Below are 57,671 nucleotides of genomic sequence, written 5' to 3' on the forward strand. Positions count from 1 at the left end.
GCGAAGATGAACAGCACCGTGTCGGCCTTGCTCCAGATGCGGCGCACGACGGAATCGGGTTTAACGAAATACTCCATAGCGTTAGAACAAGCGGGCAGCGGCAAGAAGTGCCGATAAATATATTTTAAAAGAACTTTGCAATACAAAGCTAAGGCTAATGGGGCTCGCTTGCTACTGTGCCAGGGACTTTAATCTTGCTAGTATTGAAACGCCTGCCCAGTATCAGCCCTCGCAAAGACGAGTGGGCCTAGGTGGACACAGCTACCTCAAGCTGCTTCTTATACCAAGCTTTTTCGTGCTCCTCGCCTACCCTAGGGGTACTGCTGGTGGCGGCTAGCTACTAGCGACTCGCGGCGCTACTGAGGCAGCAGCAAGCCCGCGGGGCGCAAGTTGGCCAGTCGTCAGAACTTGCCTGTCGGGCGGCATATATCGGTAGCCGCGGGGAATCCGTAGCATAAATGGGCCGCGAGGACGTTCTCTTTGCACCGACCAGCCGCACCTAACCCCACCTTTGCTAGGTACGGCACTACCGTTTTCTGGCAATTTCTCACCCGTCCGCCATGTCTGATTTTCTGCTTAGCTACTCCCCCCAGCAAACCCGCTATGAGTACCCGCGCATTGTGGCGGCGGCCCAGGCGCTGTATTTCGAACGGGGTATCGAAGCCGTTTCGCTCAGCGACATCGCCTTTAGCCTGCGAATGCCGGTGGGCGCCATCGAGCGGCACTTTCCGGCCGGCAAGCCCGTGCTGGTGCAGGCCGTGCTGGAAAAGCATTTGCAGCACATTCACCACAACCTAGGGCAGCAGCGCGAAGAGAGCAGCAATGCCGTGGAAGAGCTGCTGGCCATGCGCCGCTTTTTGCAGCAAACCATGCAAGACACGCGCACGCTGTTCTTCCAAGAACTGGAGGTGCATTACCCCACGGTGTGGCAATATATCCAGCGCAACCGCACAGACTTTATGCTCGACCACTTGCAAGCTAACATGCACCGGGGCATGCGCGAAGGCCTCTACCGCACGGACCTAGCAGTAGAAGCACTGGCGCAGCACTGGCTACAGCAAGCCGACCAGCAGCTGATACTCGCGCGCTCTACCGCCGAGCTGGCCGAAACCTACTATGGCCAGCTCAGCCGGTTTTTGGCCAGCCTCACCACCCCGGCCGGCGCCTACGTCATCCGGCGGCTCCAAGAGGCCCCGCCTTACTATTAACGGCTGGCACCCGCTGCGTTCCACAAAAAAGCGCCAGCCGAAGCCGGCTGGCGCTTTTTTAGTACTTGATTTTTCGCCTATCGGGTGCCGTTAGTGCCGGCTGGTCGGGCCGGCCGCGCGTCAGGGTTAGGCTTGTTCTCGCGGCGCTCCAGTGGCGAGGCCGGCGCGGGCGCGTTGGTGGTGCCCGGCGTGGCCTGGGTAGTGGCCGCCTGCTGCATGGGGTTGAGGGGCGGGCGGCCGCCGGCTACGCCCTGCTGAAACAGCTCGAAGCGTGTGGGCGCCGCCTGGCGCGGAAACGAGTTGTTGCTCAAGTCGGTATCGGCCGTTTGCTGGTAGGGGTCCACCACAAACGACACCACGTTCTTGGGCGTGATGATAATTTTGCTTACCTGCTCGTTGTTTTTGCGCCAGATTTCAGCCGGAATGGTCGTCAGCTCCTGTGCGCCGTCGTCGTAGGTCATTTGGATGACTACGGGCATCACCAGGCCGCCCACGTTGTGCAGGTTCAGCTCGTAGAAGTTGAGGTTGCCATTGAGGCGCTGCTGCTGCTGAGGCGTGAGGGTGCTTAGGTACTGGAAGTAGCGCTGCTTGTCGGCCTCGGTCACGGCCAGCGGGTCGTAGTTGTTATAGAAGTCCTTGAGGTCGGGCTTCTCGTCCACGAGCGTCGATTTGAGGTCAGTGGCGTTGCGCTGGGCCGAGATGCTGGGCACCTGGCCCTGGCGCTCGTTCTGCAGCCGGGCGTTTTCGAGGCCGGGGTTTTTGGTATTAGGCTTGTAGGCTTTCACGGCATCGAGCGAAATATCGACGCGGTCGGTGGTGTAGAACCAGCCGCGCCAGAACCAGTCGAGGTCCACGGCTGAAGCGTCTTCCATGGTGCGGAAAAAGTCGGCCGGCTCGGGGTGCTTGTAGGCCCAGCGGGTGGCGTAGGTTTTGAAGGCGTAGTCGAACAGCTCGCGGCCCATCACCGTTTCGCGCAGGATGTTGAGCGCGGTGGCGGGCTTACCGTAGGCGTTGTTGCCGAACTGCAACACCGACTCCGAGTTGGTCATAATCGGGGTTTGCAGGGTTTTGTCGGTGCGCATGTAGTCCACCATGTTGCGCGGCTCGCCGCGGCGGCTGGGGTAGTTGCGCTCCCACTCCTGCTCGGTCAGGTACTGCACAAAGGTGTTGAGGCCCTCGTCCATCCAGGTCCACTGCCGCTCGTCCGAGTTCACAATCATCGGGAAGAAGTTGTGGCCCACTTCGTGGATAATCACCGAAATCATCCCGTATTTCCGGTCGGCCGAGTAGGTGCCGTCCTTCTCGGGCCGGCCGCCGTTAAAGCACAGCATCGGGTACTCCATGCCGCCCACCGGCCCGTGCACCGAGATGGCCACCGGGTAGGCGTAAGGAATCGTGAACTTCGAATACGTCTTGATGGTGTGCGCCACCACTTCCGTAGAGTACTTGCCCCACAGCGGGTTACCCTCCTTAGGGTAGTAGCTCATGCACAAAACGGGCTTGCCGCTCTGCGTGATTTCCATGGCATCCCAAATGAATTTGCGCGACGAGCACCAGGCAAAATCGCGCACGTTTTTGGCGGCGTAGGTCCAGGTTTTGGTGCCGGTGGCGCGGCTGCTTTCGTTTTTGGTGGCTTCCTCTTGGCTCACGATGAGCACTGGCTTCTTGGCACCCTTAGCCTGACCTAGGCGGCGCACTTGGGTAGCCGATAGCACCTGCGCAGCATTCTGCAAGGTGCCGGTGGCGCCCACCACGTGGTCGGCGGGCGCGGTGATGCTCACGCGGTAGTCGCCGAAGGGCAGCGTAAACTCACCGTTGCCCAAAAACTGCTTGTTCTGCCAGCCCGTGGCGTCCGAATACACAGCCATGCGGGGGTAAAACTGCGCGATTTCGTAGAGGTAGTTCTTGTCTTCCGGAAAGTACTCGTAGCCGCTGCGCTCGCTGATTTTCAGCTGGTCGTTGATGTTGTAGCTCCACTTCACGCCAAACGAAATCGCCTGCTTGGGCCCTAGGGGGCGGGGCAGGTCGATGCGCATCATGGTGTGATTGATGGTGTATTTCAGCGGCTTGCCGCTGGCATCGGTCACGGCCGCGATTTTGTAGCCGCCGTCGAACTCGGCCACCGCCAACTGGTTATCGACATCCTGAAACCCTAGGCGGCCGCTCGTAATCTGGCCCACGTTGGTGGCGGCCGTGATGGAGTTTTTGGCCAGAATGTTCTGGTCGAGCTGCACCCACAAATAGGTCAGCACATCGGGCGAGAGGTTAGTGTAAGTAATCGTCTCCGAGCCGGTTATGGCCTGCTTCTGGTCGTCGAGCGTGACTTTGATATTGTAGTCGGCGCGCTGCTGCCAGTACTGCGGGCCGGGCGCGCCGCTGGCGGTGCGGTACGAGTTGGGCGTGGGCAGCTCGGGGCCAAGCTGCGCAAATTTATCGGTGCCCGAATTGGTAGATTGGGCCCGCAATGCGCTGGGCGCCAACCCCAACGCCAGGCAGCCAGCCAGGAGTAGAGAACGCATGTAGAAGTGGGGGATTAATAGAAAAGTAATACTTAAGGTCGGCGAATTTACAACGGGGTTGCGGGGAAAAGCATGGGTAATGGGCGTAATGGGCGTAATGGGCGTAATGGGTAATAGGCAATGGGCGTAATAATTAGGTGTACACCATCATTACGCCCATTATCTATCACCCATTACGCCCATTACCCATTCAAGAGCTGCACCAGCAGCACCAGCGCAATGCCCAGCGCCGCGCCGCTGCTCGTGAGCACCCAGTCGCGCCGGGCGGCCCCAAAACCGCGCAGCACCACCAGCCCGAGCAGCAAAATGATGCTCACCACCAGCAATTGCCCCAGCTCGACGCCTAAGTTAAAGGACAGCAACTCGACCACCGGCCGGCTGTTGGCGCCCAGCAGCGAGCGCAAGTAAGTGGAAAACCCCAGGCCGTGGATGAGGCCAAAGGCGAGCGCGAGCGCATTGGGGGCGGCCCAGAGCACCGACGTGGGCCGGACCGGGCGGCGGGTATCGGCGCGGCCGGCCTGCTTCATATCGAGCAGCGCCGTGAATATGATGGTGACCGGAATCAGGGCTTCGACCAGGGGCGAGTTTACCCCAACTATGCCCAGCGTGGCCAGCGCTAGCGTGAGCGAGTGCCCCAGCGTGAAGCTCGTGACGAGCGCCACCACCCGCCGCCAATCGGCTAGGGCATAGGGTGCGCACAGCGCCAGCAGAAAGGTGAGGTGGTCGGTGGCCTGCCAGCTCCAGATGTGCCAAAACCCAAGCTGCAAGTAGGTGGTGAATACAGACATCGCGGGCAAATGTCGGGCAAAGCGCCGCATTGGGCCGGCGAGGCCGTTTCCAAAAAAGGACTGGCCACAAAGCAGCCAGCCCTTTCAAAGTGAGACAACCCCAAACGGGAATTAACTCACCACCATTTTTCAACTATTGATTCGGTACTCAGCCCCTCCCCCGCTCCTCCCGGGCCGAGGCCCGGCAGCCTGCTGGCCAAGGGTATCTTGCCGCAACTGGGTGACCTAGGGCCACGCCACCGGGCGGGCGAGAACGGCCGCGCACCCTACCCGGCCCGCGGCCCGGCACCACCCGAGAGCGGGTGGCCGGGCCGCGGCGCAACAGGCAGCTAATGGGAAGCAACAGGGCGGGCAGGTGCACAGCAAAGGGAGGAATACCCCCAATATTACCTCGCGCCACCAGCCGAACTACTTAGGCCACGCCCCTTTATTTGTGCAATCGTTGCCGGCAACGTTACCGAGCGGGGCCGGCCTCGCGGCCCCAGCGGCAGCCCTACCCCCGAGCTTGGCGCCGCGTGAGGTGCAGCACCAGATAGCCCGCAAAAAAAGGCGCCAGCAGAAAGCACGGGTACAGGTACCGCACGTGCTGGGCGGGCGCGGTCAAAACGATGCCCCCCACAATACTGAGCAGCGGCACCAGCACCAGCAAGTACGTCCGGTCGCGGAGCAGCCAGCCGCTTAGCCCCACGCAAAGCAGGCTTAGGTAGGTATACAGCGCCGGCCGGTAGATGAGGGCCCGCAGCAGGCCAACCGAATGGGAGAAGTAGTAGGCCCGCAGCAAAAACGTTTGGATGGGCGGCAGCACACTCTTCGTGGCGAGGCCCTGGTCGTTGGCATCGAGCAGCGGGTGGATGGAGTAGGTATAGCTACCCGCCTGGTGGTCGGGCCGCCACGCCAGCTCCGACACGTGGCTTTGGTGCGCGAGCAGCGCGGGCAGGTTGCGCGGCACCAGGCTAGCCCAGGTGGCCATGTAGGCGCGCCGCCCGGCCTCCGAACCTAGGTAGGTGTAGTTGAAGCTTTTGCTGAAAACCAGCGAATCACTTTGAAACGGATTGTAGTACGCTTTCCACAGGGGCAGCGGCAGCACGTGCTCCAGCACCGCTTTTTCCGGCGCGGTGGGCTGCGTGCCATCGTGCAGCACCGCGCTCATTTGGTGCGCCATCAGGATGTCCAGCGCGTAGGGGCGGCCGTTCACGTGGATGGCGCTGTACAAGGGGCCCTTCACCAGCAAAACCAGCGCCCCGCACCCTAGGGCAATGAGGGCCAGCTGCTTGCGATACCGGGCATAAACCACCGCCAAGCTCCCCAGCGTGACCACCGACGTGAGCAGGCCGTTGTGGCGAATGAGCCAGACCAGCGCCAGCACCACGGCCAGGCCCACGGCGTGCCGGGCCGTGGCCAGCCACGCCCCCCGCGAGGCCACTATCTCCTCCGTGAAGAGCGCCAGCAAGAGCACCGCTATGGCAAAGGGCACGTCCTTGAAGAGCGTATTGACATAGAAACCATTAAGCGGAAATAAGCTAAAGAAGAGGGTCAGGCTTACCAGCGCCCACTTGGGCAGGCCGCGTTTTTCGAGCTGCCCCATGCCGTAGGCAAACACGCTGGCCAGAACCAGCATCTGGAACAGGCAGATGATGGCGGGCGAAAACCAGAGCCGCGTCAGCAGCCAGTAAGCGAAAGAGTCGAACGCCGGGTGCCAGTCGTCGAACTTAAAGGTTGTCACTTCCCGCCACTGGTCGAGCGAGTCGCGGGACATCATGCCAGGGTAAAAAGCCAAAAAGTAAACGCCCCAGACCAGCAAGCAAGGCCCGGCGTAGCGCATCGCGTGCCAGAGGTGCTGCCCTAGGGTTGTTTTACTAGTGCTTAAGGAAGTAGATAAAATCATCAGCGTAGAGCATGTGGTCAAGCAAAGCAACCTCCAAATTAATGAAAGTATATAGCAATTACCATTCTTTCGCGCTAGCTCATCTTACACGGCTTCGACCGGCACTGGCTCGCCTTTACCGTGCTGATACTGCGTAAAATTGCCCCGCCCACCTGCTGAACAGCTTCGCCAGCTGCTCACGCAAGCTGCTGGTGTTTTTCACACCAATGCCGCGTTCGGTACCCGGGACACTACGAGCGCGCCCAAAGTCACTTCCCCCTACCTAGTGAGCCCATTTGCGCCAGGCCCTAGCTCTCTCGCTTGCGCAGCGCGTGAAAATGGCCGGGTAGTTCCTGCTGAGCACGCGGGCAGTTAGGGGTGCGGCCCCGGCTGACTAGCCCGCCGCGCGGGGTGATAGTTGGTAAGGTTGAAGGTCTTTTTTTCGTCGGCAACGTTGCCGGCAACGTTGCCGGCCTTTTTTACGCCGCCGAGCTTGGTTATCGCTCCATATAAATTCATCTTTACAACACTCTTAGCCCGAAAGCACCCGCTGGCTGCGCCCAAGCCAGCGGGTACCTAGGCAGCAGTTTCCTCCTCGCCCTGGGCGCGCGGCCCAAGGTCGTGCCCTTTGCTAGCAGCTTGCGCCCGCGGCGGCCCAAGTTGAATGACTAGCAATGCGTTAGCTCTTCAGCAGCCTGCCTGGCAGGAACACTCGCGGCGGCTCACCCAGCACTTCTTTTTCCCACCCTACTACCCGTTTATATGAAGTCCAAACTTCTATTCCCTACCCTGCTGCTGTGCGCGGCGGCGCCCGCCTGGGCCCAAACCACCCGGCCACTAACCGGGCAAATACTGGATGACGCCGGCGCCGGGCTGCCCGGCGTGACGGTGGTGGTGCAAAACACGACCCTAGGTGCCACCACCGACCCCGACGGCCGCTTCGCGCTGAATATCCCGGCCGGCGGCAACGTGGTGCTCACCATTAGCTACATCGGTTTTGCGACGCAGACTATCAATGTCGGCACGCAAACCAACCTGAAGGTCAGCCTCAAGTCGGACGAAAAAGCGCTGGACGACGTGGTCGTTATCGGCTACGGGCAGGTGAAGAAGAGCGACGTGACGGGCTCCATCGTGTCGGTGAAGGAGGAGGACCTCAAGAAGGTGCCCGTGGCCAACGTCATGGAATCGCTTCAGGGCAAGCTGCCGGGCGTGGACATTGTGAGTGCCGGCGGCTCGGCCGGGGCGCCGGTGAACATTACGGTGCGCGGCAACCGCTCGATTAATGCCAGCAACGGGCCGCTGTTTATCGTGGATGGGGTGCAGTACAACTCCATCCAGGACATCAACCCCAACGACATCGCCGGCATGGAGGTGCTCAAGGATGCCGCCTCCACAGCCATCTACGGCGCGCGCGGGGCCAATGGCGTTATCATCGTGACGACTAAGAAGGGCGCCGCGGGCAAGACCCGCGTCAACATCAACTCGTACTACGGCAGCACCGATAAGGTCTTCTACCCCAAGGTAAACAACGCGGCCGAGTACGTGGCGCAGAAGCGCGAGGCCAACCGCACCACCGGCCTCTGGAGCAGCCCGACCGACGACGCCAAGATTTTTACCAACCTGGAGCTGCAAGCCATTGCCGACGGCACCAGCACCAATTGGGCCGACCTGCTACTGCGCCACGGCGTGCAGCAAGAGCACCAGCTGAGCATCTCGGGCGGCTCGGAGAAAACCAAGTTTTACCTCTCGGGCGACTACTACAACGAGCAGGGCTTGTTTCGCAAAGACGACCTGCACCGCTACTCGTTTCGGGCCAACATCGACCAGGCGCTGAACGACAAGGTGCGCATCGGGCTGCAAAACCAACTCACGTACTACAACCAGAACGTGCGGCGCGACCCCACCAACCAAGCCAACAAAATCACGCCGCTGACCTCGCCCTACGCCGCTGACGGCACGCTGGTGCTGTACCCCAACAACCAGGCGGCCCTCAACCCGCTGGCTGATGAGCAGGAGGGCAACTACGCTAACAACAGCCGCACCACCCGTACCTTCTCCACGGCCTACGTCAGCTACCAGATTCTACCGAGCCTGAACTTCCGCTCCAACCTGGGCCTCACGCTTTCCAACGGCCGCACCGGCATCTACCAGGGGCAGTATTCGCTGGACCGCAACGGCCAGGTGGCGCAGTCGTCGTACGGCACGCAGTTCGACACCAACTGGAGCTGGGAGAACATCCTGAACTACAACAAGACCTTTGGCGACCACTCGATATCGGCCACGGGCGTGACGTCGCTGCTCACCTTCAACACCGAAAACTCTAATGCCCAGGGCCGTAACCAGCTGCTGGCCTACCAGCAGTACTTCGCCCTGGCCAATGCCAACCAACAGGTCGGCATCAACAGCGCCTACGTCGATAGCAAGCTGATTTCGTTTACGGGCCGCGTGCAGTACGGCTACAAGGGCCGCTACCTGCTCACGTTGACTGGCCGCGAGGACCGCTCGTCGAAGCTAGCGAAGGGCAACAAGGGCTCGTTCTTCCCGTCGGCCGCCGTGGCCTGGCGCATCATCGACGAGCGCTTTATGAAGGACCTCACGGCCGTGACCGACCTGAAGCTGCGCGTGAGCTACGGCCGCGCCGGCAACTACGACGTGCCGGCGTACTCGTCGCAGAGCCTGCTTTCGCGCATTCCGTTCGCGTTCGGCGAAACGGGCGCGGCGGGCTACACCTTCGCCAACCGCATCGGCAACCCCGACCTAGGGTGGGAAATTTCGCTGACTAAGAACGTGGGCCTCGATTTTGGCTTCTTCAACAACCGCCTCACGGGCTCGGTCGATGTATACGACACCCACACCAGCGACTTGCTGCTCAACCGCTTCCTGCCCCTGACGTCAGGTGTGTCGTTCATCACCCAGAACATTGGCGAAACCCGCAACCGCGGCGTTGAGGTCGGCGTGAACGCCCGCGTGGTGGACTCCGAAAACCTGCGCTGGAACGTGGGCCTGACCTGGTTCAAGAACAAGGAAGAAATTCTGGCCCTAGGTACCAGCAACAACGACATTACCAACGGCCTGTTTATCGGCTCGCCGGTGCGCGTGTTCTACGACTACGAGAAGGTCGGCATCTGGCAAACCAGTGAGGTGGACGCTGCCAAAACGTTCGGCCAGAAGCCCGGCCAAATCAAGGTGAAGGACCTGGACGGCGACGGCCGCATCACGGCCGCCAACGACCGGCGCGTGCTGGGCTCGGCAGTGCCCAGCTGGAGCGGCAGCCTCAGCAGCGACGTCAGCTACAAAGGCTTCGACTTTTCGGTGCAGGTGTTTGCCCGCATCGGGCAGATGCTGAACTACGAGTACGCCCAGATTTTTGACCCCCAGGGCATCGAAAACAGCTCGCGCCAAAACTACTGGACGCCCGAAAACCCCTCCAACGACTACCCTAGGCCCGATGCCAGCCAGTCGAAGAGCACGCTGCAAAACGGCCTCTTCGGCACCACCCTCGGCTACCGCGATGGCTCGTATGCCAAGCTGCGCGCCGTGACGCTGGGCTACAACCTGCCGGCCGCCTGGCTGGGCAAGGCTTTTAGCTCGGCGCGCTTCTACGTGCAGGGCAAAAACCTACTCACCCTCAGCCACATCGACAACTACGACCCCGAACGCGCCGGTGCCATTACCACGCCCATTCCGCGCGTAGTCACGGCCGGTGTCAACATTGGCTTCTAAGCCTAGGTCGTTCTTTTTCAGTCGTTTCGCACTATACTATCCATGAAATTCCCACGCATTACCCTAGGGCTGGCCGCCTGCGCGCTAGCCATCTTGACCTCCTGCGAAAAGCAGCTGGAGGAATACAATCCCTCGGGCCTCACCGCCGACGCCGTGTACAGTACGCCGGCGGGTTTCGAGAGCCTCGTCACGGCCGCCTACTCCTACACCCGCTGGTGGTACGGCAAGGAAGACGGCTTCAGCATGTCGGAAATGGGCACCGACCTGTGGCTGCGCGGGGCCGGCGACGTCAACCCCGACCTCACCGACTACACCACCTTGCAATCGAGCTCGCGAGCCGTGGAAAGCGTGTGGGGCAAGCTCTACACGGCCATCAACGTCTGCAACGCCGGCATCAGCCGCGTGGGCACGTCGGGCCTGACCGCCCCGCAACAAACAGTGCGCGAAGGCGAGCTGCGCTTTCTGCGAGCCTTCTACTATTGGCACATCGTGGAATCGTGGGGCGGCGTGCACTTCACCACCACCGAAACCAACGGCGTGCAAACCACCGCCAACCGCACGCCCGTCGAGACCTTTTACAAGCAGATTTTTGAGGACTTGACCATCGCCGTGGCCAACCTGCCCGTGACCACCGCCGACTACGGCCGCGTGACCAAGCCCGCCGCCGAAGCGTTTTTGGCCAAGATGTACCTCACGCGGGGCGACAACCAGCAGGCCGCTGCGCTGGCGCAGAAGGTCATTTCCGGCTACAGCTACGCCTTGCAGCCCAGCTACGCCAGCCTGTGGTCGATGACCAACCTAGAGAATAAAGAGATTCTGTGGGCCGTGAATTACTCGAAAGAATTGACCCTCAACGACCGCGTAGACGCCACGCTCTACCCCGACGGCCACTCGCGGGGCGGCAACAACGGCCACCTGCTCTGGTTGATGAAATACGACGACCAGCCCGGCATGGTGCGCGACATCGCCAACGGCCGCCCCTTCAACCGCTTCATGCCCTCGCGCTACCTGCTCAGCCTGTTCGACGAAACCAAGGACTCGCGCTACGCGGCTACCTTCAAAACGGTGTGGTTTGCTAACACGGCCGTAACTACGCCTAACCGCATAGCCGTGGGCGACACGGCCATTGTGGCCACCAAGCGGGCCGTTTCGGCCACGGTGCGGGCCAGCAAAAAGTACCGCATCTTCGACACCAACGACATGTACAACGCCAACGGCACCGGTAAAAACCGCTTGCAGTACGTGTGCCTGCGCAAGTTTGACGACCCCACCCGCCCCACGCTTCAGGAGGAGCAAAGTGCCCGCGACGCCTACGTTATCCGCCTAGCCGACGTGTACCTGATAGCCGCCGAAGCCCAGTTCAAGCTCGGCAACCTGCCCCAGGCCGTTGCGCTCATCAACACCGTGCGCGAGCGGGCCGCCCTCCCCAGCAAAGTCGCCGACATGCGCATCACGGCCAATGATTTGAGTCTGAGTTTCATCCTCGACGAGCGCGCCCGCGAACTGGCCGGCGAGCAAACGCGCTGGTTTGACCTCAAGCGCACCAACCAACTCGTAGACCGGGTGAAGGCCAACAACCCCGAGGCGGGCGCCAGCATCCAGGCTTACCACACGCTGCGCCCCATCCCGCAGCGCCAGCTCGATGCCATCCTGAACGGCAACGAGTTCACCCAGAACCAGGGGTATCGGTAAGCTTAGTTCGCAGTCGGCTTTTTATACTTCTTAGTTTTATTCAAAAGTGCACTGGCAGCTAGCCGGTGCGCTTTTGGTTTTAAAAGAGGCCGTAGCGGTGAAAAGTAATCGGTGCGTATCGTTTTAACAATCCGTAGTGCAGCCAGCTGGCAGTATATTGCCGGCAACTAAGTGCTTTATTAACTGCTTATTGCGCAACACTACTCTTTGCCATGTTTTTATCATTACGCAACCTAGGAATCTTTCTATTCTTACTCACGCGTCTTTCCGTTAGTCAGGCGCAAACCTTCTCAACTTCGGCACCATATACTTCCTCTACCCTCACCCGCGCCGATACGGCCCGTGCCGTGCACGAGCTGTTTCGCAGCCGGCGGGGTGGCGGCACCGGCTGGCTGGCCTTCGGCACGGCCGGTATTCTGGCGTCTACCCTACCGGCCCAGCAAACTACCAGCGCGGGCATCTGGACGCCCGGCGTGGTGGCGGGCTCGGCTTTTCTGCTGCTGGGTGTGAAGAAGCGGATTCAGTTCCGGCCCGGCCGCGAGCGGCAGCTGCTGCGCGACCTGGCCGCCACTGGCCACGTGCCGGCCAGCGTGACGCGGCGCCTGCACGGCAATTTTGCGCCGGTGCACGGCACGGCCACTGCCCCCAACCCGCTGGCCGCCTACGGCGACGCATCCGATATGCCCCTGGCCGCCCAACCCGCCCCCACCCCGGCCCAGCAGCTGGCCGAGGCCCGGCAGGATACGCTTGACATTGTGCGGGGCTTTTTTCTGGCCAAAAACTTTGCTGGGCAGCTACCCTTGACGTTGGCCTTGCCCGGCCTGCGCCTGATGGCGGGCGGCACGAACACCGATTATACGCCTTCGCCCTACCTCCAGCCCCAGACCAGCAAACCCGGCGGGGGGCAGGTGGCCGCCGGCCTGGCGCTGATGGCGGGCGGCGTGGCGTACATGTTCATCCACAACGCGCCGTACACCAACGCCAAGTACGAGGCGCTGCGCACTGACTACCTAGCGGGCAAGCCATTACCCACCGCCATTCGCACTAAACTTAAGCCTAAGCATTTGGCCGCCGGGCGCGCCTACCGCGAGCGCCAGGAGCGGAAAGCTGCCCGTCGGGCCAAGCGCTAAGCCGTTTTTGCGAAACGAGGAAAGCCCCGCTGGCACGTTGCCAGCGGGGCTTTCCCATTCAAAACCAATAACCTACACAATCGGCAATTCCACGTTCTCAAACCGCACTTCGCCGTTCTCCAGCACGGCTTCTACCACGGTGTCCTTCGATACTTTGCCGGAGAGAATCTCCTTGCTCAGCTCGTTCAGGATGACGCGCTGAATGACGCGCTTGAGCGGGCGGGCGCCGAACTGCGGGTCGAAGCCCTGCTCGCCGAGGTAGTCGAGCACCTCGTCGGTGGCTTCGAGGGCGATGCCCGCCTCGTGCAGGCGCTGCTGAATCTGCTTGAACTGGATATCGACAATCTTGCGGATTTCCTTGCGCTTGAGGGGCTGGAACATCACGATTTCGTCGATGCGGTTCAGGAACTCGGGGCGCATGTGCTGCTTGAGGCGCTCCACCACTTCCTCGCGGGTGCGGTCCACTACTTCCTCGTGGTTGTAGTCGTTCAGCTCCTTGAAGTTCTTCTGGATGATGTCGGCCCCCGTGTTCGAGGTCATGATGATGATGGTGTTCTTGAAGTTCGCCACCCGGCCTTTGTTGTCGGTAAGGCGTCCATCGTCAAGCACTTGCAGCAGAATGTTGAACACGTCGGGGTGCGCCTTTTCGATTTCATCGAGCAGAATCACCGAGTACGGCTTGCGGCGCACGGCCTCCGTGAGCTGGCCGCCCTCGTCGTAGCCCACGTAGCCGGGAGGCGCGCCGATGAGGCGCGAGGTGGCGTGGCGCTCCTGGTACTCGCTCATGTCGATGCGCACCATCGCGTTCTCGTCGTTGAACAGGTACTCGGCCAGGGCCTTGGCTAGCTCCGTTTTACCTACCCCGGTGGTACCTAGGAAGATAAACGAGCCGATGGGCCGCTTGGGGTCTTGCAGGCCGGCGCGCGAGCGGCGCACGGCATCCGAAATGGCGGCGATGGCCTCGCTCTGGCCGGCCACGCGCTTGCCCAGCTCGGCTTCGAGGTTGAGCAGCTTGTCGCGGTCCGATTGCAGCATTTTGCTCATCGGGATACCGGTCCACTTGGCCACTACCTCGGCGATGTCCTCGCTGGTCACCACTTCTTGCAGCATCCCGCCGCCGTCTTTGGTGGCGTTGGCCTCGTCCTGCAAGGTCTTGAGCTTCTGCTCGGCTTCCTGGATTTTGCCGTAGCGCAGCTCCGCCACGCGGCCGTAGTCGCCCTGGCGCTCGGCCTGCTCGGCTTCGGTCTTGAAGCGCTCGATGTTCTCCTTCTCGGTCTGGATGCCGGTGAGGACGGATTTTTCGCCTTCCCACTTGGCTTTCAACTCGTCGCGCTGGGTGCCCAGCTCGGCCAGCTCCTTGCTCAGCACGGCCTCGCGGTCGTGGTTGTCTTCGCGCCGGATGGCCTCGCGCTCAATCTCCAGCTGCATCATGCGGCGCTGAATTTCGTCGAGCTCCACGGGCATGGAGTTCAGCTCGATGCGCAGCTTGGCAGCGGCCTCGTCCATGAGGTCGATGGCCTTGTCGGGCAAAAAGCGGTCGGTGATGTAGCGGCTGCTCAGCTCCACGGCCGCAATCACGGCGTCGTCGGTGATGCGCACGCCGTGGTGCAACTCGTACTTTTCCTTGATGCCGCGCAGGATGCTGATAGCGTCGGGCACGGTCGGCTCATCCACCAGTACGGCCTGAAAGCGACGCTCCAATGCCTTGTCTTTCTCGATGTATTTCTGGTATTCCTTGAGCGTGGTGGCCCCGATGGCGTGCAGCTCGCCGCGCGCCAGGGCGGGCTTGAGCAGGTTGGCGGCGTCCATGGCACCCTCGCCGCCCGCGCCGGCCCCAATCAGGGTATGAATCTCGTCGATGAACAGAATAATCTGCCCCTCTGAGTCGGTCACTTCCTTGATAACGGCCTTGAGGCGCTCCTCAAATTCGCCCTTGTACTTGGCCCCCGCGATGAGCAGGCCCAGGTCGAGGCTCATCAGGGTGCGGTCGCGCAGGTTTTCGGGCACGTCGCCGGCCACGATGCGCTGGGCCAGGCCCTCGGCAATGGCGGTTTTGCCCACGCCGGGCTCGCCGAGCAGCACGGGGTTGTTCTTGGTGCGGCGACTCAAAATCTGGAGCACGCGGCGAATTTCCTCGTCGCGCCCAATTACGGGGTCCATCTTGCCCTGGCGCACGCGCTCGTTCAGGTTGATGGCGTAGCGGTTCAGGCTTTGGTACTGCTCCTCGGCGGTTTGGCTGGTGACCTTGCGGCCCCCGCGCAGCTCCTGGATGGCGGCTTTCAGGTCCTTCTCCGTAAAGCCGTTGTCTTTGAGCAGGCTAGCCACGCTGTCTTTGCCGCCCAGGATGCCCAGCAGCAGGTGCTCGACGGACACAAACTCGTCGCCCATGTCCTTCATCTGGGTGTTGGCGCGCTGCACGGCGTTGGCCGCCTCGTTGGCCAGGTAGGGCGAGCCGCCGCTCACCTTGGGGTAGGCCGCCACGAGGGCATCGAGCCGCTGGCCGAGGTTAGCCAGGTTGGCGCCCACCTTCTTACCCAGGAAAGCCAGCGTGTTCTCGTCGTTCTGTAATAAAGCCTTCAGCAGGTGGCCCGTTTCGATGGCCTGCTGCTGGTTGGCGCCGGCCATCTCGGTGGCCTTCTGCACGGCCTCCTGCGCCTTTATAGTGAAGTTTTTAAAGTCCATTGGTTTGCTAAGTTCTCGGTAGGTGCTTCGGGTTAGGAAGATTGTACGAGGGTACTAACAAACGTGGGGCTAGGGTGAGAAAGCGGACTTTTTGGCGGCATTTTAAGCAAAATACCTAAGAAATGATGAAAAAAAGTCAGTGAAATTAACCAAGAGCTTCTTTTATTGCCGAATAAAAAGGTGACATAGGTGTATCCACAGACTCAGGATTTGCCAATGCACTTCTCACCTGTACTGCTATGTAAGACTTATAAACCTCGATTTGAGGAACAAGGCTATAGATACTGCTTGTATCTATTTGAATTGTTCTAATCTGAGTCAAATCAAATGGTATCCTATCGCTTTTCCTGATTATTTGAACTGTAGGCATTCTACATGCGTGCCTAATAGCTATTTCATAGAACACATTAGGATTATGAAATGATAAGTCAGCAATAACAAGCTTAGACTTTATTATGTGCTCTATAATCTGTGACGTAATCATACCGGGCTTACCAATTTGGTCGGCCCTCACCACAGTTAAATTAAATTCCTGCAAAGCAGGAACTACAATAGATTCCAAGAATAAATCAGAATGCTGACGATGTTCAGAACCATCTTCACCTATAGGAGTAATATAAAAACAAGTAGTATCCCAAGTAGTAGCAGATTTTAGGTCAACGATTACAGGATTCGCAACATTTGAAGTGGGTACTAAATCCGAAGATTTTTCAATTACTCTTACTGAATGACCATTTTTGGATAACTCCTCTAGAATAGATTCTATAGGAACTAACCTTTCCGTTCCTGAAAGCAATTTTAAAACTCCTATATATTTTGCATTTACAATGAACGTATCAACACATTCGCTAACTTCATTTAGCAAGTACCCTCCATCAACCAAAAAATCCTTTATAACATTGGGAGAAGGAAGCTTGCTATTCTTATACTGTTCGTAAATAGAATTAAATGGCTTTATACTTTGTATCGCTAACTTAAATTCTGCTGTTATCTTCTCAGAATCAGAAACCTCTGAACTTGTCACCAATTTTCCCTCTTCTGTCAGTTCAATAAATTCCGCCTGATATCCTCCAGTGGTAAGATTATATCTGGCAGAATTTGTAATTAACTGCCTACTTAATCCACTGTCAGGCGATTTTCCTAAGTAATCAAACAATGTAAGCCTTCTGACCCTTTGGCCAGCGGCAAATTTTTGTATTGCGTTAGCTATTTCCAAAGAATTCTCGAACGTTGTGGCAGGAAAACTTCTTTGAACCTTAATTCTCTTCTCTTTCTCTTGCGGCTCTTTTTTAGCAGTTTTGCCACCTTTGTTTGTAGGCTTTACTTCGCTCTTTTTTGGCGCACTAGCTTTGTTTGATGTAGAGGCAGTTTTCTTCGGTGCAGCCTTAAGCTTCTTCAGCTTTACTTCAGAGCCGTTCGCCTGAGGTTGGCCATCCAGAATCGAATTATCTATTTCTGCCATAACAATTAAAAAAGAGAGTGTAGGACGCTATCAAGTATACTGGATTATATCCTCTGAGCAAGAGTGAGTTTGCAACTTATATCCTCTCTAGCAGTGGAAGTTGCACCTTCGTTAACGTTCGGCCGCAAGCTACGGCAAAACTACTAGTTCCCAAACTGGCGCGAGATTATAGCTCATGTTTTTTATAGTGGATGTTATACTTCCACTGACGCGCAACGGTAAGCTATGACTGGTCTATCCAATTCTCCAGCGTCAAGGTAGCAATAGGCGCAAAGTGACGGGTGTTGCGCGTCACGAGCGTGAGGCCGTGGGCTAGGGCGGTACAACCAATCAGCAGGTCGAACTCATCGATGGGGCGGCCCAGAGCGCGCAAACGCACTTTTTCCGGGCCATAGACTTCAAAGCAGGTGCCTACCAACAAAATGCGGCCAGCGAAAAGCTGTTGCAGGATGGCAAGCGAATGGCGATTGGCCGCTTGTTTGGACGGGGCGCTTTTGGCAATTCCGTAAAGCAACTCGGCGATGGTTAGCTCGCTGATAAAGCAATTCTCCACCCCAATTTGCAGTATTTTCTGGCGCAAGTCGAATTCGTCTTTCGACCAATGGATGCAGATGTTGGTATCAAGCAGGTATTGACTCATAGCTCCACGTCGCGGTCGCGGAAATAACGAGCTTCCCGAATTTGGCGAGCTAGCTCAGTGCCGTCTTCATCGGACTGCCAAGAGCCGGCGAACTCATCTAGCAACCGCGCCTGCTCTGCGTTGGAAGTCTTGGCTGAGGGAGTTGTTGTGGCTTTCACGCCTAGGCGCTGCGCCAGATGAAGCAATAAGTCCAGGTCGGCATCATTGGCCGATTCTAAAACCAACGTAGTAAGCATAGTTGAACGAGGCTAAAGACCGTGGTAGGAAGTATTCCCAGCGCAAACTTGGCATCTTGGATGGGGATGTCGAGCATGTGCTTTATACTTCCAAAACTACGGGCCTTTGGCTTAGTTCCTTTAAAAGAGGAAGGGCACCTACTCGCCCGCCACCACCTATATGAAACCAAACACCCTAGCCGCCTTTTACGACGCGCTTGCCCCGGGTCCTGAATCCGCAGTGGGCGTGCTGCCGCCGCCGGACATGGGGCAAGGCGTGGGGCATTTTAACGTGTTCTCCTTGGCAGACCTGCGCGGGGCGCCCCCGATGACGTTTAGCCGGCGGGCCTACCACAAAATCACGCTCTGCCGCGGGCTTAGCCAGGTGGAGTGTGCCGACCAGGCCCCGCACGTGGGCGCCAATACCTTGTTTCTGGTGACGCCGCGCGTGCCCTACCGGTGGCTGCCGCTCACCGAAGATTTTGGGGGTTATAGCTGCCTCTTCGACGATGCCTTTCTGCTGCCCGCCCGCACCGGGGTGGTGCTGGCGGAGCTGCCGATTTTTCAGCCCGGCGCCTACCCGGTGTGGGAAGTGGCCGAGGCCGACTGCACGGCGGTCGAAGCTATTTTCCAGAAGATGCTGCACGAGCTCGGGTCGGGCTACGCCTACAAGCACGACCTGCTGCGCACTTACCTCTGGGAGCTGATTCACCTGGTGCAAAAGCTGCAGCCGGCCCCCGCCCCGCTGGCTACGCACAGCGCCGCCGAGCGGGTCGCCACCCAATTCACGGAGCTACTGGAGCGGCAGTTTCCGCGCCTCAGCCCGCAACCGCCGCTGCGCCTGCGCACCGCCACCGACTACGCCGACCAATTGGCGGTGCACGTCAACCACCTCAACCGCGTGCTGAAGGAGACGACGGGCCAGACCACCACCGCCGTCATCAGCAGCCGCTTGGCGCAAGAAGCCAAGCTCCTGCTGAAGCAAACCGCCTGGAGCGTTTCGGAAATTGCCGATAGCCTGGGCTTTGCCGATGTCGCCCACTTCTGCACCTTTTTCAAGCGCCACGCCGGGCAGACACCGGGGGATTTTCGGCGGCTAGCGTTGTTTGGGGTTTAGCGGGGCTCACGTGGCGCCTCACCCCCGGCCCCTCTCCGAAAAGGAGAGGGGAGCCGACCGCAAATTGACGTTAGCGGACATTAGAAGTCGTCAAGCTCCCCCTCTCCTTTTCGGAGAGGGGCCGGGGGGTGAGGCGCCACGTAAGGCCAGCCTATACAGCGACCCCGGATTTGCTTTCTTCAAGATGTTTGAAATCTAAAACAGATGGGTTGACTGGCGAAGTTTACCCCTCGCCTACCGCCCGGACCTTTGGGGTATACTTACTCGCCTCCTTAATTCAAGGAGGCCAACCCCACAGGCAACATGGTAAATAAGAAAATTGCGCTGGTCACCGGCGGTAACAAAGGCATCGGCTTCGAAATTGTGCGGGGGCTGCTGCAAGCGGGCTGCCGGGTGTACCTAGGGGCCCGCGAGGCCGCCAAAGGCCAGCAAGCCGTAGCGGAACTGGCCGCCGAAGGCGACGTCCTATTCCTCGAAGTAGACCTAGGCAACCAAGCAACGCTCGACGCGGCAGCGGCGCACCTGCAACGCGAGGAAGGCCGCCTGGACATTCTGGTGAACAATGCGGGCATCAATGTGCCTGGCGACGGTTCGCCTAGCCAGGCCGAGGTGCGCAGCGTGGAGCAAGCGCTCCAAACCAATTTTCTGGGCACGCTGGCCGTCACCCAAACGTTTTTGCCGCTGGTGAAGCAGGCCGCAGCGGGGCGCATTGTCAACGTGTCTAGTCCACTGGGCTCGCTCACCATCGTTGGGCAGAATGACTGGGCCCTGCTAGGGTACTCGGCCTCGAAGGCCGCACTGAATATGCTCACCGTGCAGCTCGCCTACGAACTGCGGGATACGGCCATCAAGGTAAATTCGGCCGCGCCCGGCTACACGGCCACTGACCTCAACGGCTTTGCGGGCACGGACACCCCCGCGCAGGGCGCGGCGGAGGCCATTCGGCTGGCGCTGCTACCGGCCGATGGGCCTAGCGGCACGATGTCCTCTGCCACCGGTGTCTTGCCCTGGTAAGGGCTGGCCGCTAAGTGGCGGCTAGTGCTATCCCAAGCATTAAATAAGCCCCAGCGAACGAACTCCGATAATTGACGGGGCTCGTTGGCTGGGGCTTATCTAATGCTTGGGCTAGCGGCTGGTAGCTAACCTAGGGCTGGGGCAGCGGACCTTACAGCTTGACGCCTTGGGCCTCCAATTGCTTTTCCGACGCGGCTTGGTTGGCCGCGAATTGGGCGTGCTGCTCGGGGGTGCGCTGGGTACCCAAGCTAGCCAGGTGCTGCCGCACCTCGTCGGCAGGCAAATCGGTGCAGTACAGCGGGGTGCCGGGCTGCTGCCGCCACGATTCGTGCAGGCTGCCGCCATCGATGGCGTCGTAGCCTAGCTCTTCGACCAAGGCCATCACTTTCTGCTTGGCGGCGGCCTCGTCGCCGGCCACGGTCAGCGCGATGCGGCCGGGCGTGCCGGCGGGCTTGCCAGGGCTAGCGAGCTGCGCGGCGAAGATGTTGTTGAACACTTTCAGCACCGGGCGGCCTAGGTGCTGCTGCACCCACTCGCTCTCGGTGAGGTCGCCGGTTTCCAGCTCAGGTATTTGACCATCGCGCAGCAAGGGGTAGTAGTTGCTGGTGTCGATAACGGGCACGCTGGCCGGCACGCCCGCAAACAAATCCTTGGGCAGGTCGGGGATGCTTTTCAGCGGAATGGTGACCACAATGATTTCGGCGTGGTGAACCGCTTCCTGGGTCGTAACGGCGGTAGCGCCGGTTTTCTGGGCCAGGTCCGTCAGCGTCTCAGGGCCGCGCGAGTTCGCGATGGCTACCGAGTGGCCGAGGCTGGTGAGCCGCTCGGCCTGGGCGCTGCCGATGTGGCCGGCCCCAATGATTCCAATATTCATAATGCGGGTAAATGAGCAGGTGTTGATGAGCCGTTTTTCTCTAAAAGCGGCTCGTGCTAAGACTGCCTGCCCGGCCAGATTGTTTTGCCTGTGCCCCCTAAGTTGGCGATAGCTCACAGCCAGCACCCTTCCTGGCGGCAGAGGGCACCCCTCCCTTAAGGCGGAGCGGTAAGCACGCGCCAAATTCGTGTTTAGCGCCGGGAGGCACCACTTCCCAAAAGCAGGGTGCCCTAGCTACGGCTGCACTCAACCCGCTCCAGTGCAGCTAGGGCGAGTGAGTGACAGTGATATAACCAACGGCTTTACCGATACACTAAAACGCCAGCAGGAGCACCCGACTTGGATGCTCCTGCTGGTATGAAATGCCCTAGCAATCAGCTAGGCTTGGCTTATGCTACCTCTCGGCAACCCATAACCGATGGCCTATACCTGGCTGGGTTTGCGCGGCAGCTTGCTGGGGCGGCGGGCAAGGCCGGGCGGTTATTTTTTGCCGCTTGGCTTTTCCGAGTCGGCGCTGTACTTCACCTTTCCCATTTTCCGGATTCGCTTGCGGTCTTCGCGGCTCATGCCGGGCACTTTTTCATCGCGGCGTGAGGCGCGGGGGCTGCCGCCGTCGCGGGTGGCGGGCGTGCTGAGGGGCTGGCTGCCCGGCACCGTAGCGGGCGTCACGGGCACCCCGGTGGGGTTGACTACCGCCCCGGCTGGGGCTACCGCGCCGGACGGCAATACAGTTTGGGCCTGGGCGGCGGTGGCACCTAGGGCGCAGAGCGTGGCAAATGCAAGTAAAAGCTTCATAAAAACGAGAAAGCAGGGTGAAAGTACTTGCTACGCATCACGCTGAATTTCGGATGCTATCGCCTCCCCCAGCCGAGACTAAAATCTGGTGTTCAGCCAGGCCTCAGGGGCCGCACTGTGCCGGTACTGAGGTAGCAGGCGGGGTGGCAACACCTAGGTTAGGCTTAGGCTAAAGCCGAGCGCCCGGCGCGGCGCAACAGCCACCCCGACGCGACCCAGATACCGGCAAAAATGGTGTTCAGGGCCAGCACGTACAGCATCCCGAGGTCAACCTCAGGCTTCCAGATAAGCGCCGCCACCAGGGGCACCGCAAACTGCGTGAGCGCGGCGGCAAACATGGCGCGCGCCATACCTAGCGGCCGGAAACGCGCCACCAGCGCCCCCACGCCGGCTACGGCGAGCACCGCGCCATAGAGCAGGTTGGCGGGGTTATCCTCGCTGCCGATGAACCCCACGGCCAAATTGCCCCAAACAAGCAGCAGGCCGGCGGCCACCGCCACGCCCACCCCTAGGCGGTACGAGCCATTGGTGCTCAGCTTGGATACCAGCACGTACGTGAGGCCCGCGCCAAACAGCAGCGCCCCCATAATTACAAAATCCGACAAAGTCCAAACTACTTCTTTCGTGAACTGCATCGCTACCAAGGGAATGAGGAGCAAGCAGGCCGTAGCCAGCGCTAGGCGAACAAGGCTTTTAGTTAGGGTCATGGCCGTAGGTTTTTAAAGGTGAAGCGTGAAAGAAGGAAGTACAAAAGCGAGGGCTCTACTGAGGGCGGCCCCATTGCCAGGCGCCTTTCGCCACCGAGCCAGGCTGGGGCCAAAGCAGCGGCGGCAGACCCAGTCAGGAGTAGCGTGAGCGACAACGATACAAAGCAAGCAAAAGAACTTTGCATTTCAAAGCACGTGCAGAAAAAAATATCTTGGCCTCGTTATTCCTAGGTGTCAAGCTTCTCGCTGGGCACACTACGCTCCTGCTTTATACAGCCGTAGGGTTGCTGCCAGCAGGGTTTCACAGCTCCCACTCCCCGGCCAGCAGGCGGGGCAGCAGCGCGTGCACGATGCGGTAGGTGGCGCCCCACAGGTAGTGCGGCCCCACCCGCCCGAAGTCTACCAGTTCGGGCGCGGGCCAGCCGGGTAGCTGCCAGCTTTCTTGGCCGGCGTTGGCGGGGTCGGCCAGGTGGCTCAGGGGCACTTGCAGCACCTCGGCAATCTCGGTGGGCTGGTAGTGCCACGTGGGCGGCGGGCTAATGCGGGCCAGAAACGGGGCAATGTGAAAGCCACTGCTGCGCGTGTACACCGGCGGCAGAGCGGCCAATACATCAATAGCCGCCCTGGGCAAGCCGATTTCCTCTTCTGTTTCGCGCAGGGCCGTGGCCAGCAGCGAGGCGTCGGCGGACTCGCGCTTGCCCCCCGGAAACGCCAGCTGCCCGCCGTGCACGCCGTAGCTGCTGCGGTGCACCAGCACCAGGTTAGCTTCGCCGGCCGCGTCGCGAAACACGGGCACCAGCACCGCCGACTCGCGCAGGGTAGGAGGAATAGTCATGCGTAACGGGGAGGGCCGCCGGCTAGCTGGTACTACGCCAGGCAAGCTGGGGAGATGTTTGCGGGGCAGAAACTACCCGCAAAATACCCTGGCAGTCGCCTAGGGTATTCGAAAAGCACCGGTTCGCTTAGTGCCGCGCCGCCAGCACCTCGCGCACTTTCGTCCACTGGAGGTCGGGGTAGCGGTCGTTGTCGAGCGCGCCAAATTTGGGTAGGCCAGTGAACATATTGTGCAGGTACTGCATGCCTTGCCAGGGCGGAAACACTTCGTTGGGGGCGGGCACCAGGCGGCGGGTTATCCGAATCATTAGCTTGAGCACCCAGAGGCCGCCCGCGCGCAGGCACCCGAAGCGCTGGCCGGTAGCGGCCGTAGCGGCGGCCTGCAAGCCGCGGACGGTGGCTACCTCGCCGGCCACGCGCAGGTAGCGCGGCGTGGTGGGGTCGAGGGCGGCGGCGGCGGTAAAGGCGGCCGTATCAGCGATGGTGGTAAAGTCGAGCGGCTGGTCGGCCGAGCCCCAGTACAGGATGCGCCGGAGCTTGAAGAGCACCATCGGCGCCTGCCCGGTCAGCAGGTCCATAAACATGCCGTTGAGCACCGACGTGGCCTGGATGGGTGCCTGGTCGAGGCGGCGGTTGAACTCGCGCCGCAGGTCGAGGTTGCGGTTGCTGCCCGCGGGCAGCTTGGTGTAGTCGATAGAAAAATCGGAGGGGATGAAGCGCGGCACGCCAGCCGACACGGCCGCGTCGAGCAGCTGGGTTTGGGCGTACACTATCACCTCGCGCAGGCCCGAAAGCGCCGATACTACGCAGGCCGCGCCAGCGCAGGCCCGCACGAGCGCCGCCGCGTCTTTCAAATCGACTTCTACTATTTCCACGCCCCGCGCCCGCAGGGCCGCAACTTCCGGCTTGGTGTTGCCGGGGCGCACGAGGGCGCGCACCCGCGCCCCGCGCGCGCGCAGCGCCAGCGCAATCCGGTGGCCTAGGTCGCCGGTGGCGCCGGCCAGCACGATGAGGGCAGGCACAGCCGCTGGGGGGCTGGTAAAAGTATCGGGATTGTTGACCAAAATGGAAGTGAGCAGCTGATAAGTAAATAAATATCCGCGCCAGCGCACCCTAGGGCACGCCCGCCTACTACTAATACGGGCGGTGTGCGAACCAGTTGGCGAGGCGCGGACGCGGACTGTTGCGCCGGGCTAAATCTGCCTAAAGTTGTCGCAGGGCGACGTAGCGAAGCACTGGTTGAAGTCTGGCGTCGCTCAGCGCCGTTGCGTCACAACGACAACTCGCGACATTCTGCGTCTTATTACGCGCGGCCGGTAGTAACTGTCGGCGGCATGCTGAGCACAGCGAAGCATCTTGGTCGCTTCTTCTATACTGTACAAAGGGGCGGCCAAAATGCTTCGCTGCGCTCAGCATAACAGTCGATTTTTATTTTCAAAACTTCATCGAAAAAGCCCTCACCATTGCTGGAAAGGGCTTTTCTTATTCTCAACCGGCTAACGCCAGGTGAGCAGCGACTACATCTTGGTTTTGGTTTTCATCGAGCCGTCGCTGCTCTTCATTTTGCCGTCTTTGTGCTTCATCTTTCTGTCTTTGCGGTCGGTGCCCGACATGTTGTCCTGGCGCTTGCTGTCAACCCGCTGCTGGTCGGTGGAGGGGTCGCCAGCGCTGGGCATGTTAGACGGGTTGCCAGTTTGGGCGCCGGGCGCGGTGCCAGGGGCTACGGTTTGGGCAGTGGCGGCGCTGGTGGCAAGAGCAAAGGCGAGGGCCAGAATGGATGTGGCTTTCATAAAAATCAGGAACAAGGGGGTGAGGAGAGAAGGGCAGCCGACGGCTACCGTACCAGACTATACGCGGTACCGCACCAAGCGTTTACGTCCGCTTAACCTAGGGTTTGGCTCCGCAGCGCCGGCCCGCGTTTTTAGCTGTGCCGGAGCACTATTGCCCTGCGGGAAGCACATAAAGTTGTACTTCTTTCTGGCGCAACCCTGCCCTACTCAGCGGCCAGCCAGGCGGGGGCCCAGTACTGGCCGGGGCCGAAAAAGAGCCGCAGCACCGCGTCGGTGAGCTTGTCCCCGTTGGCGCTATTAGTCAGCAAAACGAGGCTTTCCTTTTTGTCCGGCAAAATCATAAAGAAGCCTTTGAAGTCGCCGTTGTCGCCCCAGTGCCAGAGGGCGGGGCCCTGGCTGGTAGCGGCCAGGCCCAGCCCGCAGGCCCAGGCAATGGCCGGGTCGGCGGCGTTGGCGGGCCGGCCGCAGCGGTCGGCGGCATTAGCGGGCGTGGTGAGCAGGCGGGCGGTGGCGGGCGCCAGGCCCCGGCCGGCCAGCAGGGCTTGCAGAAACCGGCCGTAGTCGGGGGCCGTGGTCAGCAGCGAGTAGGCGCCGTAGGGCGCCGCGTAGTTGGCGATGGCGGTGGGCTGGCTCTTGTCGTCGTGGCCGGTGGCGGCGCGGGCGGCAAACCGGCTCTGCCACACAAAACTGCTGTTTTGCATACCTAGGGGCCGAAAAACCTCTTCCTGGGCCAGCACCTCAAACGACTTGCCGGTGAGGTGCTCCAGCGTTTTTTGCAGCCACACGTAGCCCTCGCCCGAGTAGTTCCAGCAGCTATCGGGCGCGTACTTGAGGCGCAGCGCCGACGTGGGCCAGGTGGGCGCCAGCGGGTACTCGGCCCAGTTGGGCAGGCCCGTAGTGTGGGTGAGCACCCGGCGGGCCGTGATGCGGGCATTGCGGGCATCGGGCTGGAGCCTAGGGTAGGGCGCGTAGGCCAGCAGCGACTTGTCGAGGTCGAGCACGCCGCGGTCGTGCAGGCGCAGGGCCACGTAGGCCAGCACCACCTTGCCCAGCGAGGCCGCCTGCAAGATGCTGGTGGCCGCCATGGCCTCGTTGGTGCCGGCCCGGCGCAGCCCTAAGGCGTAGGTTTGGGTGGTGCGGCCCTTGGTGTAGCTGAGCTGCAGGCCCGGCACATTTTCTCGCTTGAGCAGGGCGGTTAGTTCGGCTTGTTGCGCCCAGGCGGCGGGGCCAGTCAGCAGCAAGAGCAACGCAAGCAGTAGTTTCATACGGGGCGGGAGGCGTAGATATCAATGGCTTCGAGGGAAACCCCGTCGCCGTGGGTGGCTAGGTAAGCTTGGGCGCGGTGCAGGTAGCGCAGCTGCGCATCGTAGCGCACAAACGGGCTGAAGGGCGCCGTGGGCTCCCCCACCCTGGCCACCACGCTAAACGCAAGCTGCTCCATTGGCGCGGGTTGGAGCGCGGGCGTGGCCTGGGGCCACCTAGGGCCGAAGTTGCGCACGGCCAGGTACATGAGCTTGGCGCGGCCGCGGCGGGTACCGCCCGCCAAGCAAGCCAGGTAAAACATGTAGTGCGTGTCGCGCCAGGGCCGGGTGCGGGTGTCGCAGGCCACGTCGTGCACGATGGAGGCGTACACGTAGTCGCCGGTGAAGGGCGAGCCCACCAGCGACCACAACACCCTGGGGATGCTGGCCCCATCGACGAAGCTGCCGCTCGGCGCCGCCCACACGGTGCCGTTGGCGGCCTCGGTGAAGGTAAAATCGTCGATAACCCGCACGTTGCGGTTGGGCACGCCGGGCGTGTCGATAAACTCAATCTTGGGCGTGTCGGAAAATACGCCAGCGGTGGGGTCTTCGGTGATAGGCATTGGATGGGAGGCCTGCGCGCGCTTAACGGCCGAGCTAGGCCGCGTTGGGCGCCCAAAATAGCAGCTAAAAGCCAGTCGCTGGCCCGGCGGGTGCGTACCTAAGGGCTGGGTGTTTCGTGCTGCGTGCCATGCAAAAGCTTTTTTTCCTCCTAGGGTGCAGCCTGTGGGCCGCGCCAGCCGGGGCCTGCCCGTGGTGCCGGCCGCGGGTGCAGGCGGGCATCTACACGCCCGCCTACCCTACCAACGTGCTGCTGGTGCTCTTGCCGGTGGCCGTGCTGCTGGCCCTCGGGGTGGCACTGTTTTACTGGGATAAACTACGGCCCTACTTCAATGCGAGCGATGGCAATTCATAACCATTTGGCGCAGCGGCGCACGCCGCTGGTGGCGGCCGGCATCTTGCTCGGGGCGGGCCTGGGGGGCTTTGTCGATGGCATTGTACTGCACCAGATACTCCAGTGGCACAACATGCTCTCGGGCCAGCTGCCGCCCGATACGCTGGTGCGGGCCAAGGTCAATATGTACTGGGACGGCCTGTTTCACGCGGCGGTGTGGGTGCTCACGGCCGTGGGGCTGGCCATGCTCTGGAGTGCCACCGGCCGGGCCGATGTGCCGCACTCGGGCCGCACGCTCCTAGGTGGTCTGCTGCTGGTCTGGGGCCTGTTCAACGTGGTGGAAGGCATCATCGACCACGAAATTCTGGGCCTGCACCACGTGTACGAGTACACCCCCAACCACCTGCCCGCCGACCTCGGTTTTCTAGCATTCGGGCTGGCGCTGCTGCTCGGCGGCGGGGCATTAGTGCGGGCGGGAAGGGGAATTATAAATTAAAAAAGATGAATTAAAAACGAGGGGCGCTCACTTTTTAATTTATCATTTTTAATTTATAATTCCCTTATCGACTCAGGTTATCCGTACACGGCGCGAGGCGTTTCATTTCTTCGCCTCCTTTTTCCGATGTCAACTTTCACCGTCGAACGCCTTTCCTTTCAGCACCTCGCCGAGCTACCCAATGCCTGGCAAAACGCCGACTACCTGGCCCTGCTCAACGCCCTCTCCTACGACAACCCCGAGGCCATCGCCCCGGCCGAGCTCAAGGAGATGACCCAGCTGGCCCTCACCGACCTCGAGCCCGCCGAAGCCGCCGAAATTGTGCTCGGCTACCTCGCCGGCGAGGCGCTGACCAAGGGCCAGACCGAGCAGCTGGCCCACCAGATGCCGACCGAAAAGCTGTGGGAAGAAAACCCCAACTTTGCCCTGCACCAGAAGTTTTTCAACGCTACGCAACTGCTCTACACTGCCTACAACGGCAAATTTCCGCACCCGCAGGCCGTCGAGTTTAAAGTAAAAATCACGGCCGCTGACCCCGCCGACCTGGCGCTGCTCGACCACGAGCCCGCCGCCGCGCTGCTACGCCTGCTCGGCCCCGGCCTGTCGGACCGCGCCCTGCTGCACCGCTTGTTTAGCGACCAGCTAGCGGGCGGCGAGTTTGCCGAGGCCAATGATATTCTGTGGCAGTTCACGCCCAGCGAGAAGACGGACACCAACGTGGTCTACGACATTATCAGTTCCGACTACTGGCTCGAAGAGTTCAAGTTTGCCGACACCTACGAGGCCACGCTGCCCACCGAGTAGCGGCGCCCGTTGTAGAGTAGGCTGTATTTGTGGCCCGCTCAACAATACTTTCTAACCAATAAAACGGCGTTTGTCATTGCGAGCGCAGCGAAGAAATCGCATTTAGGAAGAACCTAAACGGCTCGTCCTAATGTAATTACTTCGTTGCGCTCGCAATGACAAACGCCGTTTTATTGGTTAGAATAATTCGAACAGTCCCTAGGTGGCACCTAGCGGCTCAGCGGCTGCGCGGCCACGCCCTGCGTGGTCAGCTTCACGGGCTGAATGGCGCCTTTGGCGTCGAAGTGCATTTCTTCGAGGCACACCACGCGGTGGTTGCCGTCCTTATCGCCCAGTGGGTGGCGGTGGTAGGCGATGTACCACTTGTCGGTGCCCGGCACGTTGATGACCGCGTGGTGGCCGGCGCCGGTGCCCACTTTGGGGTCCTGGGCCAGGATTTTGCCCACCCGCTGAAACGGGCCGAAGGGCGAGTCGCCCACGGCGTAGGCCACCGAGTAGTCGGGACCGGTCCAGCCGCCCTCGCTCCACATGAAGTAGTACTTGCCCTGGCGGCGGAACATGATGGGCCCTTCGACGTAGCCCGCGGGCGTAATTTCCTTGAACACCGTGCCATCGGCCATGGGTAGGAAACCCGTGAAATCGGGCTTGAGCCGAGCGATGTTGCAGTGCTGCCAGCCGCCGTACACGAGGTAGTACTGGCCGTCTTTGTCCTGAAAAACAAACTGGTCAATGGGCTGGGCGCCGTTCTCGATGGTGCCCACCAGCGGCTTACCTAGGTAGTCTTTGAAGGGGCCGGCGGGGTTATCGGCCACGGCCACCCCGATGCCGCCCGGCGGCTCGTTAGCTTTTTCGGGGTGGTAGTCATTAGCCCCGAAGAAGAGGTAGTACTTGCCGCCTTTGGCCACGATGGCGGGCGCCCACACGGCGCGGTGCGCCCACTTCACGCTGGCGGTGTCGAGCACGCGCGGGTGCTTGGTCCAGTGCACCAGGTCGGGCGAGGAAAAGGCGTCGAGGAACACCTGCTGCTCGTAGGGCGCCGAGTAGGTGGGATAGAGCCAGTACTGCTTGTTGAAAATGGCTGCGTCGGGGTCGGCGTACCACCCCGGAAACAGGGGGTTACCGCTGGTATGCGGCTTGGTGGGCTGGGCGTGGCCGGCCAGGCTGGTGGCCAGCAGCCCGGCCGCTAAGAGCATTGCTTTCATGGCGCCAAGGTACTGGTGCGGCCCGCATTGCAAAACGCGGCGCACTAAGCCAGAGATGTTTCCGCCACAACCCACCTAGGTGGCCCGGCGTACCACCAGCGTCCCTCAACCCCTGGCCCATGTCTACCCTCGCCCCCGCCGAACTCTCGCGCCAGCTGCGCCTCGGCCGCAGCCCCGACCTCACGCGCCGCCGCTGGATTATCGGCCTCTCGCTCGTGACGGTGGCGGCCGGCCAAATCGTGACGCTCTACCAAACCGGCGTCATCTCGCACCTGCCCGACCCGCCCCTGGCCATCTTCGATTCCGACAAAGTTGATGCCTCCGACTACGGCTATCAGCGCCTGCAAATGCCCGACGCCCCCGCCATGATAGTGACCGGCGGCATCACGGCCATCCTGGCCTCGACCGGCGGCCAGGAGCGCGCCACTACCCTGCCGTGGCTGCCCGTAGCCCTGCTCGGCAAAACGCTCATCGACTTGGTTACCAACGTGCAACTGGGCCGCGAAGAGTGGCAGGAAAACAAGAAACTCTGCTTCTACTGCCAGGCCAGCACGGTGGCCGCTACGGCCGCCGCCGTACTAGCCGTGCCCGAGGCGATAAAGGCGTTTAAGACGCTATTTGGCAAGAAAGCAGCCTAGGCGTACGCGCGCTGCAAACCACGCATACTCGCCGCGAAGTAGGGTGCGGGGTTTGCCCCCGCCCGGCGTTGCTGAGCACGCGGCTGAACAGCGCCGGGCGGGGCAAGCCCCGCCCGGCTACCCGAATTTTTGTAGAATACTACTTCGCAGCCAGTTTAACAAGGCGAGTAGAACTCCACTTCCTGCAACCGCCCTTTCTTAAATAGCAAGTGCAGATAATTGTCCGTGGGCTTGCCTTGGTGGTAAAAAGGCAGGCTCATAACTTCTCCCGGCTGGCCGGTAGCCGGCACATCGGCTTGCTTGGCCGACGCTGGAAAGACGCGGCGGACGTCTTCCAACGTGGTGTTTTGGTTGAGCGGAAGCGGCCCTAGCTTGCCCTGAAACTTGCCCGTTGTGACCTCGAAGCTGCCTAATACTGCCTCCCTACCATTCACTTCGTACATCGTGTTGCCGTAGTACCACATGTCGCCGCGGGCACCGTCCAGCTTGTTCAGGCTTGCCAACATGGCGCCGCACTCCACGGCGCCTTTGGCGATGCTGTCGGGGCGGCCCAGCTGCTGCGCTAGCTGCTTAGTGGTTGTTTCTTTCACCACCTTGCCATTGACAGTGAGCATGTCCCATTCGATAGACTCCGGCTTACCGGGGGCGGGCGCGGCGCTAGCCTGCTGCGGGGCACCCGCGGGCGCGGCGGTGGGGGTAGTGGGGCTGCTTTGGCAGGCGGCCAGCCAGCTCAACGTAGCAGCTAATGGCAAAAGATGTTTCATAAGGGGAATGAAGTAAGCGGGGCACTAGGGCAAGGTTTACCTGCCAGTGACGCGTTGCAATGGTCTGACGAGAGACTCATTAGCTCAAGCCTACGTTGCATGCTGGCTCCTCCGCTGCTAGCCAGCGTCCCCCCGCAACCTGCGCGTTTCGCCGCAAGCACGCTTTACTCCGCCAGCTCACCTAGGGCTCGCAACGCCGGGTCGGGCGCGGGCACCGAGCCATCGGGGCGGGCCCAGGGGCGCGAGGGCGCCAGCGGCAGCACTAGCAGTTGCGCCACCGTTTGGGCGGCGGGGTCGGGGTAGGCGGGCACGCCGATGGTAATGGTTTGCTGGGGCACATCGAGGCGCCGGGTGCGGTGCAGCCAGTCCCAGGCCATGAGCACGACGCCGAAGTTGCTGTGCGTTTCGTGCTCCACCATCGAGTGGTGCACACCGTGCAGGCGCGGCGTCATCAGCCAAGGGGCCAGCCGGCGCTCCAGGGCAATGGGTAGGCGCCAGTTGGCGTGCTGAAAGGCGGTAAAGGCTTCAAACACGGCCTCGTAGCCCAAGGCCGTGGCGGGACGCACGCCCAGCAGCGCGGGCAGCCCCGCCCGGTACGGAATGCTGGCCAGCATCTCGCCAAAGTGAAAGCGCCAGCCCGTCGTCAGGTCCATGTCGAGGTCGCTGTGGTGCACGCGGTGCAGCCGCCACAGCGCGGGCGAGTGCAGGAGCCGGTGCCAGGTATAGGCCAAGTAATCAAGCAGTAACACCTCCAGCACCAGGCGCGGTGCTTGGGGCAAGCGGGCCGCCAACTGGGCCACGCGCCTAGGGGCTGCCAGGCGCGTCAGGCCCACCATAGCGGGCAGCAACGTTAGGCGCATGGCGGGCAGCGAGGGCGCGGCCAGCAGCACGTTGCGCCGCCAGCGCTCGGCGCGCGGGCGGGTGCGGCGGCGCAGCGGGCGGGTGGTTTCGAGCAGCAGCAGGCCCACGGCCAAAGCGGCCAGGGCCGGGCCCGCCCAGCGGTCGAAACGCTTGAGCAGGGGATGGTTGACGGGGAAAAGATTCATGGAAACACAATACAGTTAGCCTGACTTATAGCAAATGAAAAGTCAGTAGACGGCTGTAGCGCGAAGCGGTGCTTCGCGTTGCGTTTGCCCCACAATTTGTAAGGCAAAGCTTCGCACTACGGCCCATCTACTGACTTTTTAATTCCAACTAATCAGTACCTCTTAGGACGCTGGCAGGTTGCCCAACGTAAGTACTTTCTAGCCCGCAATGCGGCGCCGCTTTAGCCCAGCCTTTGGTCAGCATCATCATTCCTACCTACAATGAGGCGGCGAGCATCGGCGGCCTACTGCGCTATCTGCCCACAGCCGCGGCCGGCGCCCCCGCGCCCGAAATACTGGTAGTAGACGGCGGCAGCACCGATGCCACCGCGGCCCTGGCCCGGCAGGCGGGCGCCACCGTGTACCGCAGTCCGCGCAAGGGCCGGGGCGCGCAGCTAAACTACGGCGCCGCGCGGGCGCGGGGCGAGGTGCTGTATTTTCTGCACGCCGACTCGTACCCGCCGCCGGGCTTCCTGGCCGACCTAGGGCGGGCCATCGGGCAGGGCTACGGCAGCGGCTGCTACCAGCTGGCCTTCGACCACGGGCACTGGCTGCTACGCTTCAGCGCCTGGTGCACGCGCTTTCCGTTCACGTTTCTGCGCTTCGGCGACCAAAGCCTGTTTGTGCGCCGCGAGCTGTTTGCCCACCTAGGCGGCTACCGCGAAGACTTGCAGATAATGGAAGACCAGGAGCTGGTGCGGCGCCTGCGGGCGCGGGCACCGTTTGTGCTGCTGCCGCGGACCGTCACAACCTCGGCCCGCAAGTACCTGGCCAATGGCGTGGTGCGGCTGCAAGGCATTTTTACGCTCATTGTGCTGCTGTATTGGGCCGGCGTGTCGCAGGCTGATTTGGTGCGGCTGTACCGGCGGCTTATCCGGCAGGGTAAGCTGTAGATTCAGTTATTCCTTACCTGATTGACAACTGGTAATTACTAGTTGACCAGCTGCTCATCTTCGCTCACGAGCCTATTCCGGGCGCGAGCGCAACTCGCATCTGCATTAGCAAACGTTTGGTTGCGCCAGATGCTCACTGCGCGAGCGCTCGGACTCGCAGAGCCCAGGTTACACCGTGGTCAGTTCAGCCCGACCTTACCCTTCATCGACTCAAACAGCTTGGGCGAATCGAAGCCTACGCCATGCTTGAACACGATTTCCATCTGGCGCAGCCGGCTGATATCCCTTTCGGGGTCGCCGTTTATCAGTATTAGGTCGGCTTGCTTGCCGGGCTCGATGGTGCCGATGTCGCGGTCGCGCCCGAGGTACTTGGCGCCGTTGAGGGTACAGATTTTGATGGCTTGCACCGGCGTGAAGCCGCCTTCTAGCAACTCGATTTCGCGGCGGTTGGCGTAGCCCGCGATGGTGCGGCCCGCGCCGGTGGGGTCGGTGCCGGCCACGAGCAGGCCGCCCGCGTCGTAGAACTGCTTTTCCCAGGATTGCTCCTTTTTGAAGAGCGCCACGCTGGCCGAGTCCTTGCCCTGATTGCTCTGCCAGGTGGCTGTTTCGCGCTCTTGCAGCTGCGGCATCAGCGCCTCAAGGCCGCCCCCTAGGACCACTTCGCGGCCGGTGTAGGGCTCGAACACGGGCAGCGTGGAGGTGAGCGCCACGTTCTTGCTAATCAAGAGCTTGATGAGGTCGGCCATGGCGGGGCTACCTAGGGGCAGGCGCTGCAAGGCCTGGCGGGCGGCGGGGTAGTCGCAGGCATCGGCGGCCTTGCCGGCCACGAAATCGGAGCTGGCCATAAAGCCGTGCTCCAGGTTGTCGATGCCGGCTTCGGCGGCCTCGCGGTAGGTGATGGCGCAGAGGTGGCCGGTGACTTTGAGGTGGCGGGCGTGCGCTTCCTGCACCACGGCGGCGAGGTCGGCGCGGGTGGCGTGCATGTACATCTTGAACGAGGTGCAGCCCCGGTCGGCCCAAAACTTGGTCGAGGCCGCCGCATCGGCGGGGCCTTTGATGGTGTTCAGGGCCGGAATATCCATGCCGGGCTCCTCCATGTAAGGCGCGGTCACGTCCATATCGGGCCCGATGAACTTGCCCTCGCCGATGAGGCGCTGAATGGCCAAATCGGTCTGCGGCTCGATGCTGCCGGCCGTGCGGATGGTAGTGGCCCCACCCGCCAAGTAGAGCCTAGGAAACGAGTACGGCATCTGGGCGATGTTGAACAACCCGCCCGCCGGCATGGTGTAGTAGAGGTGCTCGTGCAGCATCACCAGCCCCGGAATCAGCGTTTTGCCGGCGCAATTAATAACCTCGGCGCCGGCCGGCACCTTCACTTTTTTACTAGGTCCCACCTGCTCGATGCGGCCGTCGCGCAGCAGCACGGTTTGGTGCAGCAGCGCCGGGCGGCCGGTACCATCGATGACTTTGGCATCGGTGAGGGCCACTACCGGCGCGCTCACCTTAATATATTCCTTGACCTGCGGCGTGAAGGGCGGCGCAATGGCCTGGCCGGCCGCGGGAGCCATCGCCAGGAAACCCAGCAGCGCGGGCAAACAACGGCGGAGGATAAGTTTGCTTGGCATAGCGGGCAGGTCAACGTGGGGAAGGGGCGCCCCAGGGGCAGGTCGCGGCCAAATATATCTTGCTAAAAGCCAGCAGCCATCGCCCATAGCGGTTTTGCGTAGACACCGTATGCGCGTTTCCTACTCCGAGTTGCAGCAAGAATTTAAGCGCGTGCTCCTGACGCTGGCTTTCCCCGAAGCCAAAGCCGAGCAGTGCGCTACGCTCTTTGCCGATAATAGCCGCGATGGCGTGTACACGCACGGCCTCAACCGCTTCCCCACCTTCGTGGGCCACGTGCAAACTGGCCTGGTGCACCCCGCCGCCGAGCCCACGCTAGTCGAAACCAACGGCCTCGTCGAGCGCTGGGATGGCCACCTAGGGCCCGGCCCCACCAACGCCACCGCCTGCATGGCCCGCGCCATCGAGCTAGCCCAGCAGCACGGCATCGGTTGCGTGGCGCTGCGCAACACCAACCATTGGATGCGTGGCGGCAGCTACGGCTGGCAAGCCGCTGAAGCGGGCTGCATCGGCCTGTGCTTCACCAACACCACGGCCATCGTGACGCCCTGGGGCGGCACTGACCCGCGCCTCGGCAACAACCCGCTGGTGCTGGCGGTGCCGCGCCCGGCCGGGCACCTGGTGCTCGACATGGCCATTTCGCAGTTTTCGTTTGGCAAGATGAGCACCTACGCCACCCGGCACGAGCCCCTGCCCCACCCCGGCGGCTACGACCAGGCCGGCCACCTCACCACCGATCCCGCCGCCGTGCTGGACACCAAGCGCGGCCTACCCATCGGCTTCTGGAAAGGCTCGGGGCTGGCCCTGATGCTCGATATAGTGCTCACCGCCCTGAGCGGCGGGCGCTCCACAGCCGATATTACCGAAGGCGGCCAGGAGTCGGGCGTGTCGCAATGTTTCATTTGCATCAGGCAGCCGGCTATGCACGAGGCGGTTATCGAAGAAATTCTAAGCTTCACTAAGAGCAGCCCGCTCGGCCCCGACAGCACCGGCATTTTCTATCCCGGCGAGCAGTCGCTGGCCACCCGCCGCGCCAACCTAGCCGAGGGTATCCCCGTCGAGGAGGCCATTTGGCAGCAAGTATTAGCCATGTGATAAGCTCCCAACTAACATAAAATCAGATGGCAATTGCTTCTCACGTTGGCTGCTCGGGCTACCACTACCGGCACTGGCGCGGCGTGTTCTACCCCGAAAAGCTGCCCATGCGGCGCTGGTTTGAGTACTACAGCCAGCACTTCCACACCCTGGAACTGAACGTCACGTTCTACCGCTTTCCGCAGCTTTCCGCGCTCGAAAACTGGTACGCCCAGGCGCCCGCCGATTTTCAGTTTGCGGTAAAAGCGCCCCAGCTCATCACGCACTACAAGCAGTTCCACGGCGTAGGTCAGCTGCTCGGCGACTTCTACGACACCACCGGCCGGGGCCTGCTCGAAAAGCTGGGCCCCGTGCTCTTTCAGCTTCCGCCTAGGTTGGCCTACGAGCCCGACCGCCTCACGCGCATCCTCGATTGCCTCGACTTGAGTTTTGTAAACGTGCTGGAGTTTCGCCACCCCAGCTGGTGGCGCGAGGAAGTGTACGCCGCCCTGCGCCAGCGCGGTGTGGCCTTTTGCGGCCAGAGCCACCCGCTGCTGCCCGATGCCGTAGTGGCCACCGCGCCCACGCTCTACTACCGCTTCCACGGCGTGCCCGACCTCTACGCCTCGCCCTACGCCAGTGAGGACCTAGGGCGCTACGCGGCCGAAGTAGCCGCCGCGCCCGGCGTCGAGCAGGCGTATTTGTATTTCAACAACGACATCGGCGGCTCGGCTATCGGCAACGCGCAAGAAATGCGCGCCCTGCTGTAGCTTAGACGCATGCTCGACCTCATTATTGACGCCCGCCCGGCCGCCCTCGCGCCCGGCTTTGCCGTAAAGCGCATCCTCCCCTACCGCCTGCGGCGGATGCTGGGCCCGTTCATTTTTATGGACCACGCCGGGCCGGTGGAGGTGGCGCCGGAACAGCTAGCAAACCTCGACGTGCTGCCGCACCCGCACATCGGGCTAAGCACGGTGAGCTACCTGTTTGGCGGCCAGGTCACGCACCGCGACAGCCTAGGCGTTGAGCAAATCATCCGGCCGGGCGAGGTGAATTGGATGACCGCCGGCCGCGGCATCGCCCACTCCGAGCGCTTCGAAGACCCGGCCGCGCTGGCCAGCGGCGCCCTCGAAATGATACAAACCTGGGTGGCACTGCCCGAGGCCGATGAGGAACAGGCGCCCGCTTTCCGCAATTACCAGCCCACCGAGCTGCCCATCTTCACCGATACCGGCGTGTGGATGCGGCTGATTGCCGGTGACGCTTTCGGCCTTAAAAACGAGGTCGAGACGCACTCGCCGCTCTTTTACATGCACGTGGTGCTGCAAGCGGGCGCCCGTTTTGGGCTGCCCCGCGGCTACCCCGAGCGCGGTGCCTACGTGGCCAAAGGCGGCGTAGAAGTGGGCGGCCGCGTGTACACGCCCGGCCAGCTGCTGGTCTTCACGCCGGGCCTCGACCCGGTACTGGTGGCGCGCGAGCCTAGCACGCTCATGCTGCTGGGCGGCGAGCCCCTAGGTGAGCGTTTCATCTGGTGGAACTTCGTATCGTCGCGCCGCGAGCGCATCGAGCAGGCCAAAGCCGACTGGCAAGCCGGTCGCATCCTCCTCCCGCCCAACGACAACCACGAGTTTGTGCCCCTGCCCAACGACCGCACCCGCCCCGCGGGCTCAGGCTCGCCGCCGCCGCAGGCGCTTTCTTAACGCCACGCCGGCGCCTGTTGTTAATCATCCCTATTTCACCACAAAAGGTCCTTTGCACATGTGCAAAGGACCTTTTACTTATCAGAGGCTATGTTACCTAGCGGCTCGTCTTACTTCCGCCACCAGCGGCTGGCGTTGCGCTCACGCGCCACACTTTGTTGCCGGCGTCGTCAGTTACGAGCAGGGCGCCGTCGGGCATGGTAACCACACCCACGGGGCGGCCGTGCGCTTTATCCGAGTCGCCGCCGACCAGGAAGCCGGTTAGGAAAGGCTCGGGCTTACCGGCGGGTTTGCCATCCTGGAAGGGCACAAACGCCACCTGATAGCCTGAGTATTGCGCGCGGTTCCAGGAACCATGCTCGCCCACGAAAGCGCCGTTCTGGTACTTGGCGGGGAAGGCTTTTTTATCGTAAAAAGTGAGACCTAGGGCGGCCACATGCGGGCCCATAGGCACGTCAGGCACCAAAGCTTTTTGCACCAGGTCAGGGCGCTCGCCTTTGCGGCGGGGGTCTTCGTTCTGGCCGTAGTACGAGTAGGGCCAGCCGTAGAAACCGCCTTCCTTTACGCTCGTGATGTAGTCAGGCACCAGCTCGTCGCCTAGCTCGTCGCGCTCATTCACGGCGGCCCAGAGCGTGCTGGTACCGGGATAGTAGGCCAGGCCAATGGGGTTGCGCAGGCCGCTGGCGAAGATTTTCTCGCCCGAGCCGTCGGGATTGATTTCGAGGATGTTGGCGCGGCGCTTCTCGTTTTCCGCCCCGTTCTCCATCACGTTGGAGCCCGAGCCCACGGTTACGAATATTTTCTTACCGTCTTTGCTGGCCAGCAGATTGCGGGTCCAGTGGTTGTTGTAGCCGCCCTCGGGCAGGTTCAGGATTTTCTGGCCGGTGGCCGTCATCTTGGTTTGGCCCGGCTGGTAGGGGTACTTCAGCACGCCATTGGTGTTGGCCACGTAAAACGCGTTGCCCAGCACCAGCATGCCAAACGGCTGGTCGAGGCCGGTCAGGAACACGGAGCGCAGGTCGGGCTTGCCGTCGCCGTTGGTATCGCGGAAGAGCGTGACGCGGTTGGCGCTGGTGCGCTGCAATGAGCGCGACTTGTCGAGATTCAGCGTGGCGGTCACCTGCTTTTTAGCGCCCTTGGGCAGCGTCGCGGCTTCCGACACAAACACGTCGCCGTTGGGCGCCACGTAGGCCCAGCGCGGGCTTTGCAGCCCACCCGCAAACTCGGTAACCGTGAAGCCCGCCGGCGCGGTGGGCGTTTGGCCCGCTGGCCAGTCAATGACATCCACGCGCTTGGTAGCCGATTTGCTGGCGTAGGGCGCCGGCAGGTGCACCGACTCAGCTTTGGGCGTCGTGATGGTCTGAGCTGGGTTATCGGCCTGGGCTTGCTGCTTTTCTTCTTTGCTGGGGCCGCTGCTGCACGCGGCAAGCAGGCCGAGGGCCGGCAGCAAATGAGCATATTTAGGAGTCATAGTAAGCGCGACGTTAATGGGGAACAGCTGAAAAACTGCCGATAAGAGTTGCGCTGTTTACTGGCCTGCGCCGTATTGGTTACGTAGCCGACGCATTATTACTCATTCTTTTACCACCTTGGCCGTACCCACGGCGGCGCCACCTTCGCTTTGCACTTTGAGAAGGTAGATGCCCGGCGGCAGGCTGCCCAGGCGCAGGCTGATGGTGGTGGTGCCGCTGGCCTGCGCCACTATTTGCCCCGTGGCGCTGTAGAGCACCCCTAGGCAGCGCCCGGCCGGCAAGCCGCTCACCGTGGCTAGGTCGCGGGTGGGGGTGGGCGCCACCAGCAGCGGGCCGGCGCCGCAGCCCGCCAGCGTCACAACCGGGCTGTAGGCCGCCGTGCCGTCGGTGTCGAGCATGCGCAGCCGGAAGTAGTGCAGCTCGGCCAGCCGGCCCACCCGAAACGAGTAGCTGGCGCCCGCCGCCCGGTTGCGGCTGGGCACCGTGCCCAGGGGCGCAAATGCCTGCCCATCGGCCGAGCCCTGCACCTCGTAGGCGTAGCTGTTGCGCTCGGTGGCCGTTTGCCACCCTAGGGTGGCCGTGCAGTCGTCGGGGGCCACGCGCCCGCTAAAGCTGGTGAGCGTGACGGGCAGCGGCGCCGCGCAGATGAGCGGCTGGAAAAACGCGGCGGCCTCCCCAATGATTTGGCTGAGCGTGGGCTCCGTAACCGGGCTGCTGTGGTTGCCACCTGGCACGGGATGCAGTTGGTTTACAATGCCCTCCGTAGTGGCCTGCGGCTGCAGCTGGCCGCTGCCGTAGATGGTAAACTGCGTACCCTGAATGGTGCCACGGTCGTAGGGCACCGTAGTATCGGCGGTGCCCTGGGCGCTGTAGAGCGGCGGGTTACCCGCGTTCACAATGCTCAGGCTATTTACCCCGCCAGCAATGTTGAGCACGCCCGCGATACCCGAGGCGTTGTAGGCCGGCAGTAAGTTATCGGGAGATTGCAGGTCTGTGTTACCTTCCAGCCCTCCGTTGGCGTTGTAGGCTGTAGTCGTTATAGGATTATCATTAACGCTTTCCGTATAAGCAACTTGCAGCGCCGTAATCGCGCCCGCCGAGTAGCCGCCCAAGAAAATATGCGTCGGGTCAATATGGTAGGTATTGGTCGTGGCAGCGTCGTGCTTGAAATAGCGCACGGCGGCTTTCATGTCGGCCGCGGCCCGAATTATCTCATCCACTAGGTTGGCCTGGTTAGCAGCTACGGCGGCCAGGTTGGGAAAAGATGTATTCAGCAGGCGATAGTCGATGGCGGCCGCCACGTAGCCCTTGCGGGCAAAGCTCTGGCAAATGCTTACTACTTCGGCATCGGTGCGGGCACCACTCAAAAAGGCACCGCCGAAAGCAAAGAGTAGCAGCGGCCGCTGCTGGGCTACATCGCCCTGTGGCTCATATACATCGAGGCGCAACGCCATTGCAGGGCCTTCACTACCAGCAGCGTAATTGCGAACGGTATTATAACCAAAAACCACGTCGGGCGTAGTTTTCACGTCGGTAAAAAGGTCGTTTGCGTAGCGGCCATTGCCACAAGCAAGCGCCGCACTTTGGCCGTGAGCCGACCACGCCCAGCCAAGCAAACAAACCCAGAGACAGACAATTTTTTGCATAGGCCAGTAACGAAAAGCAGGCAGCGGCGGCTACCACCACAGGAAGGCAGGAAGCTAGCAACGCCTAGGTAGGCTAATTATTTCAACCGGGGCCCCAGGCAAGCGCAGCAATGAGTTGCTATAACGAAAAAAGCGACCCGCGCTACTAGCACGGGCCGCTCTAAACGCTGCTTTGTCAAACGCTAAGCTAGTAGCCAGGGTTTTGCGTGAGCTTGCCGCCGCTGAGCGTAATCTGATTCAGTGGCAGCGGCATCAATTCGTTCTTATTAGCCACGAAGCCCTTGCTGGCCAGCACGGTAGCGGCGCGGCCCTGGCGCACCAGGTCAAAGAACCGGTCGCCGTATTCCAGGGCCAGCTCTACGCGGCGCTCTTTCCAGATGGCTTGGCGCAGGTCGGCCTGCGAGAGGCTGCTCGGCAATGCACCTAGGCCGGCGCGAGTGCGCACGCGGTTCACCGCGGCCAGGGCTTTGGCCGTCTGGCCCAGCTCGTTGGCGGCTTCGGCGTTGAGCAGCAGTACCTCGCCAAAGCGCAGCACCCGGATATTCTGGTCGCGGCCGTAGCCGCAGGTTTTGGGCGCCGAGTTGGGCACGTAGGCCTTCATATTGTAGCGCGGGTTCGACGAGTTTGCCGCAATTACGTCGCCGTCGGGCGTGGTGGTGCCGCGCTCCAGAATGGTACCTAGGCGGCGCTGGTCGCCGGGCTCGAAAGCGTTGGCGAGGTCGGCCGTGGGGTTAAAAAAGCCCCAGCCAAACTGCGGGCGCACCATCTGGCACTCGGCCCACTGCGAGTTGGAGGCGTCGCAGTTGCCAGCCAGCGTGGTGCACTGCACCTCAAAAATCGACTCGCTGTTGTTCTCGCCCCGGATGCGGAACATGTCGTAGAAATTAGCGGCCAGCGAGTACCCTAGGGCCAGCACCTGGTCGGAAGCGGCCAGCGAAGCCGCGTAGTTTTTCTGGTAGAGCTGGGCCTTGGCCAGCAGCGATAACGCCGCCCCTTTCGTGGCGCGGCCCACGTCGGAGGCGCCGTAGGCGGTGGGCAGCACCGCGGCGGCGGCCGTAGCATCGCTCACGATAGCGGTGTACACCTCGTCGCGGGTGGCGCGGCTGGGGTTCAGCTCATCGGCGGTTTCGGCTACTTTCAGCAGCAGCGGCACGCCGCCGTAGGCCCGCACCAGGTTGAAGTAGGCCAGCGCCCGCAGAAACTGCGCCTCGCCCACGTAGCGGCCGCGCAGGGTGGCGTCCATATTCACGCCCGGCACGTTCTGAATGACCTGGTTGCAGAGGTTAATCTGCTGGTACTGACCATCCCAGTACCCTCCCACCGGCCCCGAGGTGGGTGTGAGGCGGAAGAAGGTGAACTCATTGAGGAACTCGGCATCGCCAGTGACGCTGCCTTTTTCAGCATCGTCCGAAGTCAGCGTGGTGATGGCTAGCCAGTTGAAGGCCGTCAGGTTCCACTCGCGCAGCTTGCCGTAAGGCGCGTTCACGGCGGCCGTGGCGTCGGCCTGAGTTTGGAAAAACTGCTGGCTGGTGGGCTGGCCCTGGGGCGCCACATCCAGAAACTTGCCGCACGACGAGGTGAGGCCCACGGCCAGCGCTGCGGCTACCGTGCCCGTGCGCCAAAAACGGCGGGGTATAAACAGATTTTTTTTCATGGGTGGGAGTGCGCTAATAGCTTAGAAACCAATATTTACCCCTAGGTTGTACGTGGCGATGAGCGGGTACACGTTCAGGTCGATGCCCGCGGAAGTGGGCGTGCCACCTACTTCGGGCGAGAAACCCTTGTACTTGGTCAGCGTGAGCGGGTTCTGGGCGTTGGCATAGATACGTAAAGTCTGCAATTTCAGATTATTAGCTACTTCTTTGGGGATATTGAAGCCAATCTGCACATTGCGCAGGCGGATGTAGTCGCCTTTCTCGACGTAGTACGAGCTCACATCGAGGTTACGGCCCGTGAGGTTGGCCGAAGGCGTGGTAGTAGACGTGCCCGCGCCGCGCCAGCGGTTGTCGTAAAAATCCTTGGTGTAGTTCTCGTTGCCGTAGCGCACTTCGCGCAGGCCATTCAGCAGCTCCACGCCACCTACCCCCTGAATATCAACCTGCAAGTCGATAAATTTGTAGCGGAAGGACGTGTTCAAGCCGTAGGTAAAGCGCGGGTTGGGGTTGCCTAGGCGCACATAGTCCTGCTGGTCGATGTTGCCGTCGCCGTTTTGGTCCACGTAGCGCAGGTCGCCAGCCGCGGCGCCGGGCTGGGCCGAGCCCGTGATTTCCTGGGCGGTCTGGAACACGCCAGCCACCTGGTAGCCGTAAAACGCGCCGATGGGGTCGCCGATGCGGGTTTGGGTGGCCTGGTAGCCGGCCACCGGCAGGTTGCCGGCAAAGAGCGGGGCGCCGCTGGCGGTGCTCAGGGTTTTGTTCTGGTTGTAAGCGCCCGTCAGGCCAATGTTATACGAGAAGTCGCCGGCGGCTTGCGAATCCCAGCGCAGAGCTATTTCTACGCCCTGGTTTTGAAAGCTGGCGTTGTTGGCGTAGAAGCCGCTGGCGTTGGCAAAGCCCGACGAGCTGATAACGGGCACCGGGAACACGGCATCGACGGTGCGGCGGTTGTAGTAGTCGAGCTCGGCCGAGAGGCGGTTGTTGAAGAAGCGCATTTCCAGACCGGCGTCGGCCTCACGCACGTTTTCCCAGCGCAACGAAGGCGGCACCTGGGTATCGATGCTAGCGCCGGTGTTGGGGATATTAGAAGGCGTACCGAAGAAGGCGGTGTAGCCAGGTAGGTAAGACGCCCGCAGCACCGACAGGTTATTGTTAACCTGGTTGTTACCTAGGATACCGTAGCTAGCCCGCAGCTTCAAAAAATTGAAGACTGTACCGTCTTTCAGGAAGTCCTCGTCGGAGATTACCCAACCCAGACCCACCGAAGGGAAGTTGCCGTAGCGGTCGGAATACTTGCTGCTCCCGTCGCGGCGGAAGCTGGCCGTGAGCAAGTAGCGCTGCTTGTAGGCGTAGTTAACGCGCGCAAACAGCGAGAACAAGGTGTTTAGGTCGGCGGGGTTAGTGGCCAGATTCGCCGTGCCTACGGTCCCTAGGTTAAAGTAGTAGCTATCAGCGCCCGTAGCCTGCACGCCGTTGATGGAGCCGATTTGCTGCTCGCTGCGGTAGCGGAAGGCCGTCGTACCGATTAGGGCCGTGAGGTGGTGGTCGGTGCCGAATGAGCGGTCGTAGGTCAGCGTGTTTTCCCACTGCGGCTGGCTGAAGTACGTTTCGCCCTTGGTGAGTACGTTGCCGCGGTATACCTGCACCGTCGTTAGCGAGTCGGCCTTTTGGTAGTTGTAAAACCGGCCGGTGGTGTAGTTGACCCCTAGGCTGGTGCGGGCCGTGAAGTACTTGGCAAAATTGACGGACACAAACGCGTTGCTGACCAGCGTCTGGCCCTGTGAGCGCTGCACGAAGTAGTCGAGCTGGCCCCTAGGGTTGGAAAAAGTGCCCAGGCCCGCGCCGATGAGGTTAGGGTCGCCGTAGCGCCCGCTGGCCAGAAAGGGCTGAAGCACCGGCGGCGCCACGTAGGCGTTATAAAAAATGTTGCCGCCGTTGCTGTAGTTCGGATAAATGCTCGACGCCAGGCCCGGCGTGTCGTGCGCATTCGCGCTGGTGAAGGCCACCGAGTAACCCGCCTTGATGTGGTCAGTGATGTTGAAATCAGTTTGCAGACGCGCCGTAATCCGCTCGTAATCATTGCCCTGCACCAGACCATTTTGCTTAAAGTACGAGCCGCTGAGCGTGTACGATACCTTGTCGCTGCCGCCGCTCAGGCTCAGCTGGTGGTTTTGGGTGGCGGCCACCCGCGTCACCTCCTTGAACCAGTCGGTCGAGGGTAGGTTGGTGGGTAGGGCTGCGCTGCCGGTCAGGCCATTCTTCTCGTTGTAGAGCGTGGCGTACTCGGCGGCGTTGGCCATTTTCACGGTGTTGGTGGCCGTTTGCACACCGCCGTAGCCGTTGTAGTTGACGTGGGTGCCGCCCGCGCTGCCGCGCTTGGTAGTCACGAGCACCACGCCGTTGGCCGCCTGCACGCCGTAGATGCTGGCGCTGGCCGCATCCTTGAGCACCTCAATCGAGGCGATGTCGTTCTGGTTCAGGAAGCTGAGGTCGGCGCCCTGCGGCAGCATCGTGCCATCGACTACGTACAGCGGATTCACGCCCACCAGCGAGCCCACGCCGCGAATGCGAATCTGGGGCGAGGCGCCCGGCTGGCCCGAGTTGGTAATCTGCACACCCGAGACGCGGCCTTGCAGCGAGCTCACCGGGTTTTGCGAAGCCTGGTTTACCAGCTCCTCCCCTTTCACCGAGGCAATGGCGCCGGTCACTTCGCGCTTGCTTTGGGTGCCGTAGCCGACTACCACCACGTCGTTGAGGCTCTGCGACTGCGGCGCCGCGAATTTTACATCAATGCTCGTGCGGCCGTTCAGGGTGATTTCCTGGGCCGGATAGCCCACAAACGAGAACACCAGCGTCGAGCCGGCCGGCGCGTTGAGGGAGTATTGGCCGTCGATGTTGGTGGCCGTGCCTACGGCCGTGCCCTTTATCACCACGTTGGCGCCGGGCAGGGCCTCGCCTTTTTCGTCGAGCACGCGGCCCGTGATGGGCGTGCCCGTTTGGGCGGGCGCCTGCTGCCAACGCAGCGCCGCTGCCTGGCCCGGAGTGGCCGCACCGGGCCACAGCCCCAGCGCCAGACCTAGGGCCGCCAGCGTGGCCGGCGCCTTGTACTGTCCCCGCGAGAGTAGAATTTTCATAAGTGAGAAAGGGTGGGTTGAAGAGGAAAGCGTGAAATCTGCGTGGGCCGGGCCACTTACCAACAGTCCGGCTCAGCGCAAAGGCCGGCCCGCAAAAGCGGGCAAAAAAGCAAAAGCATAATGCACACAACTAGCTACTGCACAAGACTTTTATTATGCAAACGTTTGCAAAAATCAGGACCAGCTATTGTGCTGTTTTGCCGTGCTAAATTAATACCACTTGAAGAGAACTGCCTCTATATTATACTTTACTGACTGCTAGATGATTGTACGCTATCGCAATCGATTCCGATATAAGTGCCTCACATTAAATAATATCCAGACTGAATTGTAGTATAGCAAGCCGATGATAAAATAAATAAAATTACCTTCGCTGCACCATCTCTTCTTTCCCACCTTATGAAGCTCGCCCTCTCACTCCTCAGTAGCTGCATCCTTTCGGCCTCGCTGCTGGCCGCGCAGCCCACCAGGCGCCCGGCCCCGCCCGCCAAGCCCGCGCTCGCCAAATTTGACCCGCGCCAACGCCCGCGCAACCTCTCCGACGAGCAGCTGCTCGACCAGGTCCAGCGCCAGACCTTCCGCTACTTCTGGGACTTTGGGCACCCCGTATCGGGCATGGCCCGCGAGCGCAGCAACGTGGCCTACGACTACGGCAACGAGGTGGTGACAACCGGCGGCACGGGCTTCGGCATCATGGCTATCATCGTGGCGGCCGAGCGCGGGTGGATAACCCGGGCGCAGGCGGCAGCGCGCATCAGCAAGATTGTCAACTTCTTGTGGAAGGCCGACATGTATCACGGCGCCTTCCCGCACTGGCTGAATGGCGAAACGGGCCACACCATCCGCTTCGGCATCAAGGACGACGGGGCCGACATTGTGGAAACGTCTTTCCTCTACGAAGGCTTGCTCTGCGCCCGCCAGTACTTTACCAAGGACACGCCCGACGAGCAGAATGTGCGCAACCGGACGCTCTGGCTGTGGGAGGGCGTGGAGTGGAACTGGTTTACGCAGGGCCAAAACGTGCTCTATTGGCACTGGAGCCCCAACAACGGCTGGAGCATGAACCACCAGATTCACGGCTGGAACGAGTGCCTCATCACCTACGTGCTGGCCGCCGGCTCGCCCAGATACGGCATCGAAAAGGCGGTGTACGACCAGGGCTGGGCCACCGGCCCGGAGTACAAAAACGGCAAGACCTACTACAACACGGTGCTGCCCCTAGGTCCGAACCTAGGCGGGCCGCTGTTCTTCACGCACTACTCGTTTATGGGCCTCGACCCGCACGGGCTCAAGGACCAGTACGCCGACTACTGGCAACAAAACCAGGCGCATACGCGCATCAACCACAACTACTGCGTGGCCAATCCCAAGCAGCAAAAAGGCTACGGTCCCAATTGCTGGGGCCTCACCGCCAGCGACAGTTGGCAGGGCTACGCTGCCCACTCGCCCAGCGAGGACCTGGGCGTGATTTCGCCCACCGCCGCGCTCGCCGCCTACCCCTACGCGCCCGCCGAGTCGCTGCTGGCCATGAAGCACTTCTACAACGACTTAGGCGACAAGATCTGGGGCGAGTACGGCTTCGTGGATGGCTTCAGCGAGCAGCACGACTGGTACGCCAAGTCGTACCTGGCCATCGACCAGGGGCCCATCGTGGCGATGATAGAAAACCAGCGCTCAGGCTTGCTCTGGAAGCTGTTTATGAGCAGCCCCGAGGCCCAGCGCGGGCTGAAAAAGCTGGGTTTTACTAGCCCGCATTTGAAGTAGTCCATGCGCTCGCTTTTTTTGCTGCTTTTGCCCACGCTGGCCCTCGCGCAGCCTCGCCCCCGCCCTACTTACTGCAACCCGCTGAACCTCGACTACGGCTACACGCCCTTCGAGCGGTTTTCGACGGCTGGGCGGCACCGCGCCACCGCCGACCCGGTCATTACCCTATTTAAGGGCACGTATTACCTGTTTTCGACCAACCAGAAAGGCTACTGGTGGAGCCCCGACCTGGCGAGCTGGCACTTTATTAAGCGCTCATTTCTGAAGCCCGAAAACACGGTGCTCGACGACCTGTGCGCGCCGGCCGTGCGGGCGGTGGGCGATACGCTGCTCGTTATTGGCTCCAGCGCCCAGGCCAATTTTGCGCTCTGGCGCAGCACCGACCCCCGGGCCAATAAGTGGGAGAAGGCCGTGGACCCGTTTCCGGTGGCGGCCTGGGACCCCGACTTATTTCTCGACGACGATGGCAAGCTCTACCTCTACTACGGCAGCTCGAATACATACCCGCTCTACGGCGTGCAGCTCAGCCGCAAGACGTTTCAGCTCCTAGGTCAGCCCACGCCGCTGTTTAAGCTCAACGACGCCCAGTTTGGCTGGCAGCGCTTTGGCGAATACATGGACAATACCTTCCTCAACCCCTTTATGGAAGGCGCCTGGATGACCAAGCACGCCGGCAAGTATTACTTGCAATACGGCGCGCCGGGCACCGAATTTAGCGGCTACGCCGACGGCGTGGAGGTGGCCGACCGGCCGCTCGGGCCCTACGTGCCGCAGCCGCACAACCCGTTTGCCTGGAAGCCGGGCGGCTTTGCACGGGGCGCGGGCCACGGCAATACCTTTCAGGATAAGTGGGGCAGCTGGTGGCACGTTTCTACGCTGGTAGTCAACGTAAAAAACAACTTCGAGCGCCGCCTAGGGCTGTGGCCAGCGGGCTTCGACGCGGCGGGCACGCTCTACTGCAACACCGCCTGGGGCGACTATCCGCACTACCTGCCCACTGGCCCGGCCGACCACGCGCAAAGCCAGTTTACGGGCTGGATGCTGCTGAACTACAATAAGCCGGTGCAGGCGTCGAGCACGCTCGGCGGCTACGCACCCAACTTGGCCGTGGACGAGAGCATCAAAACCTACTGGAGCGCCGCCACCGGAAGTCCTGGCGAGTACTTCCAAACCGACCTAGGGGCCGTGTGCACCGTGCGGGCCTTGCAGCTCAACTATGCCGACCAAGACGTGAACCCTACCTTTTTGGGTAAGCAGCCGGGGCTCTACCACCAGTACCGGCTCTACCACTCGCTCGATGGCAAAACCTGGCAGCTCTTGGTTGATAAAAGCCAGAACCGCACCGATGTGCCGCACGATTATATCGAGTTGAAAACGCCGCTGCGTACGCGCTACCTCAAGCTCGAAAACCGGCACATGCCCACCGGCAAGTTTGCCCTCAGCGGCCTGCGGGTATTTGGGCTGGGCAGCGGCGCCAAGCCCCCACTTACCAAAGAATTTGTGGTGCTGCGCACCGCCACCGACAAGCGCAGCGCCTGGCTGAAGTGGGCGCCCACCGACGCGGCCACGGGCTACAATATTTACCTCGGCCTAGCGCCCGACAAGCTCTACAGCTGCGCCATGGTGCTCGGGGCCAACGACTACTATTTCAAAGGCATGGACAAAGACCGCACGTATTATTTCACCATCGAAGCCTTCAATGAAAACGGCGTTTCTGGCCGCACGCCGGTGCTGAAAGTTGACTAAACGCATTTTTGGTGCTTGTTAATAATCCGTCATGCTTTGACAAGCGGACACTAGATAAGCAAGACGGGTGCAAGCGCCTCTATTGAAGTGCAGACATGCTTTCTATCTACTGCACTTTCAGCGCACCTTGCCACAATCTTTGAGACAAAACGCTCTACTTCCACCTCCTATCCACCCCATGAAACACCGTAAATCGCTTTATCAAAAGGCTTTGCTAGCCGCCCTAGGCCTCGCCAGCTTGCAAGCCACCGCCCAAAACACGCCCCTGCCCCCACCCGATGCCAAGATGCAGCAGTTCATCAGCGCGCTGCTGCAAAAGATGACGCCGGAGGAGAAAATCGGCCAGCTCAACCTCGTGTCGGTGGGCTTTACTGTGACGGGACCGGTGGTGAGCGAGGGCGTGGACGCCAAGATTGCGAAGGGCCTGGTGGGCGGCGTGCTCAACACCTTTACGCCCGTGGCGGCGCGCAAGCTCCAGGAAATGGCCGTGACGCAAACGCGCCTGCACATTCCGCTGCTCATGGGCTTCGACGTCATCCACGGGCACCGCACCATCCTGCCGATTCCGCTGGGGCTGGCGGCCACCTGGGACCTGCCGGCCATCGAGCGCGGCGCCCACATGGCGGGCCAGGAGGCAGCCGCCGACGGCCTCAACTGGGTGTACTCGCCGATGGTGGACATCACCCGCGACCCGCGCTGGGGCCGCGTGGCCGAGGGCGCGGGCGAAGACCCCTACCTAGGTGCCCAAATAGCGCGGGCCATGGTGCACGGCTACCAGGGCCCCACCAACGATATGACCCGGCCCGACAACGTGATGGCCTGCCTCAAGCACTTTGCGCTGTACGGCGCCGCCGAGGCCGGCCGCGACTACAACACCACCGACATGAGCCGCCAGCGCATGTACAACGAATACCTGCCGCCCTACAAAGCCGCCGTCGAGGCGGGCGTGGGCTCGGTCATGTCGTCGTTTAATGACATCAACGGCATTCCGGCCACCGCTAATAAGTGGCTGATGACCGACCTGTTGCGTCGGCAGTGGGGCTTTTTGGGCTTCGTGGCTACCGACTACACTGCCATTAATGAGCTGTCGGCCCACGGCCTGGGCGACGACAAAAAAGTGTCGGAGCTGGCCCTGAACGCGGGCATTGACATGGACATGGTGGGCGAGATTTTCCTGAATAACCTCGCCAAGAACATCAAGGAAGGCACCGTGAAACAGGCCGACGTGGACCTGGCCTGCCGCCGCGTGCTAGAGGCCAAGTACCGCCTAGGTCTCTTCCAGGACCCCTACCGGGGCGTGAGCGAGGAGCGCGCCAAGCAGGTGCTGATGCAGCCTGCCTTTGTGCAGGCTGCCCGCGACATTGCCCGCCGCAGCCTGGTGCTGCTCAAGAACGATAACCAGACGTTGCCCCTGAAAAACACGGCCAACATCGCCGTAATCGGCCCTCTGGCCGACCGCCCGGTGGACATGATTGGCAACTGGAGCGGGGCCGGCGACGGCAAGCAGGCCATTTCTATCTTGCAGGGAATCAAGAACGTGGGCGGCTCGACCATCCGGGTGGCCTACGCCCACGGCGCCAACGTGACGGAGGACGCCCAGATGATTGCGCGCCTCAACGCGCACGGCGGCCAGCTCGACATCGACCCGCGCCCGGCCGATACGCAGATTGCCGAAGCCGTGCAGCTAGCCCAGAAATCCGAGGTAATAGTGGCCGTAGTGGGCGAAAGCCAGGGCATGACCGGCGAGGCCGCCAGCCGCGCCGACATCGGCCTGCCCGGCCGCCAGCTCGACCTGCTCAAGGCGCTGAAAGCCACTGGCAAACCGCTAGTGGTAGTGCTCGTGAACGGCCGGCCCCTCACGCTGCCCTGGGAAAATGACAATGCCTCGGCCATCCTCGAAACGTGGTTTGGCGGCACCCAGGCCGGCAATGCGGTGGCCGATGTGCTGTTTGGCGTGTACAACCCATCGGGCAAAATCACGATGACCTTCCCTAGGTCGGTGGGCCAGATACCGATTTACTACAACCACAAAAGCACCGGCCGCCCCTACGCCGGCGTGGCGCTCGACAAGTATAAGTCGCGCTACCTCGACGCGCCCAACGACCCGCTCTACCCCTTCGGCTTTGGCCTGAGCTACACCACGTTCACCTACTCAAAGCCCACAGTGAGCAAGGCCAGCATCGCCCCCAATCAGGGCCTAGACGTGACCGTAACCGTGAAAAACACTGGCCAGCGCGACGGCGAAGAAGTGGTGCAGCTCTACCTGCGCGACGTGGTGGGCAGCAGCAGCCGCCCGGTGCAGGAGCTCAAGGGATTCCAGAAAGTATTGCTGAAAGCGGGCGAAAGCCGCCCCCTCACCTTCCACCTCACCGCCAACGACCTCAAGTTTTACAACGACGACCTGAAGCTGGTAGCCGAGCCCGGCGAGTTTCAGGTGATGACCGGCGGCAACTCGCGCGATGTGCAGCAAGCCAGCTTCACGCTGACCAAGTAAGCCCTAGGTCTGCCCGCTACAAAAGGGGGGTTGCAACTGGCGTTGCAGCCCCCTTTCTTGTGGCGCTTGTCGCGGTTCCATCTAGCACGTTTAGCAAAACAAATACCGCTTCCGCAATCGCTGCTTCAACGCATTTCTTAGCGCAATACCATGTCATTGAGCGAGATGACGTACTCCTTCGGGACCGCGTCGTAGCGAATGGTGTAGCTGGTGGGGTAGTACTTGCCGCTGGTTTCGTATACCTGCGGCTGCTTGATGGACGCCGTAAAGCTGACATTATTCGTGAGCATGGCCTGCGTAAACATGGGCTCTAGGAAGGTGACGTGCCCATCGTAAGTGCCATAAATAAAGGTGCTGCCGAAACTACCGCCGGGCTGATACTCGGGGCTGGTGGGGTCGGTCCAGTGGCGGCCCATCATGGGCACGGTGCGGCCGGGCACCACGTTGGGCGGCGTGTTGTAGCCGGTGGGCAACTTGGTGGTGGCCGGAAAAATATCGCCCTTGGGGTCGTCGAGCGTAATGGCGTGGTGCACGCTCATGGGCTGCATGTAAAAGTGCGCGTCGAAATGCGGCACCGTATACACCCCGGCGGGCTCGTGGCCTAGGGGGTTCCAGTCGAAAGAAATATGGTCGAACGGCGTTTTAGCGGCCGAAGGCGGCAGCGCCACATCGTACATGGTACCAGTAACGGGCGTGGCAGGCAGTCCAGTGAGGGCCGCCTCGGTAAGGCGAATGCCGATTTCGGTAGGATTACCACTGGCATCGAGCGCGATGTAGCCCGTGGCTTTGCCCCCGCCCATAGTCACGGCCGCGCCATAATCGATGGAGGCCTGCGGCGTGCTATTGTCTTTGCCGCAGGCGGCGAGCAAGCCCAGGCTTGCCACCAGTAGAGTGGGCGGGCGGCGGGTACGCCTTGCTTGGATAAGTTGAGCTTTCATAAGGCAGGATTAAGTATTGTAAATTAAATATACTACATATTTCTAAAATACAAACCATCCTCTTTTTTCTACCAATCGCCTGCTCCGCAGTGCGGTGCCCTACTAGTGCCTACAACCTGCCCGCAATAATTAAAAAAGGGCCAGACCTAGCAGGTCTGGCCCTTTTCCAGGACTAGCTATGCGGCAGCTTATCTGCGCTTGGCCGAGGTGGCTTTGCGAGTGCGCACCTTTTTCTTGGCAGGCTTGCGGGCGGGCTTCGGCGCCGGTTCGCTGGGTGCGGGGCCGTACTTAGCTTCGGCAGCGTTGGTTTCGCCGGTCAGGAAGGGGTCGAAATCCACGCGGCGGTTCTGGGCGCGGCCCTCTTCGGTGTTGTTGTCGGCGATGGGCTTGGCTTCGCCGTAGCCGCGGGCCTCGATGCGGTCGGCCGGGATGCCTTTGTCGAGCAGGTACTGGCGGGCCGAAGCGGCGCGGTCGTAGCTCAAGCGGATGTTATACTCATCGCTGCCCTTGCTGTCGGCGTGGCCGGCAATGGAGAGCGAGTAGTCGGGGTACTCGTTGAGCACCTGCACCATCTGGTCAAGCTTCGGGGTCGAAGACGGCTGCGGCGTCGCCTTGTCGAAGTCGAAGTTGATGTACTTGGTAGGCTCGTTGAGGATTTTCTTCTCGGGGCAGCCCGTGGCGTCCACCTTCGTGCCGGCCGGGGTATCGGGGCACTTGTCTTTATCATCCGATACGCCGTCGCCGTCGGTATCGAGCGGGCAGCCCGAGGCATCCACTTTCACACCGGCGGGCGTGTTGGGGCACTTATCATCGTTGTCGGCCACGCCATCGCCATCAGCGTCGGGGCAACCTTGCAGGTTGGCCAGGCCCTTCACGTCGGGGCACTTGTCGAGGTAGTCGGCCACGCCGTCGCCATCGGTGTCCACGGGGCAGCCCACTAGGTCCACTTTTACGCCGGCCGGGGTGTCGGGGCACTTGTCTTTGCGGTCGGGCACGCCGTCGCCGTCGGTATCCTTGGCCTTACCTAGGGCCAGGGTCAGGCCCACCGAATGCACCAGAAAGCGGTCGTACAACTTGTTGTTAGGGCCGCCTAGGTTGTCGAAGCTCTCGGTAAAAGGGTAATGCTGGGCCGTTTGCACATCGAGCGCCAAGGCTGGCGAGAGCCGGAACCGGATGCCGGCCGCCCCAAATACCTCTAGGCTACGCACCTTGTTGAAGTACGAGCCATTGATGGGCGTATACGGGTCGCTGCCATAAGCATAGTTGCCCGATACGTTGGATACGAAGAAGCCGCCGCCGCCCATCAGGTAGGGCTGCAAGAAGAAGTCTTCCTTGAGGATTTTACCGTTATTGAGCTTGAGCTTCAGGCCCAGGTCGAACATTCCCGTTTTGGCCGTGAGGCTGTTGTAGGGCGCTTGGTCCTGGATGTAGTGGTAGTAGTTCTGGTAGTTGCCCAGCAGGGCCACGTCAAACGTGGGCGACAGATACCGCGTGATGTGGGCGCCCACGCCTACCTGCACGGGGGTGTGCAGCTTGCCAAAATCGCCGCCCAGGTTGCCCTGGTACTGCATCATGCTGAGGTTTACGCCCACGGCCGTTTTCTTGTCGGGCGTCTGGGCGTGGGCCGCGGGGGCCAGTAAACTACCGGCCACGGCCGTAGCACCTAGCAGACAAGCTCGGGAAGGAGAAAAGATTTTTCGCATAGAAAACGCGTAAAAAGGTGGAAAAGACGGTAAGCAGCCACTGGCCGAATGACGCTATGTAGCGCAAAACATTACGTAGGGTTGTCTTTTTTGACCACGCGCAGCGAGTTATTACATCGCCCGTCAGGATAAGCGGCGCGTTCAGGCATCGCATTCATTTGATTACCTACCGACTTTCAACGCCAACTTTGAGCAAAGAAAGGACTGAAAAAACCGGCGCTACTCCAGTTTTTTCAGTCCTTTCCTTCTTTAGATGCGGTCCCTAGGCCCATCCTATCCAATAAATACCACCTAGGGCCAACTTAATTAGCGCGGCCCGAGAGGCCGGGCGCGGCCGGCGCTTTCACGTACTTATCGAGCCAGGTATTCATCTCCCAGAGCATGTGCAGCAGGTTTTCGCGGGCGGCGTAGCTGTGCGATTCGGCGGGCAATACCACGTAGCGCACGGTAGCGCCCTGGCCCTTGAGGGCGGCGTAAAAGCGCTCGCTCTGGATGGGAAAGGTGCCCGAGTTGTTGTCGGCCTCGCCGTGAATGAGCAGAATGGGCGTCTTGATTTTATCGGCAAAATTGAAGGGCGACATGGCATCGTACACGCCCTTGGCCTGCCAGTACGTGCGCTCCTCGCCCTGGAAGCCGTAGGGCGTGAGCGTGCGGTTGTAGGCACCGCTGCGCGCGATGCCGGCCTTAAACAAGTTAGAGTGCGCCAGCAGGTTAGCCGTCATAAAGGCGCCGTAGCTGTGGCCCATCACGGCCACGCGGTTGGGGTCTACCACCCCTAGGCGCTGGCCTTCGTCGATAGCGGCTTTGGCGCTGCTCACCAGCTGCTCGGTGTAGGTGTCGTTGGGCTCGGCGGTGCCTTCGCCCACGATAGGCACCGTGGCGCCTTGCAGCACGGCGTAGCCCTGCGTGACCCAGTACACGGGCGTGGCCCAGCTGAGGCGGGTGAAGGTGTAGGGCGAGCCGCTCACCTGCCCGGCGTTGGCTTTGTCCTTGAATTCAACCGGATACGCCTCCATGAGGGTAGGCAGCGGGCCGTCGGTTTTCTTGTAGTTCGGGGGTAGGTAGAGGTTGGCGGTGAGGGCCACGCCATCGGCGCGCTTGTAGTGCAGCACCTGCTTGCGGAAGCTGCCGCCGAAAGCCGCGTAGGGGTTAGCGAAGTGCGTCAGGGCGAGCGGCTTGTCTTTCTTCAGCAGCGCGTGCAGGTAGTAGTTAGGCACCTGGTCGATGGCCTCGCGGCGGGTCAGCAGCTCGGGCTGGCCTTTTTTGGCGTCGAATAGCGCCACCGGCACCTCGTAGTACGGGGCTTCGGAGCGCCAGAGCTCGGTGATTTTCTCAGTTTTCAGATTCAGCTCACTCACAAACGGCCGGTCGCCCTCGGGCGAAGCGCCTTGGCCAAATAGGTAAATGGCTTGCCCGCCCTGCCCTAGGGCCAGCACTTGCTTGCCCTGCGCGTTGCGGCGGGTGTAGGGCGTGCCGGGGTTGTGGTAGGTGTCCTGCGACGAGCCATCAAAGAGCACTTTTGGCGCCTGACCGGGTGCGGCGGGGTCGAGCTGCCAGGTGGTTTCGTGGCGGTCGGCCCAGCGGTAGCCATCTACCAGGGCCAGGTGGTCGGTACCCCAGGTCATGCCGGCGTAGCGCAGCGGCAGGGCCGCCAGCTCCTGCGCTGGGCCGCCGAAGGGCGCGGGCAGCAGGTACACTTTGTCGCGCACAGTAGCCTTCACTTTGGGGTCGCCGCCGTCTTGGGCCTCGGCGTAGTAGAGCGTGGCCGGGGCATCGGTGCGCCAGCCGTGGTCGCGCGGGCCGGTGGGCACCGCGTCGAAATTGGTGGGCACGTTGTCGGCCAGCGGCAGGTCGGCCACGGCTTTGGTTACGGCGCCCGTGCCCAGGTCGAGCACGTCGATGCGCTGCGGGAAGCTGCTTACGGGCAGCGTGTAAGAAAACGGCCGGTGCACAGTACGCACCAACACGTAGCGCCCGTCGGGCGAGGGCGACGCCGAGCGCAGCACGCCCGGCTGCCCAAGGGGCTGCGCCGAGCCGTCGGCCAGCTTCACCTTCATTAACTGCGCAGTGGCGTAGTACTCAAATAGGCGCTCGTCGGCGGGATTCTTCAGCAAATCCTGGTAGGTGCGGGCACCCGATTTTTTGCCACTGCCCGTTTCCTGCACGGCGGGGCCGGTGGGCGTGGCATCGGCGGCCGGGGCCGCGCCGCGCCCGGCGGGCACGGTGCGCGCCAGCAGCGTTTGGCTATCCGAAAGCCACTCGAAGGAGCTGCCAAACACATCGTTGAGCGGCGTGGCCAGCAGGCGGCGCGCCGAACTGGTGGCTACGTCGGCCACCCACAGCTCAACGTGGCCGGTACTGCCATCAGCGGCCGGCACGGTGAGGGCAAAAGCTACGTGCTGGTTATCGGGCGACCAGCTGGGGCTGCTGATGCGGGCCTGGGCGGGCAGGCCCTGCACCGACTTTTCGGCCCCGCCGGGCAGCTGCTTAAACTGCATGCCCACGGCGTAGCTCACGCGGCTGGGGCCGTTGGTGCGCGGGTTGAGGCGCAGGCCGGCCAGCCGCAGCTCGGGCTGCGAGAGCTCGGCGATGGTGGGGAAGTCCTGCACGGCCAGGATAGCCATCGTGCGGCCATCGCCCGAGAGGCTGATGCGCGGCGTGGGCGGCGCCAGCAAGAGGTCGCGGATGGCGGCCGGCGGCTGCTGGTATTGGGTTTCTTGGGCCATGGCGAGGGCGGGGGCAACTAGCAGCGCCAGCGCGGGTAAGAGGTGCTTCATGCACAAAAAGACAGCCGGGGACGTGGCCGGCCACTCGCGCCGAAGGTACTTATTCTATATTGAATATAAAAAAGAGCGGCCTAACAACTGAGTGTCAGGCCGCTCCTAGTGTTTAGCTTATTCAGCAGGCGGTAGGTTACAACCTACATCCGGCCCATATTGAGCCCCAGAATCAGCACGATGCCGATGACCATCAGCAGCAAATACGTCTCGACCGAGCCGGTTTGCACGAAGCGCAGGAGCTGGCCGCCGGCCAGCGTGGCGCGGCCCACGCCGTTGGCGATAGGGTCGATAATGCCGTTTTCCACGAACTTATAGAGGCCGCTGGACAGCGCCATTGTGGGCTTCACAAACAGCGAGTTGTAGAGCTCATCCACGTAGTATTTGTGGTAGACCAGGCTGTCGAGGCCCGAGCGCTGGCTTTCTTCCTCGGCGGGGCGCTGGGCGCGGGCCACGTACACCACGTAGGCGAAGACGATGCCGACTACGGCCACTAGCACCGAGATACCGATGAGCATCAGTTCCGTATTATGGTCGGGCTCGGCGGTGAAAGCGGCGGGCAGAATTTCCTTGGAGTAAGTGAAAATCGGGGCTAGGAAATCGGCCAGGTAGTGCTTGCCGCCCAAGAACATCGGGGCGCCCATGAAGCCGCCCACGGCCGACAAAATAGCCAGTACAATCAGCGGCAGCGTCATGCTGGCTGGCGACTCGTGCAAGTGGTGGCGCTGTTCCTCGGTGCCCCGGAACTCGCCGAAGAAGGTGAGGAACAGCAGACGGAACATGTAAAACGCCGTCAGGAACGAGGTGAAGACG

The 57,671-nt window shown here is 61.5% G+C and carries 45 protein-coding genes (2 of these 45 cut by a window edge); 17 read left to right on the forward strand and 28 right to left on the reverse strand.

Annotated features, from left to right (window positions below):
• A protein-coding gene (locus ACFSDX_RS06235) for an oxygenase MpaB family protein (RefSeq protein ID WP_382312376.1) crosses the window boundary here: on the reverse strand, positions 1-77 show its 5' end (the start). Its footprint begins 715 nt before the window's first position; 77 of the gene's 792 nt are visible here — the first part of the coding sequence; the start codon lies at positions 75-77; its stop codon lies beyond the left edge, outside the window.
• A gap of 483 nt (positions 78-560) precedes the next feature.
• Here ACFSDX_RS06235 and ACFSDX_RS06240 point away from each other — a divergent pair, with 483 nt between their 5' ends.
• Positions 561-1,208: a TetR/AcrR family transcriptional regulator gene (locus ACFSDX_RS06240; protein WP_382312377.1), complete on the forward strand. Its 648-nt coding sequence runs from the start codon at positions 561-563 to the stop codon at positions 1,206-1,208.
• Between the two features lie 77 nt (positions 1,209-1,285).
• Here ACFSDX_RS06240 and ACFSDX_RS06245 read toward each other — a convergent pair whose 3' ends face one another.
• The 3 genes from ACFSDX_RS06245 to ACFSDX_RS06255 form a co-directional block, all read right to left on the reverse strand.
• Positions 1,286-3,727 carry a M1 family metallopeptidase gene (locus ACFSDX_RS06245; RefSeq protein WP_382312378.1) on the reverse strand — a complete coding sequence of 814 codons (2,442 nt, stop codon included), beginning with the start codon at positions 3,725-3,727 and terminating at the stop codon, positions 1,286-1,288.
• A 182-nt stretch (positions 3,728-3,909) separates the two neighbouring features.
• Complete coding sequence (locus ACFSDX_RS06250; RefSeq protein WP_382312379.1) at positions 3,910-4,515, reverse strand: HupE/UreJ family protein; 606 nt, start codon at positions 4,513-4,515, stop codon at positions 3,910-3,912.
• A 493-nt stretch (positions 4,516-5,008) separates the two neighbouring features.
• Complete coding sequence (locus ACFSDX_RS06255) at positions 5,009-6,274, reverse strand: DUF6020 family protein (RefSeq protein WP_382312380.1); 1,266 nt, start codon at positions 6,272-6,274, stop codon at positions 5,009-5,011.
• Between the two features lie 867 nt (positions 6,275-7,141).
• Between ACFSDX_RS06255 and ACFSDX_RS06260 the strand changes: the two genes are divergently transcribed.
• From ACFSDX_RS06260 to ACFSDX_RS06270, 3 genes are all read left to right on the forward strand, one after another.
• Positions 7,142-10,102: a SusC/RagA family TonB-linked outer membrane protein gene (locus ACFSDX_RS06260; protein WP_382312381.1), complete on the forward strand. Its 2,961-nt coding sequence runs from the start codon at positions 7,142-7,144 to the stop codon at positions 10,100-10,102.
• 42 nt (positions 10,103-10,144) lie between these two features.
• Positions 10,145-11,794, forward strand: coding sequence for a RagB/SusD family nutrient uptake outer membrane protein (locus ACFSDX_RS06265; RefSeq protein ID WP_382312382.1), 1,650 nt, complete (start codon positions 10,145-10,147; stop codon positions 11,792-11,794).
• A gap of 212 nt (positions 11,795-12,006) precedes the next feature.
• A complete protein-coding gene (locus tag ACFSDX_RS06270; RefSeq protein WP_382312383.1) occupies positions 12,007-12,924 on the forward strand; it encodes a hypothetical protein in 918 nt (305 codons plus the stop codon).
• 72 nt (positions 12,925-12,996) lie between these two features.
• Here the strand turns inward: ACFSDX_RS06270 and clpB are convergent, their stop codons facing one another.
• From clpB to ACFSDX_RS06290, 4 genes are all read right to left on the reverse strand, one after another.
• Positions 12,997-15,606 carry an ATP-dependent chaperone ClpB gene (gene clpB / locus ACFSDX_RS06275; RefSeq protein WP_382312384.1) on the reverse strand — a complete coding sequence of 870 codons (2,610 nt, stop codon included), beginning with the start codon at positions 15,604-15,606 and terminating at the stop codon, positions 12,997-12,999.
• Between the two features lie 145 nt (positions 15,607-15,751).
• A complete protein-coding gene (locus ACFSDX_RS06280) occupies positions 15,752-17,068 on the reverse strand; it encodes a hypothetical protein (protein ID WP_382312385.1) in 1,317 nt (438 codons plus the stop codon).
• A 223-nt stretch (positions 17,069-17,291) separates the two neighbouring features.
• Entirely contained in the window at positions 17,292-17,708 is a 417-nt protein-coding gene (locus tag ACFSDX_RS06285) for a PIN domain-containing protein (protein ID WP_382312387.1), read from the reverse strand.
• Entirely contained in the window at positions 17,705-17,944 is a 240-nt protein-coding gene (locus tag ACFSDX_RS06290) for a hypothetical protein (RefSeq protein WP_382312388.1), read from the reverse strand. The genes ACFSDX_RS06285 and ACFSDX_RS06290 overlap by 4 nt, the downstream gene beginning before the upstream one ends.
• A 160-nt stretch (positions 17,945-18,104) precedes the next feature.
• On the opposite strand from ACFSDX_RS06290, the gene ACFSDX_RS06295 reads away from it, so the two are divergent.
• Both ACFSDX_RS06295 and ACFSDX_RS06300 read left to right on the forward strand, forming a co-directional pair.
• Positions 18,105-19,040, forward strand: coding sequence for a helix-turn-helix domain-containing protein (locus tag ACFSDX_RS06295; RefSeq protein ID WP_382312390.1), 936 nt, complete (start codon positions 18,105-18,107; stop codon positions 19,038-19,040).
• 303 nt (positions 19,041-19,343) lie between these two features.
• The gene (locus ACFSDX_RS06300) at positions 19,344-20,054 is read left to right on the forward strand and encodes an SDR family oxidoreductase (RefSeq protein ID WP_382312391.1); all 711 of its coding nucleotides are present in this window, start codon (positions 19,344-19,346) and stop codon (positions 20,052-20,054) included.
• A 151-nt stretch (positions 20,055-20,205) separates the two neighbouring features.
• Here the strand turns inward: ACFSDX_RS06300 and ACFSDX_RS06305 are convergent, their stop codons facing one another.
• The 8 genes from ACFSDX_RS06305 to ACFSDX_RS06340 form a co-directional block, all read right to left on the reverse strand.
• Positions 20,206-20,928, reverse strand: a complete 723-nt coding sequence (locus tag ACFSDX_RS06305; protein ID WP_382312392.1) for an NADPH-dependent F420 reductase — start codon at positions 20,926-20,928, stop codon at positions 20,206-20,208.
• A gap of 480 nt (positions 20,929-21,408) precedes the next feature.
• A complete protein-coding gene (locus tag ACFSDX_RS06310) occupies positions 21,409-21,723 on the reverse strand; it encodes a hypothetical protein (RefSeq protein ID WP_382312393.1) in 315 nt (104 codons plus the stop codon).
• Positions 21,724-21,887: 164 nt separating this feature from the next.
• Positions 21,888-22,430, reverse strand: coding sequence for a hypothetical protein (locus ACFSDX_RS06315; RefSeq protein ID WP_382312394.1), 543 nt, complete (start codon positions 22,428-22,430; stop codon positions 21,888-21,890).
• 301 nt (positions 22,431-22,731) lie between these two features.
• The gene (locus tag ACFSDX_RS06320; protein ID WP_382312395.1) at positions 22,732-23,265 is read right to left on the reverse strand and encodes an NUDIX hydrolase; all 534 of its coding nucleotides are present in this window, start codon (positions 23,263-23,265) and stop codon (positions 22,732-22,734) included.
• Between the two features lie 127 nt (positions 23,266-23,392).
• Positions 23,393-24,286, reverse strand: coding sequence for an NmrA family NAD(P)-binding protein (locus tag ACFSDX_RS06325; protein ID WP_382312396.1), 894 nt, complete (start codon positions 24,284-24,286; stop codon positions 23,393-23,395).
• A gap of 495 nt (positions 24,287-24,781) precedes the next feature.
• Positions 24,782-25,054, reverse strand: coding sequence for a hypothetical protein (locus ACFSDX_RS06330; protein ID WP_382312398.1), 273 nt, complete (start codon positions 25,052-25,054; stop codon positions 24,782-24,784).
• Positions 25,055-25,257: 203 nt separating this feature from the next.
• A complete protein-coding gene (locus tag ACFSDX_RS06335) occupies positions 25,258-26,319 on the reverse strand; it encodes a serine hydrolase domain-containing protein (RefSeq protein ID WP_382312399.1) in 1,062 nt (353 codons plus the stop codon).
• The gene (locus ACFSDX_RS06340; RefSeq protein ID WP_382312400.1) at positions 26,316-26,918 is read right to left on the reverse strand and encodes a DUF1353 domain-containing protein; all 603 of its coding nucleotides are present in this window, start codon (positions 26,916-26,918) and stop codon (positions 26,316-26,318) included. The genes ACFSDX_RS06335 and ACFSDX_RS06340 overlap by 4 nt, the downstream gene beginning before the upstream one ends.
• Positions 26,919-27,046: 128 nt before the next feature.
• On the opposite strand from ACFSDX_RS06340, the gene ACFSDX_RS06345 reads away from it, so the two are divergent.
• The 3 genes from ACFSDX_RS06345 (at position 27,047) to ACFSDX_RS06355 (ending at position 28,550) form a co-directional block, all read left to right on the forward strand.
• Positions 27,047-27,271 (forward strand): hypothetical protein, encoded by a 225-nt coding sequence (locus ACFSDX_RS06345; protein WP_382312401.1) that lies wholly within the window; start codon positions 27,047-27,049, stop codon positions 27,269-27,271.
• Positions 27,258-27,746, forward strand: coding sequence for a DUF2243 domain-containing protein (locus tag ACFSDX_RS06350; protein ID WP_382312402.1), 489 nt, complete (start codon positions 27,258-27,260; stop codon positions 27,744-27,746). Before ACFSDX_RS06345 ends, ACFSDX_RS06350 begins: the two co-directional genes overlap by 14 nt.
• Before the next feature lie 126 nt (positions 27,747-27,872).
• Positions 27,873-28,550: a hypothetical protein gene (locus tag ACFSDX_RS06355; RefSeq protein WP_382312403.1), complete on the forward strand. Its 678-nt coding sequence runs from the start codon at positions 27,873-27,875 to the stop codon at positions 28,548-28,550.
• A gap of 209 nt (positions 28,551-28,759) precedes the next feature.
• Here the strand turns inward: ACFSDX_RS06355 and ACFSDX_RS06360 are convergent, their stop codons facing one another.
• Positions 28,760-29,752, reverse strand: coding sequence for a glycoside hydrolase family 43 protein (locus ACFSDX_RS06360; RefSeq protein WP_382312404.1), 993 nt, complete (start codon positions 29,750-29,752; stop codon positions 28,760-28,762).
• Positions 29,753-29,871: 119 nt separating this feature from the next.
• Between ACFSDX_RS06360 and ACFSDX_RS06365 the strand changes: the two genes are divergently transcribed.
• Positions 29,872-30,390 (forward strand): vitamin K epoxide reductase family protein, encoded by a 519-nt coding sequence (locus tag ACFSDX_RS06365; protein WP_382312405.1) that lies wholly within the window; start codon positions 29,872-29,874, stop codon positions 30,388-30,390.
• Positions 30,391-30,545: 155 nt separating this feature from the next.
• Here the strand turns inward: ACFSDX_RS06365 and ACFSDX_RS06370 are convergent, their stop codons facing one another.
• Positions 30,546-31,154 (reverse strand): hypothetical protein, encoded by a 609-nt coding sequence (locus ACFSDX_RS06370; protein ID WP_382312406.1) that lies wholly within the window; start codon positions 31,152-31,154, stop codon positions 30,546-30,548.
• Between the two features lie 164 nt (positions 31,155-31,318).
• On the reverse strand, positions 31,319-32,200 hold the full coding sequence (locus ACFSDX_RS06375) for a sterol desaturase family protein (protein WP_382312407.1): 882 nt from the start codon (positions 32,198-32,200) through the stop codon (positions 31,319-31,321).
• A gap of 233 nt (positions 32,201-32,433) precedes the next feature.
• On the opposite strand from ACFSDX_RS06375, the gene ACFSDX_RS06380 reads away from it, so the two are divergent.
• A complete protein-coding gene (locus tag ACFSDX_RS06380) occupies positions 32,434-33,132 on the forward strand; it encodes a TIGR04283 family arsenosugar biosynthesis glycosyltransferase (protein WP_382312408.1) in 699 nt (232 codons plus the stop codon).
• Positions 33,133-33,311: 179 nt separating this feature from the next.
• Here ACFSDX_RS06380 and ACFSDX_RS06385 read toward each other — a convergent pair whose 3' ends face one another.
• Positions 33,312-34,727 carry an amidohydrolase family protein gene (locus ACFSDX_RS06385; protein ID WP_382312409.1) on the reverse strand — a complete coding sequence of 472 codons (1,416 nt, stop codon included), beginning with the start codon at positions 34,725-34,727 and terminating at the stop codon, positions 33,312-33,314.
• 139 nt (positions 34,728-34,866) lie between these two features.
• Between ACFSDX_RS06385 and yiaK the strand changes: the two genes are divergently transcribed.
• The 3 genes from yiaK to ACFSDX_RS06400 are packed head-to-tail and all read left to right on the forward strand — an operon-like array spanning position 34,867 to position 37,529.
• On the forward strand, positions 34,867-35,850 hold the full coding sequence (gene yiaK / locus ACFSDX_RS06390; protein ID WP_382312410.1) for a 3-dehydro-L-gulonate 2-dehydrogenase: 984 nt from the start codon (positions 34,867-34,869) through the stop codon (positions 35,848-35,850).
• Between the two features lie 26 nt (positions 35,851-35,876).
• A complete protein-coding gene (locus ACFSDX_RS06395) occupies positions 35,877-36,599 on the forward strand; it encodes a DUF72 domain-containing protein (protein ID WP_382312411.1) in 723 nt (240 codons plus the stop codon).
• A 9-nt stretch (positions 36,600-36,608) separates the two neighbouring features.
• Positions 36,609-37,529, forward strand: coding sequence for a pirin family protein (locus tag ACFSDX_RS06400; protein WP_382312413.1), 921 nt, complete (start codon positions 36,609-36,611; stop codon positions 37,527-37,529).
• Positions 37,530-37,626: 97 nt separating this feature from the next.
• On the opposite strand, the gene ACFSDX_RS06405 is transcribed toward ACFSDX_RS06400, so the two are convergent.
• The 4 genes from ACFSDX_RS06405 to ACFSDX_RS06420 all read right to left on the reverse strand — a co-directional run bounded on the left by ACFSDX_RS06405 (position 37,627) and on the right by ACFSDX_RS06420 (position 45,436).
• Positions 37,627-39,000: a PQQ-dependent sugar dehydrogenase gene (locus ACFSDX_RS06405; protein WP_382312414.1), complete on the reverse strand. Its 1,374-nt coding sequence runs from the start codon at positions 38,998-39,000 to the stop codon at positions 37,627-37,629.
• A 102-nt stretch (positions 39,001-39,102) separates the two neighbouring features.
• Positions 39,103-40,530: a T9SS type A sorting domain-containing protein gene (locus tag ACFSDX_RS06410; protein WP_382312415.1), complete on the reverse strand. Its 1,428-nt coding sequence runs from the start codon at positions 40,528-40,530 to the stop codon at positions 39,103-39,105.
• Between the two features lie 304 nt (positions 40,531-40,834).
• Positions 40,835-42,301 (reverse strand): RagB/SusD family nutrient uptake outer membrane protein, encoded by a 1,467-nt coding sequence (locus tag ACFSDX_RS06415; protein ID WP_382312416.1) that lies wholly within the window; start codon positions 42,299-42,301, stop codon positions 40,835-40,837.
• Between the two features lie 21 nt (positions 42,302-42,322).
• A complete protein-coding gene (locus tag ACFSDX_RS06420) occupies positions 42,323-45,436 on the reverse strand; it encodes a SusC/RagA family TonB-linked outer membrane protein (protein WP_382312417.1) in 3,114 nt (1,037 codons plus the stop codon).
• Between the two features lie 399 nt (positions 45,437-45,835).
• Between ACFSDX_RS06420 and ACFSDX_RS06425 the strand changes: the two genes are divergently transcribed.
• The 3 genes from ACFSDX_RS06425 (at position 45,836) to bglX (ending at position 51,440) form a co-directional block, all read left to right on the forward strand.
• A complete protein-coding gene (locus ACFSDX_RS06425; RefSeq protein WP_382312418.1) occupies positions 45,836-47,200 on the forward strand; it encodes a glucoamylase family protein in 1,365 nt (454 codons plus the stop codon).
• Between the two features lie 3 nt (positions 47,201-47,203).
• The gene (locus tag ACFSDX_RS06430) at positions 47,204-48,946 is read left to right on the forward strand and encodes a family 43 glycosylhydrolase (protein WP_382312420.1); all 1,743 of its coding nucleotides are present in this window, start codon (positions 47,204-47,206) and stop codon (positions 48,944-48,946) included.
• A gap of 178 nt (positions 48,947-49,124) precedes the next feature.
• Positions 49,125-51,440 (forward strand): beta-glucosidase BglX, encoded by a 2,316-nt coding sequence (bglX, locus tag ACFSDX_RS06435; RefSeq protein ID WP_382312421.1) that lies wholly within the window; start codon positions 49,125-49,127, stop codon positions 51,438-51,440.
• A gap of 137 nt (positions 51,441-51,577) precedes the next feature.
• On the opposite strand, the gene ACFSDX_RS06440 is transcribed toward bglX, so the two are convergent.
• The 4 genes from ACFSDX_RS06440 to nuoL all read right to left on the reverse strand — a co-directional run.
• A complete protein-coding gene (locus ACFSDX_RS06440; RefSeq protein ID WP_382312422.1) occupies positions 51,578-52,378 on the reverse strand; it encodes a DUF5602 domain-containing protein in 801 nt (266 codons plus the stop codon).
• 188 nt (positions 52,379-52,566) lie between these two features.
• Positions 52,567-54,081 carry an OmpA family protein gene (locus ACFSDX_RS06445; protein ID WP_382312423.1) on the reverse strand — a complete coding sequence of 505 codons (1,515 nt, stop codon included), beginning with the start codon at positions 54,079-54,081 and terminating at the stop codon, positions 52,567-52,569.
• A 302-nt stretch (positions 54,082-54,383) separates the two neighbouring features.
• Complete coding sequence (locus tag ACFSDX_RS06450) at positions 54,384-56,858, reverse strand: alpha/beta hydrolase family protein (protein WP_382312424.1); 2,475 nt, start codon at positions 56,856-56,858, stop codon at positions 54,384-54,386.
• A 143-nt stretch (positions 56,859-57,001) separates the two neighbouring features.
• On the reverse strand, positions 57,002-57,671 hold the end of the coding sequence (gene nuoL, locus ACFSDX_RS06455; protein WP_382312425.1) for an NADH-quinone oxidoreductase subunit L. The gene runs 1,280 nt beyond the window's last position; the window shows 670 of its 1,950 coding nt (coding positions 1,281-1,950); its start codon lies beyond the right edge, outside the window; it ends in the stop codon at positions 57,002-57,004.

The sequence above is a fragment of the Hymenobacter bucti genome (assembly GCF_042681145.1).
GTDB classification, from domain to species: Bacteria; Bacteroidota; Bacteroidia; order Cytophagales; family Hymenobacteraceae; genus Hymenobacter; species Hymenobacter bucti.

What these genes read in the sequence shown, in the direction of transcription:
- ACFSDX_RS06240 (WP_382312377.1), top strand. Translation starts at nt 561, where the DNA reads ATGTCTGATTTTCTGCTTAGCTACTCCCCCCAGCAAACCCGCTATGAG.
- ACFSDX_RS06245 (WP_382312378.1), bottom strand. Translation starts at nt 3,727, where the DNA reads ATGCGTTCTCTACTCCTGGCTGGCTGCCTGGCGTTGGGGTTGGCGCCC.
- ACFSDX_RS06250 (WP_382312379.1), bottom strand. Translation starts at nt 4,515, where the DNA reads ATGTCTGTATTCACCACCTACTTGCAGCTTGGGTTTTGGCACATCTGG.
- ACFSDX_RS06255 (WP_382312380.1), bottom strand. Translation starts at nt 6,274, where the DNA reads ATGATGTCCCGCGACTCGCTCGACCAGTGGCGGGAAGTGACAACCTTT.
- ACFSDX_RS06260 (WP_382312381.1), top strand. Translation starts at nt 7,142, where the DNA reads ATGAAGTCCAAACTTCTATTCCCTACCCTGCTGCTGTGCGCGGCGGCG.
- ACFSDX_RS06265 (WP_382312382.1), top strand. Translation starts at nt 10,145, where the DNA reads ATGAAATTCCCACGCATTACCCTAGGGCTGGCCGCCTGCGCGCTAGCC.
- ACFSDX_RS06270 (WP_382312383.1), top strand. Translation starts at nt 12,007, where the DNA reads ATGTTTTTATCATTACGCAACCTAGGAATCTTTCTATTCTTACTCACG.
- clpB (WP_382312384.1), bottom strand. Translation starts at nt 15,606, where the DNA reads ATGGACTTTAAAAACTTCACTATAAAGGCGCAGGAGGCCGTGCAGAAG.
- ACFSDX_RS06280 (WP_382312385.1), bottom strand. Translation starts at nt 17,068, where the DNA reads ATGGCAGAAATAGATAATTCGATTCTGGATGGCCAACCTCAGGCGAAC.
- ACFSDX_RS06285 (WP_382312387.1), bottom strand. Translation starts at nt 17,708, where the DNA reads ATGAGTCAATACCTGCTTGATACCAACATCTGCATCCATTGGTCGAAA.
- ACFSDX_RS06290 (WP_382312388.1), bottom strand. Translation starts at nt 17,944, where the DNA reads ATGCTTACTACGTTGGTTTTAGAATCGGCCAATGATGCCGACCTGGAC.
- ACFSDX_RS06295 (WP_382312390.1), top strand. Translation starts at nt 18,105, where the DNA reads ATGAAACCAAACACCCTAGCCGCCTTTTACGACGCGCTTGCCCCGGGT.
- ACFSDX_RS06300 (WP_382312391.1), top strand. Translation starts at nt 19,344, where the DNA reads ATGGTAAATAAGAAAATTGCGCTGGTCACCGGCGGTAACAAAGGCATC.
- ACFSDX_RS06305 (WP_382312392.1), bottom strand. Translation starts at nt 20,928, where the DNA reads ATGAATATTGGAATCATTGGGGCCGGCCACATCGGCAGCGCCCAGGCC.
- ACFSDX_RS06310 (WP_382312393.1), bottom strand. Translation starts at nt 21,723, where the DNA reads ATGAAGCTTTTACTTGCATTTGCCACGCTCTGCGCCCTAGGTGCCACC.
- ACFSDX_RS06315 (WP_382312394.1), bottom strand. Translation starts at nt 22,430, where the DNA reads ATGACCCTAACTAAAAGCCTTGTTCGCCTAGCGCTGGCTACGGCCTGC.
- ACFSDX_RS06320 (WP_382312395.1), bottom strand. Translation starts at nt 23,265, where the DNA reads ATGACTATTCCTCCTACCCTGCGCGAGTCGGCGGTGCTGGTGCCCGTG.
- ACFSDX_RS06330 (WP_382312398.1), bottom strand. Translation starts at nt 25,054, where the DNA reads ATGAAAGCCACATCCATTCTGGCCCTCGCCTTTGCTCTTGCCACCAGC.
- ACFSDX_RS06335 (WP_382312399.1), bottom strand. Translation starts at nt 26,319, where the DNA reads ATGAAACTACTGCTTGCGTTGCTCTTGCTGCTGACTGGCCCCGCCGCC.
- ACFSDX_RS06340 (WP_382312400.1), bottom strand. Translation starts at nt 26,918, where the DNA reads ATGCCTATCACCGAAGACCCCACCGCTGGCGTATTTTCCGACACGCCC.
- ACFSDX_RS06345 (WP_382312401.1), top strand. Translation starts at nt 27,047, where the DNA reads ATGCAAAAGCTTTTTTTCCTCCTAGGGTGCAGCCTGTGGGCCGCGCCA.
- ACFSDX_RS06350 (WP_382312402.1), top strand. Translation starts at nt 27,258, where the DNA reads ATGGCAATTCATAACCATTTGGCGCAGCGGCGCACGCCGCTGGTGGCG.
- ACFSDX_RS06355 (WP_382312403.1), top strand. Translation starts at nt 27,873, where the DNA reads ATGTCAACTTTCACCGTCGAACGCCTTTCCTTTCAGCACCTCGCCGAG.
- ACFSDX_RS06360 (WP_382312404.1), bottom strand. Translation starts at nt 29,752, where the DNA reads ATGAAAGCAATGCTCTTAGCGGCCGGGCTGCTGGCCACCAGCCTGGCC.
- ACFSDX_RS06365 (WP_382312405.1), top strand. Translation starts at nt 29,872, where the DNA reads ATGTCTACCCTCGCCCCCGCCGAACTCTCGCGCCAGCTGCGCCTCGGC.
- ACFSDX_RS06370 (WP_382312406.1), bottom strand. Translation starts at nt 31,154, where the DNA reads ATGAAACATCTTTTGCCATTAGCTGCTACGTTGAGCTGGCTGGCCGCC.
- ACFSDX_RS06375 (WP_382312407.1), bottom strand. Translation starts at nt 32,200, where the DNA reads ATGAATCTTTTCCCCGTCAACCATCCCCTGCTCAAGCGTTTCGACCGC.
- yiaK (WP_382312410.1), top strand. Translation starts at nt 34,867, where the DNA reads ATGCGCGTTTCCTACTCCGAGTTGCAGCAAGAATTTAAGCGCGTGCTC.
- ACFSDX_RS06395 (WP_382312411.1), top strand. Translation starts at nt 35,877, where the DNA reads ATGGCAATTGCTTCTCACGTTGGCTGCTCGGGCTACCACTACCGGCAC.
- ACFSDX_RS06400 (WP_382312413.1), top strand. Translation starts at nt 36,609, where the DNA reads ATGCTCGACCTCATTATTGACGCCCGCCCGGCCGCCCTCGCGCCCGGC.
- ACFSDX_RS06405 (WP_382312414.1), bottom strand. Translation starts at nt 39,000, where the DNA reads ATGACTCCTAAATATGCTCATTTGCTGCCGGCCCTCGGCCTGCTTGCC.
- ACFSDX_RS06415 (WP_382312416.1), bottom strand. Translation starts at nt 42,301, where the DNA reads ATGAAAAAAAATCTGTTTATACCCCGCCGTTTTTGGCGCACGGGCACG.
- ACFSDX_RS06420 (WP_382312417.1), bottom strand. Translation starts at nt 45,436, where the DNA reads ATGAAAATTCTACTCTCGCGGGGACAGTACAAGGCGCCGGCCACGCTG.
- ACFSDX_RS06425 (WP_382312418.1), top strand. Translation starts at nt 45,836, where the DNA reads ATGAAGCTCGCCCTCTCACTCCTCAGTAGCTGCATCCTTTCGGCCTCG.
- ACFSDX_RS06430 (WP_382312420.1), top strand. Translation starts at nt 47,204, where the DNA reads ATGCGCTCGCTTTTTTTGCTGCTTTTGCCCACGCTGGCCCTCGCGCAG.
- bglX (WP_382312421.1), top strand. Translation starts at nt 49,125, where the DNA reads ATGAAACACCGTAAATCGCTTTATCAAAAGGCTTTGCTAGCCGCCCTA.
- ACFSDX_RS06440 (WP_382312422.1), bottom strand. Translation starts at nt 52,378, where the DNA reads ATGAAAGCTCAACTTATCCAAGCAAGGCGTACCCGCCGCCCGCCCACT.
- ACFSDX_RS06445 (WP_382312423.1), bottom strand. Translation starts at nt 54,081, where the DNA reads ATGCGAAAAATCTTTTCTCCTTCCCGAGCTTGTCTGCTAGGTGCTACG.
- ACFSDX_RS06450 (WP_382312424.1), bottom strand. Translation starts at nt 56,858, where the DNA reads ATGAAGCACCTCTTACCCGCGCTGGCGCTGCTAGTTGCCCCCGCCCTC.